This is a genomic window from Mucilaginibacter sp. (assembly GCF_965277465.1).
GTDB lineage: Bacteria > Bacteroidota > Bacteroidia > Sphingobacteriales > Sphingobacteriaceae > Mucilaginibacter.
Genome location: NZ_CBDICW010000001.1, coordinates 576,713 through 634,383 on the forward strand (window position 1 = coordinate 576,713; position 57,671 = coordinate 634,383).

Here is a 57,671-nt window from a genome sequence, read left to right on the forward strand (position 1 = left end):
TTCGAAGAATTAAATGTGAAGGGTTTTGTAGAGGAAGAAATTGATCCTACACTTGACCTGTTTGAAGAAATTGAAAAATTAAAAAAAGAGAAAAATGCTGTCATTCTTGCTCACTATTACCAGGAACCTGATATCCAGGATATCGCCGATTACATTGGCGACAGTTTGGGATTATCGCAACAAGCCGCAAAAACTGATGCCGACGTTATTGTATTTGCCGGCGTCCATTTCATGGCCGAAACAGCAAAGATCTTATCACCAGCAAAAAAGGTTTTATTACCCGATTTAAAAGCCGGATGCTCATTAGCCGACAGCTGCCCGCCGCATTTGTTCAAAAAATTTAAGGAACAATATCCTGACCATTTGGTGATAACTTATGTGAATTGTACAGCCGAGCTAAAGGCTATGAGTGATATAGTCTGTACATCGAGTAATGCGGTACAAATTGTGGAAAGCCTGCCAAAAGATCAGAAAATAATATTTGGCCCTGATAAAAATTTAGGGGCTTATGTAGCTAAAAAAACAGGTCGCGATCTGGTGTTATGGAATGGTGCATGTATGGTGCACGAGATATTTTCGAGAGAGAAAATAACCAGGCTAAAATCACGCCATCCGGGTGCTAAATTATTGGCGCACCCTGAATGTGAAGAAGTTATATTACAGATGGCCGATTATATAGGATCGACCACGGGGATTTTAAAATATGCATCAAATCATCCTGATAAGGAGTTTATCGTAGCTACCGAAGCAGGAATTTTACACCAGATGCAAAAAGAAAATCCTGATAAAATATTTTTTCCGGCTCCGCCGAATAATAATTGCGCTTGTAATGATTGTCCGCATATGAAGCGTAATACACTGGAGAAATTATACTTGTGTTTAAAAAACGGGTCGCCGGAAATTACTGTACCGCAACATATTATTGAAAGGGCAGTAAAACCAATTGAAAGAATGCTGGAAATATCAGCCAGATTAGGATTATAGAATTTATGTTTGAGAACGAAGAAAGAACCAATATTGAGCAATTAGGAGAGTTTGGATTAATTGAACATCTTACTAAGAACATAAAAATTGGGCAAAAAAGTACGATAAAAGGAATTGGTGATGATGCCGCGGTGCTTGATCCGCAGGGTAAAAAGGTATTGGTATCAACCGATATGCTTTTAGAGGGAATCCATTTTGATTTGGCTTATACGCCGCTAAAACATTTGGGTTATAAAGCTATACAGGTAAACCTGAGTGATATTTATGCAATGAATGGTATGGCTACGCAGGTTACCGTTTCGATAGGCATCTCAAGTAAATTTCCGTTAGAGGCTGTTGAGGAATTGTATGAAGGTATTTACCTGGCTTGCGAAAAATATAATATTGATTTGATTGGTGGGGATACAACATCATCAAAGCAGGGGTTGGTTATCAGTGTTACTTCAATAGGTTATGCTGATGAACAGGATATTGTTTACCGTAATGGTGCTGAAGAGGGTGATTTGATATGTGTATCAGGCGATTTAGGTGGTGCATATACCGGCTTGCAATTGCTTGAACGTGAAAAACTGATCTACCTTGAAAACCCAAATATTCAGCCTGATTTAGAAGGAAAGGATTATATAATTGAGCGCCAGTTAAAACCTGAGGCCCGCCGGGATATTATCGATCTGCTGAAAGAAATTGAAGTTAAACCTACTGCTATGATCGATGTATCAGATGGTTTAGCATCTGAAATATTGCATATCTGTAAGCAAAGTAACAAAGGTTGTAGTTTATACGAAGAAAAAATTCCTTTAGACCCAATGACCTTTGATACAGCCCGTGAATTTAACCTTGACCCTACAATTTGTGCCCTGAGTGGTGGTGAAGACTATGAGCTGTTGTTTACCGTTAAACAAGCCGATTACGACAAAATTAAGTTCAAAATGGATATTACCATTATCGGCTACATAACCGAGCCTTCAGCAGGCTGTAATTTAATTACCAAAAGTGGTAACTCGCATCCGCTAACTGCGCAAGGCTGGAATGCATTTAAAAAATCGGAGTAAAGAATAGTATACTCTATTCGCGTCCTTGCGAGGAACGAAGCAATCACCTACTATACAAATCGGTTAATAAAGGTTGATCTGTATATTAATTGATTGCTTCTTCGCAACTCATCGTAATGACGTATTGGTTATTGCAAGCATCCTTGCTAAAGGTCTGAAAGCTAATTTAACTCGCCTTTAATAACATCAGCAGAGGATACTTCATCATCAGCAATATATTTGGCATCTAATTGCTTATTGGCTTTGGCGCCTAATTTTTTGATCTTATCGGCAGTAATGGTTAAGTTACCGTTACCCTCTGTTAATTTATTAAGGGCATTATCGTAAGCTGTTTGGCTTAGCTTAATATTTTTGCCGATACCTTCCATATCGCCAATAAAGCCCACAAATTTATCGTACATGGCGCCGCTTAAACGGGCAATTTCAAGTACGTTGCGGTTTTGGCGTTCTTGTTTCCATATACTGGCAATGGTACGTAAGGTGGCCAATAAGGTTGATGGGCTAACAATTACTACACGCTTATCCCAGGCATCGCTAAAAAGCTCGGCATCAATCTGAACGGCAAAACTAAATGATGATTCTATCGGCACAAAAAGCAAAACAAAATCAGGGGAGTTGATCTGGTAAAGATCATGGTAATTTTTGGATGATAAATTAAGCACATGCCCACGGATAGATTCAACATGTGCCTTTGAAAATAATTTACGCTCATCTTCAGTTTCGGCATTTACCAAACGCTCATAAGCTACCAAAGATACTTTTGAGTCGATAATCAGGTGCTTTTCATCCGGGAGGTCAATTATAGCGTCGGGTTGTAAGCGATTGCCGTCAGGGCCGTTTAAACTGGCCTGCAGCCGGTACTCACGGTCTTTAACCAGGCCCGAACGTTCAAGCACTCTTTCTAAAATAACTTCGCCCCAGTTACCTTGTTTTTTATTGTCGCCCTTTAATGCTTTGGTTAAGTTGGATGCTTCGGTGCTGATCAGTTTATTAAGATCCATCAGCTGGGTAATAACCCCTTTAAGGGTATTCCGTTCGGCAGCTTCCATGTTATAAACCTTGTCTACCTTATCCTCAAATGCTTTGATATTTTCTTTAAGGGGATTTAACAAAACATCCAGATTGGTCCGATTAGTTTCAATAAATTTTTGGGATTTTTCATCCAATAATTTATTGGCTACATTTTGAAATTCGAGCTGAAATTTTTGTTGAATATCCTGGATAGATCTTTCCTGTTCGGCTAATCTTTCGCGCTGGGCCTTAAATTGCTCTTCGGCTTTGGCCATGCGGTTCTTTTCGGTAAGCAATTCCTGGTTAAGGCCAATCATCTGATGATCGTACCTTACGCGTTCTTCCTGTAATTGTTTGTCGGCTTTGTCGCGTTCTAAGCTTAAGCGGGATACGCCTTCCTCGGCTTTGGCTAATGAGATATGAAGTTTAGTATTTTCATTTTTTAAACGCAGTAATTCATCTGCCGAAATGGTATCGGTATTTACCGGTTTCTTTAAAAAAAGCAATACGGCAACTAAAAGGATTACGATAGAAGCAACTAAAATATAAACACTCATTTTGATAAAAATATTAGCAAAACGAAGGTAGGAAATTTTAGTATAGGATGGAATTGAATAGGGAAATTACTGGCTTAAGTAATTCCCCTGTGCAACGTATTATTGATTTCTTTCTACCCGTAAACCCACATCGCTTACTTCAAGCAGGGGGTTATCGCGCATGTTTTGTTCTATAGTAAAGGTATAGGTCCCCTTAACCGGGAATTTATAGTTTGTGCGGAAAGGTACCTGGTAACTGTATAAGTTTCCGGACCCATCACCCAGCCACTCACCTTCCTTGTTAGCAAGTTTTAGTTCGTAGCGGTTAATCTTTGTTTTTTTATCGGGTGCGGTTTGCGTAATTAAAACAAACAGGTTTGAGTATTTATAATCAGCAGTAACCCTTAAATTCATATACAGGTTATAAGCTGCCTTTTCATCATCAATTTTAACTGTGTATTTTAGCTTGTTCTGATAAGTCCAGCTGTGGCCGGTAACGGCAGTGTTTTGATCCGTTAAGGCTTTTTTGTCAGTACAGCCGGCGATGGAAAATGCAACCATCGCCAGTGATAGAAAATAAAAGATCAATCCCCTTTTCATTCCTTTTTATCTTGCTGCCCGCCACGGTTACCGTCATTACGGTTTTGGTTATTTTTATTTGGGCGGAATTTTTTACGGTTTGGATTATTATTCGCTGCACCCTCCGGCCTTGGCCCTGCGGCTTGCGGTGGTCTTGGTGTTTGTGGTCTTGGTGCTGCACCTGCTTCAGGGCGCGGCTGTTGTTGCATCTGCTGTGGCTGACCATCGGCCGGGCCGTTTGGTCTGTTAGGCTTATTGCGGTTATTTGTTTTCTTCTTTTTATTATTATTGTTGTTATTGCGACTGCGCTCATCCAACCGGGTTAAGCTATCCTGGCCAACAACATTTTCATAATCCAAAGCTTTGGCCGGTTTGTTTTCAAGCTCAACAACTTCACCCAAATCAGCGGGGATAATTCCCTCGCGGTTCATTTGCTGAATTTCTTTAACGCGGGTAAGCGGCAGCGGGATCCACGATTCTTCGCGCGGATAGCTAAACCACATCAGCTTTTTAAATATATCTGTTTTTTGCAGGCGGGCATCCCCTTTTTCTGTTTTTAATACATTCACATTATCAGGGATGTATTTAAGCGCATCCATGTATGTATCCAGCTCATAGTTAAGGCAGCATTTAAGCTTACCGCACTGGCCGGCTAATTTTAATGTATTAAGCGAAAGGTTTTGATAGCGTGCAGCCGATGTTGAAACCGTTTTAAAATCAGTAAGCCAGGTTGAGCAGCAAAGCTCGCGGCCACATGAGCCAATACCACCTAAACGGCTTGCTTCCTGGCGCATCCCTATCTGGCGCATCTCTATACGGATGCGGAAGGTTTCGGCCATTTTTTTAATCAGCTCCCTGAAATCAACGCGGCCTTCGGCCGTATAATAAAAGGTGGCCTTGGTTTTATCGCCCTGGTAATCCACGTCGCTCAGCTTCATTGATAAATTAAGCTCAAGCGCCAGTGTGCGCGATTTGTGCATGGTTTCCCACTCAAGGTCTTTAGCGGCTTTCCATTTTTCTACATCGGCAACTGTTGCCTTACGATATATCTTTTTGGCTACCTCCTCTTCCTTAACACGGCGCTTTACCATTTGCATCCTAACCAGCTCGCCGGTTATGGAAACATGGCCAACATCATAGCCACCTGTGGTTGTTTCAACAACCACCAGTTCGCCGGCTTCTAAATAAATGTTATCCGGATTAAGATAAAACTCTTTCCTTGAACCCTTAAATTTTACCTCAATGATGCCAAAAGGCTTATAATTTGTTGGCATATCCATGTGCGACAGCCAATCGTAAACATCTAATTTGCTGCAGCCATTGGTAAGGCATGAGCCATTACTTTTGCAGCCCGCGGGCGAACATCCGCCTCCCGTTGAGCAACTTCCACATCCCATAATTTGATCGATCTATATATTAGTGTCCGCCGTTTGGCGGATCGTTTTAAAGCTTAATACTTTTATAATCTGTAAAGATACATCTAAAAACAAAATTTTAGGGTTACCATTTCTCTCTACATGGTAATGTGCCTTTTCAAGCTCGGCAACTATAGCCTGCGCTTCGGGCACTATCATTACACTGGTCATTTTTTGAGCTGTTTCCAACTCCCGGGCAGGTAAATGCACCAGGCTGCCCGCACCTGATAACAGCATACAGCATTCCCTTAAAAAGCTGATGCCGTAACGTAAAAAATTCTTTTGGTTTTCGCGGCCCATTTTTGCAACCTGGTCAACAAAGGGCATTATTTCAAGCCCCTTATTGGCAAAACAAAGGCGTAGCCACTGTACAAACAGTTCATGGTAGCCCTTGTTGTCGGTATTCAGCATGGTTAATGCCTCGGTTAAATTGCCATTGCATAAATAAGCAATTTCGGCAGCGGCATCTTCTGTTTGGTGATGATGATCAAGCAGATACTGCTTTATTTCTTCATAGCCCAAAGTGGGTATCTTTATCAATTGGGTGCGCGACAGGATAGTGTTCAATATCTGATCCTGATTTTGTGCAACCAGCAAAAACAGCGTGTTGGGCTGTGGTTCTTCAATAATTTTTAAAAGGGCGTTCCCTTCCTTGTCTAAATATTCGGGCAGCCAAAGGATCAGAATTTTATAGGCTGATTCAAAAGGCTTAAAGCTTAGTTTTTTAATGATCTGGTGGCACTCGGCAATATTGATATTGGCCTGTTTGTTTTCGGCATCCAGGTATCCGCGCCAGTTATCCAGGCTTAAGTAGGGGTTTGCTGTAAAAGCATCGCGCCATTGCTCAATAAAGGTAATGGCGGTATCGTCTTTATGTTTCGCAAAAAAGGGGTATGAAAAATGCAGATCGGGGTGCATTAGTTTTTGATACTTGCGGCATGATGAACACTCGCCGCATGAATCATCGGCCAACTTGTTTTCGCAGGATACATATTGGGCATAAGCAACAGCTAATGGCAGGCCACCCGAGCCCCCCGGACCCAAAAACAACTGGGCATGACTAACCCGGTTCTCTTTTACCGAGCTGATCAAACGTTGCTTTACGGCATCCTGTCCAACTATTTGCTTAAACTGCATTGGTGCAAAATAAGGAATAGATTTGAGATGTAGTTAACAATAGCCCCGGCAGCTATATTTTTTTATAAAATGATTTTGAAAATTAAGCTAAACAGGCAGATAAAACTATTCAAGCACCTCGTAAATAGTAACGGGTTTTACTTTGTTTTTTAGAGTTACCTCGCCAATTTTTTCGCAGCGGAAGGATTCTTTTGCTTTATGATATACCTCTTCGGTTATAATTATCTGCCCGGGTTTTGCTGCCGATTGCAAGCGTTGTGATAAATTAACGGCATCGCCAATAACGGTATAATCCAACCGTTTTAAGGATACAGAACCAATATTGCCCGATACCATTTCGCCGGAGTTGATACCAATAGAAACCTGCGGTTTATAAGGAATATCACCAACCTGCATTTCTGCCATTTCTTTTATTTGTTCCCTAACGGCTAAGGCGGTATCAATGGCCCTGTCTAAATGGAAATTTCCACGAAAAACAGCCATCACGGCATCGCCCATAAATTTATCTACATGGCCGCCCTGCGCAATAATTGCCCGTACTATATCGTCAAAAAGGCCGTTGAGCAATTTAACAACGGTATTAGCGGGCACCTGCTCAGTAATTGCGGTAAAACCACAAACATCAATAAACATAACGGTAGCATCCACCAGCTCGTTTTTCATCAGGCTGCCTTCAAACTCCTTGTGCGCCATAAAGTTGAGCACATTCTCGTCCACATACATTTTGAGGATGTTGTTTTCTTTGATGGCCTTAAGGGTTTCCTGTAATTGCTTTACGTGCAAAATGGTTTTTTCGATGGTGAGATCAAGATCCTCAAAATCTACGGGTTTACATACAAAATCAAAAGCACCCCGGTTCATGGCGGTGCGGATGTTTTGCATATCGCCGTAGGCCGATACCACTACCGCTTTTACCATAGGGTTGGCTTCGGGCAGGCGGCTCAGCAGGGTAAGGCCATCCATTACCGGCATGTTAATATCACTTAAAATAATATCCAGATCGGGATGCGCTTTTACCTGCAAAAGGGCTTCTTCGCCATTTTGGGCAAATACAAACTCATATACATTTTCGCGGATCTTGCGGCGGAACTTCTGTTTCACCAACAGTTCCAGATCTGCTTCATCGTCTACAACCAATATCTTAGCCATCAGGCAAAAAGGGTTTTAAGTTTTTCTCTAAGTAAATTAAAATCAAGCGGCTTGGTCAAAAAATCATTGGCGCCATTTTCCATAGCCTGCCTGTGATTTTCTTCATCGCCATAGGCCGTAACCATCATCACGATGGGTGGTGGCGGGGCATCAAAGTCTTTACGGATTTTTGTAAGCAGCTCGATACCGCTCATGCCCGGCATATTAATATCGGACAGGATAAGGATCACTTCCGACTGCTTATCCTTCAGATAATCCAGCGCTTCTTCGCCCGACAGGGCAAATTCAAACTCCAGTTCATGGGCACGGATCTCCTTGCGGAAACGTTGTAAAAAAAGAGGCTGAACATCAGCTTCATCATCAACTACTAATATTTTCATACGGCGGTTAAAGATAAGAATTAAATTAAGGCCTTCTTATCGGCGGGGCTTACCGGCAGTAAAATGGTGAATAAGGTGTATTCGCCCTCCTTGCTCTCAATATCAATTTTACCGCCATGCGCCTTTACAATAATGTCATAACTTAAGGATAAACCCAGGCCTGTTCCCTCGCCGGTTGGCTTGGTGGTAAAAAACGGCTGCATTATTTTATCCCTGATATTATCAGGGATTCCGGTTCCGTTGTCTTTAACTTTTATTTCAATATTGTTACCTTTTTTGGCGGTGCTTAGTTCAACTATGGGTTTAAAACTGGCATCGGCCATGTGCTTTTGCTGTACGGCATAAAAAGCGTTGTTAAATAAGTTGAGCAATACACGGCCAACATCCTGCGATAATAAATTGATCTCGGGCAGGGTGCTGTCAAAATGGGTGATCATTTCGGAGTTAAAGGTTTTATCCTTTGCACGCAAACCATGATAAGCCAGGCGCAGGTATTCATCGGCCAATGTGTTAACATTGGTAGCTTCTTTAAGTCCACTGCCGGCGCGGCTGTGTTGCAGCATGCCCTTTACAATGCCATCAGCGCGCTTACCGTGGTGGCGGATCTTCTCCAGGTTTTGCTTAATATCATTTGCTATCGCCATTGCTTCTTCCATATCGCCTTTGGCCAGTTCCTCGCCCATTTCATCAACAAGCTCCATGCTCACTTCCGAAAAATTGTTCACAAAGTTCAATGGGTTCTGAATCTCGTGGGCAATGCCAGCGGTAAGTTCGCCAAGCGAAGCTAATTTTTCCGACTGGATAAGCTGCTGCTGTGTGGTTTGCAGCAGTAAAAGGGTTGCCTGCAATTCGTTCTTTTGCTTGGTAAGTTCGGCTGTGCGTTCGGCCACTAACTTATCAAGCTCTGCATTTTTCTGGCCAACAATGCGCACCTCTTCCTGTTGCTTTTTGGTGGTTGCCAATCGGGCAAAGATCCAAACAAAGGCGGCTATGATTAAAAATTCAAAGTAGTTATCGTATTTTGCATAAAAGGTAGGGGCTATCAGTTCAGTAAGGCCTGCTAAAATCCCCGTGCCAACCAATGGGTAATGTGCCTTTATAAATGAATGGAACGATTGAAAATCAGGTTCCTTTTCTGCAAAAATTAAAATGCCCAATAGTAAAAGGCTGCCAAATAAATAGTTTGCTATTTCACCAATCCAGCTTTCGCCAACACAAAAAAGGGCAATAATTATCCAAAAGGCAACATTTAAAAGGTTGCTCCATTTTTCTCTTAGTGGTGGATAACTGAACGCTTTTTTTAAGCGGTTCACCAATAAAAATGCGGCCAGGTAAAAAAACACATGCATAGAGGTAGGATAAGCTATATTAAAAATTAAAGTTAATGGATTAGCCGGAATATTTATCCCACACAGCTTTTTTATAAGTTAGAAAGCCATAATATTTTACCAAAAGTGCCATTAATTTGTGCCAAACTAAAAAGGATGCTAACTTAGGGGCTCATCAAATACCCAATAAGTAAAGGCCGTAAATGAAAAGCTTACAATTACCTCATTGGTTACAAGACACCATCTATACCTTATTCGGTATCCTTTTCAGCGGATTTGCGTTGAGAAGTTTTTTGGTACCCAACCAGTTTTTTGATGGTGGAGTTACCGGTATCTCATTACTTATCCACGAGCTGTATCACTTAAATATTGCTTATGTAATTATTATAGCCAATATCCCTTTTATTATAATGGGGGCCTTCCAGGTAAATAAAATGTTTGCTGTTAAAACGGCTATTGCCGTAATTGGCCTGGGGCTTTGCCTGCTGTTTATCCCTTACCCGCAAATAACATCCGATAAATTATTGGTGTCTATCTTCGGCGGTGTGTTTATGGGTATTGGAGTTGGGTTGGCTATCCGTGGCGGTTGCGCGCTGGATGGTATTGAGGTTTTGGCCCTGTACACAGGTAAACGCATCAGCTTTACCATCAGCGAAATAATTTTAGGCATCAACATCATCATCTTCCTGATAGCGGCTATTAAGCTGGGCTTGCCTACTGCACTTTACTCAATTTTAACATACTACACGGCATCAAAAACCATCAGTTTTGTAATTGAGGGGCTGGAAGAATATACCGGGGTAACCATTATATCGGGCGAGAGCGAGCAGATTAAAGCGCAGTTGGTTATGACACTTGGCCGCGGCATAACCATATATAAAGGCGAACGCGGCTTTTTAAAAGACAGCTTTGATGTTAGCCAGCCGGTTGATATTATTTTTACCGTTGTTACCCGCTTAGAGGTTAGGCGCATGCGCAACCTGATCCACGAGATTGACCCCAAAGCCTTTGTATTTACCAGTACCATTAAAGAAGCCGCAGGCGGGGTATTGAAAAAGCGCGCACGCCACTAAGGGTTATTTGAATAAAAAGAATCTGATCATTTAAACCAGAAAAGCTTCCGGCAAGTGCGGAAGCTTTGGATTAAGCAGATCTTTAAGCCTATAATCAAGGCGCAATTGAAATATATAATGATTGTATTTGCATTTGGGTTAGTGGCTGGTTATTCATACCGTTATCTTTATAAAACAGGATATAGCCTTTACCAATCGGCCCATTTTGAAAGCCTGAATTTTTCAACCAAAGTAAAAATGCCGTTGGGTTTTCGTAAGATGAAAAGATCAGATCTTCGGTTGTATTAGTAGCCGGACTTTTAATTTGAACAGGATTATTGTTATACAGTATCTTCCAGAATTTTGGAACCAGTTCTTTAGGTGTAAATACTATTACATCTTTTGTGCCATTGCCTTTGCCTTGGTAAAAGGTTACAAAATCATCAGCTTCTGATATGGTGTTACCATTACCGGTTACTTTTCTAAAAACCCCTTCAAAGCTGATCTTGGCTACATCGTTATTAGCAATATCCGGGTATTTTATATAGTATTCCCTCACCTCTATTTTATCAGGTTTGGTCAATGCATCCTTTACTACAAGGTTACTGAAACTGAAAACCCTTTGCGAGGCAAATTTAGTAGGGTCACATTTAAACTCAACATCAAGCAAAATATTACCGCTAAGGTCAATACCCATCGTGCTTTCCTGTACAACTGATAATTGGTTATTGCTAATGGATGCCGAAACATTTACATAACGCTGCTTCAAGGCAACCTCTTCGCTAAAATCACGCTCGCTGTTAAAACCTACTGAGCCGCCAATTGAATTATTTATAGCGTTTGATTTGGCCAGCTGATTACTGCTGCTTGAATTATTGACTATGTTTTGCTGTGTAGAATCAGATTTGGAAGTGCCGCTTGTTGATGTACTGCCGTTTGACAAGGCTACACCGCTTGTTGCATTAAGGCTTGAACTAAATGTATTTTTTTTAGAATAGGTTTGATTGGCAAGATTTATACTTTCAAAATCAGTTGCTAAATAACTGGTGCTTGTAAAATTCATTACAGGGTCTTTCTCTGTAAGTTCAATATAGAGTTTAGAGATCCGGTCTTCTGGCATCGGGCTTTTGTTCCGTACCGAAATTATAAACCGTCTTTTAAAGGATGTATAATCCTCTATCAAAGATGCTGCACCGGGGTCGTCCTTATCTTCAAGCTTGGCTTTAATATCAGTTAAAAAAGGCGAAGATTTTTTGTTCTTTTTTGATAGCTCGATAATTAGCTGTTTCTGCGAGCTGGCCGGCAACGAGAACAGGCTTTTCAGGTTAGTGGGCAAATCGGGGCTTGGTTTTGGAGCAAGCACAAAACCTTCAACGCTTATATAATTGTTTAAATCAGCATCTTTGCTTAGTGTTGCAACATCATATCTTTTTGAGAGTTTGCCTATTGGTGGATGAAATACATTATTCCAAAGGCCGCAGGAAGACAGCATAATACATAGTAATATGCTGGCAAAGCAAATTTTTTTCATGGCTGTGATTAAAGCTTTTGGTAAACAACTACGGCTAAAGACCCGCCTGTGGCATTATTAGTAATGTTTTTTTCAGTACCATTAAGCCGCTTCCCACTCCAGGATGCTTTGCTGAAAGAGCTGATCGCATTGTAGGTCATATTGCTCTTAATGGTAGCTAATGAATCGCTTTCCTGGGCATAATACCAGGTATTAGGATCATTTTCTTTTGATTGCTGAACGGAGATAAAGTTTGGCATGGCTAAAGTGATAAAATGTTTGGTTAGCCAAATTTAATAATTTACAAGTATTTATTATACAGTGATTTAACCTTAAATTTTAAGGCGTTTTTACGGTAGTATTTTTAAAACTCAGTGAAAGGTTATTGCCCCATTTTTTTGATCAGCCCGCCTAAAACTATAAAACTTTGCTCCACCACGTCATCATACGAAAAACCAAAGCTGATTCGGATAAAATTAGTGAACCGTGCATCGGTACTAAAAATTTGCCCGGGCGCTATGCTGATGCCCTGCGTAATGGCTGCCTGATAAAGTTCAAAAGCATCAATATTTTTATTGAGCTCAATCCATAAAGCATAACCGCCCTGCGGCCTGCTTATTTTTACATCTGCAGGGAAATGAGTGGCAATAGCCTGTGTATAACGCAGGCATTGTGTATGCAGGGCCTTGCGCAGGTTGCGCATGTGCAGATCGTAGCGGCCGGTTTCAAAAAAGTGGGCTATGGCGGCTTGTGTTGGTGTGGCCGACGAAATGGTATGCATCATTTTCAGGTTGATGATCTGCTCCTTAAACCTGCCGGGGATACACCAGCCCACTCTGTAACCGGGAGCAAGCGATTTTGAAACGGACGAACATAACATTACCCAGCCTTCGGTATCATAGCTTTTGCAGGTACGGGGTCTGCTTTTACCAAAATAGATCTCGCCATAAATATCATCCTCAATTAGGGGAATTTGCCGGGCTGTTAATAAACTAACCAACTGCTGCTTGCGGTCGTCGGGCATGCAGCTGCCTACCGGGTTGCTAAAGTTTGAAACAAACAGGCAGGCTTTAATACCCACCTTATCCATAGCCTGTGTTAAATATTCGATATCAATCCCGGTTTCGGGATTAACGGGTATTTCCAGCACCTTTAGATCAAGACTTAGCATGATGTTAAAAATGCCGAAAAATGTGGGGCTTTCAATAGCAACCGTATCGCCGGGTTTGGTAACAGCCCGCAGGCAAAAAACCAACGCTTCCATACAGCCCTGCGTGGTTACCACATCATCTTCTGTATGGATACCGCCCCAGTTAAAGGCATTTTTGGCTATCTGTTTGCGCAGGGAAACATTGCCCTGCAGTTTTTCATAATTTACATTGCCCGATGGACTTTTACGGATGGCCTCCGTCATTGACTTGCTCAGCTTTGCAAGCGGCAGCAGATTTAGTGAGGGGGTAGAGCGTGATAAACGAACCACATCCTCCTCTGCCATGTTGCGGTAAACCATCGAGATCATTTCGCCAACGCTTACCTGCTCTATCTTTTTTAAAGGCGGGTTGATCTCCGGCGCCTTAGCCGATCTTGACGGCGAATACTTCACATAATAACCCGATTTTGGCCGCGCTTCAATCATACCCATGTTTTCCAGCTCGACATAAGCCTTATAAGCTGTACTGATACTGATGCCCTGCTCATTGCTCAGCGCCCTTACTGATGGCAGCTTATCACCGCATTTTAACAGGTTTTGTTTGATCTGTTTTTCAATACGACCGGAGATCTGCGCATATAAAAAATCATTATCAGGGAGGTGAAATATCGTTTCCATAAAAAATCTGTTATGGTCAAAAATACAAATTCTGAATCTGTTTTGTTATTTGTTTATCGTTTTACTTTGTAATAATTAATAACGATTAGAAATGGATTTACAGATAATTGATTACCAACCGCAATACCAGCCATATTTTGAAAGCTTTAACAAAGCCTGGCTCGAAGAGTATTTTGTTGTGGAACCCTTTGACAAATATGTTTTAGAAAATCCAGAAGAATCAATAATTAAGGACGGCGGTAAGGTGTATTTCATTACATCGGGATCAACCGTCATCGGTACCGTGGCACTTCGTTTTGTGGAAGAAGGTGTTTTTGAGCTGACCAAAATGGCTATTGATAAATCATTTCGCGGTGGTGGTGCTGGCCAGTTTTTATGCCAGGCAGGCATTGATAAAGCACGACAACTGGGCGTGAAAAAGCTGATCCTTTTTTCAAACAGGGTACTTAAAAATGCCATACATATTTATCATAAATTAGGCTTTATTGAAATTCCCGTGGTGCCGGGCACCTATCACCGGGCCGATATTATGATGGAGATAGATTTTGAAGAACAAAAAGCCACCGCCTGAGTTTAAAATTAACGCAATGCAGATTAAAACCATAACCGAACAGGAAATACAACAATACCGCGCAGAAACCCGCGGAACAGCCGAAAGGATCCATTTTAACAATGCGGGCTCAGCGCTGCCGCCTGACGTGGTGGTTGAAACCGTTGTAAATTATTTGAACGAAGAAGCTGTTTTTGGTGGATACGAAACTGAATTTAAATATTCGGCGGAACTGGATAATATCTACCCGTTAATTGCCCGTTTGATCAATGCCAATGATGATGAGATTGCCCTTGTTGAAAATGCCAGCACTGCCTGGGGAATAGCCTTTAATGGCATCAGCTTTAAAAAAGGTGATGTGATCATTACATCAGAGATGGAATACGTAACCAACCTGATCAGTTTTTTGAATGTGCAGCAATCACAAGGGGTTGAGCTAAAGGTAATTGCTAACGATGAGCAGGGAAACTTTCCGCTCCATGAGTTAGAAGCGGCTATTTCGCCACAAACAAAACTAATCGCAGTTACCCATATCCCGTCAACAGCCGGTGGAATGATTCCCATTGTTGAAATTGGTAAAATAGCCCGCAGGCACAATATCTTATATTTGGTTGATGCCTGCCAGTCGGCCGGGCAAATCCCCGTAGATGTTAGAGAAATTGATTGCGATATGCTATCGGTAACGGGGCGCAAATACCTGCGTGCCCCACGCGGAACGGGGTTTTTATATGTACGGAAAGCAGTGCAGGATAAACTAAAGCTATTTTTTATGGATGGCTTTAGTGCGCCATCGGTTAGTATGGAAGCCTATAGACCAAGGGATGATGCCCGCCGTTTTGAATTATACGAAAAGAACCGTGCCCTAACATTAGGTTTAGGTAAGGCTGTGGAATATGCCTTGGATATTGGAGTTGACCGGATTTGGCAACGCATACAATACCTTGCTGATCTGCTGCGGAGCCAGCTGCAAAATATTGACGGGATAACCGTACATGATATTGGCGACCAAAAATGCGGGATAGTTACGTTTTCAGTAAAGGGAATTGACAGCGCAGCCGTGAAAAATAAACTGGGCGAAAAGCACATCAATGTATCGGTAGGTAAAGCCATCTCTACGCGTATTTATATGGATAAAAACCATCTGAGCAGTATTGTAAGGGCCTCGGTACATTATTACAATACCGAAGAGGAACTTCAGCAGTTATGCACTGAACTTGCAGCTCTTTAATATCTGGCTGTTTAGTTGTGGAGAGCTATTATTATATTTGAAAAAATAAATTTATGATAGCTCACCACGTTTTATTCTGGTTAAAAGCCGAAACCACTACCGATCAGCACCAGGCATTTGCCGGAGGATTGCAAACATTAAAGGATATTGAAGTTGTTAAAACCATACATATTGGTACGCCGGCGCCGATTGAGCGTGCAGTGGTTGATACGAGCTATACTTTTAGCTTAGTATTGTTTTTTGATGATTTGGCGGCGCACGATGTTTATCAGGTTCACCCCATACATAAAGCATTTTTAGATAGTTTTCGCCAGTTTTTTGACAAGGTTATTATTTACGATGCACAATAACTAGCTGTTCATTTTAAAAAGAACAATATGAACCCTGAGCATCTTTTTAAACAAATTGCGTTTATCCACGAGATAGATAAGGTAAAATATATTCTGCGTAAAACCAGGTTGTTTAACAGCGATCGTAATGAAAACGATGCAGAGCACAGCTGGCATTTAGCCATAATGGCCATTATATTGGCCGAACATGCCAATGAACCGGTTGATGTTTTAAAGGTTGTTAAAATGCTGCTTATTCATGATGTGGTGGAAATAGATGCAGGCGATATTTTTTTATATGATACCGTAAACAGCCACAGCAATACGGATGCTGAACGAAAGGCTGCCGAAAGGATCTTCGGGCTTTTGCCGGTAGCACAGGCCGAAGAGTTAATTGAAATTTGGGAAGAGTTTGAAACCGGCAAAACGCCCGAAGCTAAGTTTGCCCGCGCAATGGACCGCCTGGAACCATTGCTGCAAAATGTATCAAACAACGGTGGAACCTGGGCCGAGTTTGGTGTGAAATTTGAACAAGTGCTGGAAAAGAAAAGTATTATTCAACAGGGATCAGAAACCCTGTGGGCCTTTGCCAAAAAACTGATTGAGGAAAGTGTTGAGAAAGGAATATTAAAGGCGGAATGAAAACCGCGCTTATAAACAAAGCCTACGGTAACAACCGTAGGCTTTGTGCTTTGATAGTATTACAACTTACACCATTCCTCAATAGTTAACACATCTGTTTGGCGGGGGAAAATCTTGGTTATAAGTACGCGGTGCACCTCGTCGTCCCTGTCGGCGCAGCAATCTGTTAGTACCGTTAGCTGGAAATCTTTATCAGCTGCTTCGCGTACGGTTGATAGTACCACCCCGCTGGTAGAAATACCTGCAAGCACCAGGTGCCCGATATTAAGCGCTCTTAAAACCACATCCAGGTCGCTGCCGGTAAAGGCACTTATCCGGCGTTTTACAACAATCAGGTCATCGGCCCATGGAGCTAAATCTGACGGTATCTTCATAAACTCGTCCATGTTAAGGGTAGCATATAATTCTTTGCCGCCACTGGCAGCACTTTTATTATTCATGCTCATTTCTGGTGCGCCATTTCTAAATCCTACTAATACATAAATAACAGGGATTTTTTTACCCCGTGCATTTGCTATAGCTTGTGCTGTATTACTTGCTGATGGCTATTGGCGTGCTGCCTGTTGGCAGCCTGATTATCGGGGCGGCGTCTCAGCGGATAGGCGCACCCAATGTATTGCTTTACCAGGGTATAACCGGCATAATTATAGCCCTTATATTTTCAGGCTTTTTGATAGGCGACCGCCTTAATAAGCATAAAACATATAAAACAGAAGAACATCAATAATTTAAAACTTATAAAATAAATGATAACCCGCCCTCGCATTTTTTTAGCTGAATTAAACTGTATAATAGTATTGCAGATGGTGCTTTGCGACATGGTGCCAAAGCCACATATAACGGCAAAAAGCATAGCCAGCGGAAAATAACTGGTGTGCGAAAAAAGTATTAGCCCGAAACCTAAAATAAGGGTGTTGATAAACAAAACGAATTTAAGATCAGCCCCTGGATTTAATGACGCTAAAAACACCGCGCCACCTACAGCCCCCAAACCAATAAAGCTGTTTATATAGCCAAAAGTGGCGGCATTGCCATTAAATACAACCCGGGCAAAAATGGGCAAAAGGGTATTGTAAGGTAGTACTAACAGGCTCATAAAAGTAAGCATCAGCAAAATGAGGCCAATTGCCGGGGTGTTTTTTACATATACAAAGCCTTCGGCAAGGTCCAATCTTATATTCTTTTTTATGGTTGATGGTATATGTTTGGGCAGCGTCATTAATAAAAGCGAGATAATTACTGCTATAAAGCTCAACCCATTTAAAAGAAAACAGCATCCCGCGCCAAACTTCTGCAGTACAATGCCCGATAAAGCCGGGCCTATCAGGCGTGCAAGATTATTCATGCTGGAGTTAAGGGCAAGGGCATTGGGCAGATCGGCTTTGTCTGTTATCATTTCGTGTACCAGCGGTTGGCGGGCAGGCACATCAAATGCATTGATAGTACCCAGTATAACGCTGAACGTGAGGATCTGCCAAACGGTGTAATGATTGGTAAATACCAATACGGTAAGCAGCACCGCCTGGACCATTGAGAGTGCCTGTGTAAGCAGCAATACCCTGTACCGGTTATACCTGTCTGACATAATGCCACCGAGTAGCGAAAACAGGAACGAGGGAAACTGGGTTGCAAACATGGTAACACCTAACATAAAGGCCGAATGCGTCATGCTGTAAACCAGCCAGCTCACAGCCGTCTTTTGCATCCAGGTACCTATCAGCGATAAGGATTGCCCCGCAAAGTATAGCCGGTAATTATGGTTTTCAAAGGCCCTGAAAGTATTTATTTTTATATCCGTCATTAAGCCGAAGCAATTTTGCTGCTGCAAAGATGGATCAAAGTGTTTGTAAGGGGGTGTGACCAAAATCACAATCAGCGGGCATTATGATTTTTTTGCGCGGATGCGACTCAGTGTTTCGCGCGCTACGCCCAGGTAAGAGGCTAACTGCGAAAGGGAAATGCGCTGTAATAGCTGAGGCTTGCTTTTTTCGATGTAGCGGTATCTTTCTGTTGGAGTATATAATTTGAACAGGGTGCTATGTTCTTCAGATGCTAAAAGTATATAGATTGCCAAACGCCTGATGAAGGATATAACTTGCGGATTGGCATTAAACCGCTCATTGATCTTATCTAAATTAAAAATCCATACCAAACTATCTTCCCCGGCTTCAATTGTAAAATCCGACTTTTGCTTGCTCCTGATGCTTTGTAAATTAGTGGTAAAATCTCCCTCAAAAGCAAAATTAAGGTTAATCAATTCGCCCTCCTTATTATAATAAGTGCGCAGGTAGCCGCTTTTAACCAAGTAAATCTCGCGACACACCTCACCCTCTTTTAACAATAGCTCACCCCTTTTTAATCCCCGGCTAACAGCGCAGCTTGCCAATAAAGGCAGATCCTCATCGGCTATCCTTTTTGAAACTTGTTTAATATAAGCATGAAGTATCAGATTCTGCATTAATGTAAATGTAGGGGTAAAAATATCCTTATTTTTTGCCTGCATATACTTTAGCGCTTATGCTTAAGCTAACATATTTGTAACCGATAGCCCATTTATATAATTCTATACATAGGGATCCTATTTTACTTATTCGTTTGTTGCTGCCCAGAAAACGGAAGATGTAGCTAATGAACTGAAAAAAAGCAATTTGAATCCCTTTAAATATATTTGCGCTGGCGTATTAATATTATAGCATGCAAATTAAATTTTTTTGTCCAAAATGGGGAGCTGAACACCATTCCTGGGATGATTTTTGTAAAATGGTAAAAGATGCCGGTTTTGACGGCGTTGAAACACCCATACCCTTCGATGAGGCTGAGCAACAGGTAATCACCGGTGCACTAAAAAAGCAGGGGCTTTTGCTTATTGGCCAATACTATCAATCCTTTGAAAAGGACTTTCCTCTCCACAAAGAGAATTTTAAAAAGCACCTGGAATGTATAGCCGCCCTAAAACCGCTGCTTATAGATTCGCAAACGGGGAAAGACTATTTTACACCTGCTCAAAACCGGGAGCTTTTTCAACTGGCAAAACAGGTAACGGAAGATACCGGGATATTAATAGCACACGAAACCCACCGCAACAAAGCCTTGTTTGCAGCTCATATTACAAAGCAATTGCTCACCAACAATCCGGATATAGGCATCACTGCTGATTTTTCGCATTGGTGCAATGTATCAGAAAGTTTATTGGAACAACAAACTGAGGCGGTAGACCTGGCTATAAGTAAAGCCATACATATCCATGCAAGGGTTGGCCAGGCTGAATCCGCTAGGTTTCGGATCCGCGCGCACCCGAATGGAAAGCAGAGGTTGATGCACACCTGCAATGGTGGGACCAGATCGTGCAATCCAGGGTTAAAGCAGGCGCTGCTTTATTAACCATAACTCCTGAGTTTGGGCCTGCCCCTTATATGCCCTCAATACCATTTACCCAAGCACCGGTTGCCAGCCAATGGGATATTAATGTTTACATGATGAATTTATTGAAAGATAGGTATAAGATATATCAATAGCTTTTATTTATAGGTTAAGACTGGCTATATTGTTTCGGTTTCATTCCAATATGATCTTTAAAAACGGTTGAAAAATGACTTAGGTTAGTAAAGCCCAGCTTATATCCCGTATCAGCTACTGATAGCTTTTTTTCTTTCAGCAAAAAGGCAGCCTCTTTCATCCTGAACTGCTGGTAATAATTAAAAATACTACTACCGAAAATTTGTTTAAATAAACGCTTTAGTTTGGTTGGGCTCATACCGGCAGATAAGGCCAGATCTTTTATTAATGGCGGAATTTCCAGGTGTTCCAAAATTTGCGCTTTAACTTTATAAATGGTTTGAATATCATTGTTATTTAAAGCGTAAAGCTGTTGTGTATCCCGCTTTTCAAGTTCCATTAATAATCTGCAAACCAGTTCTTCAGCCTTTATCCGCATAAAAAAGAGCTTAAAAACCTCATCAACCGGTGCTGATACAATTTCATCCACAATTTTCTGTAAAGAAGGATAGATCATTTGCTCGAAAAATAAAGGCTGAGTATGCTGCAGGAGGCTTTGCAAAGCCGGCGATTTTTCTGACAGGGGAAACAGGCTGTTCAAATAACCTGCATCAACTTCTATGTTAATAGTTGCCGTGTTGGTATGGATGGGGATAACGGCTTCAGTGCTTAGGCTTTTAGTAGCAATTAATACAGAAGGTGTGACTTTTGAGTACTTCCCTGCCGGCAAGGTTTCGGTTTCGGGAAAGATATTCTGGAATTTAAAAAGGATAGTTCCTGCTGTAGCATTAAGATCTGGATTTTCCACAGCCAAATCTTCATGAAGTTCATAATTGAAGATCAGCATCCGGATATGTTTATTAAAAACAAACCCGTAGCAATAGCCCTTACCAAACTTTTCAGGAATTTCTAAGCGCCAGTTTTTTACTGCTGTCCCTAACAAATGGGCAAGCCTTTTCAGTACAGTTGGTTCAGTTTGTTGTTGATCCTTTTCCATAAAAGTCTTTTACGGCTGTTTTTGTGTCTTTTAGGGTCATTCTATCTCTAATATACACAATAGTTTTGCAGTACAATAAAAAACAATAAGCATGATACTGAAGGATAAGCAAATCGCCATTATAGGTGGTGGTCCGGGAGGGTTAACCTTAGCGAGGCTGTTACAGCTCAGCGGTGTAAACTTAAAGGTATATGAACGGGATTTTGATGCAGCTGCCCGTGTGCAGGGCTCACCGCTTGATATGCATGAAGAATCGGGATGGGCTGCTATACGCAAAGCTGGTTTGGCAGACGAGTTTAAAAAGAATGTTCGTAAAGGTGCAGATAAAAAGGTTATCGTAAATGAACGGGCAGAAATTATTTTCAGCGACCACAAACCCAGCCCTGAAAAAGATTTAGGCGATGAGCCTGCCCGCCCCGAAATAGAAAGGGGGGCATTAAGGAAAATATTTTTAACGTCTTTAAAGCCGGAAACGGTTGTTTGGAACAGCCATTTTGTTTCAATGGAAAAACAAAATGAAGGTTGGTTACTGTATTTTAAAAACGGATCAGCGGCTTACGCAGATGTTGTAATTGCTGCTGATGGTGCCAGTTCAAAAATTCGCCCGTACGTTACACCTATCAAAGCTTTTTATACAGGTATTACCATGCTTGAAATTAATGTTGAAGATGCAGCAAAAAAGATACCCCATATTTATACATTGCTAAACGGTGGTAAGCTAATGGCTTTCGAAAACGGACAAAACATATTGGGCGGCCAGAAAGCGAATGGCAGCCTGGGTTTTTACGCAAGCTTTAAGCCCGCTGAAAACTGGGCATTAAACAGCGGATTGGATTTTGCTGATAAAACACAATTATTGGCCTGGTTTAAAAAAGAATACAGCGGATGGAGCAATACCTGGTACAAACTTTTTGAAAATGCGGGAACACCTGCTACGCCCCGGCCAATTTATTGTATGCCTTTGGATCAAACTTGGAAAGCCATGCCCAATTTAACATTACTTGGCGATGCCGCCCATGTAATGCCGCCCTTTGAAGGTGAAGGCGCAAATACAGCCATGTTTGATGCGCTGGAACTAAGCGACTGCCTAACCTCAAATAAATATAATACGGTGCACAAAGCCATTGCAGCCTATGAAGTAAGCATGCGGCACAGAGCGGCCAATGCAGCAAAAATATCACTTGAAAACGGAGCGCTGATGCATAGCGAAGGTGCACTTAAAAAGGTGCTGAACGTTTTTGGAATAGAAACCCCGCCTATCAGCTAACCTCAAGCTTATATCCTTTGCCGCGGATAACAACAATGTTGATATTAGGATCAGGCTCCAGTTTTTTTCTAAGTTTTGATATGAACATATCCAGACTGCGCCCTACAATTACGCCTTCGTCTTCCCATATCTCTTTTTGTAGCCGGTTCCTCGCTATGGTTTCATTGGGCGACAGCGCTAAAATCCGCAGTATCCGGTTTTCTGTTCCGGTTAGGTCTATGATATTTTTATTTATTACTAATTGCCGTTGCTTTGCATCAAACAACACTGCTCCTAAAGTTAACATGCCGGTATTTTGATCCGTTGGCGCTGCTCTCCGCGGTTTAACCGATCTCAAAAAAACAAAACCAACAAACGCTAAAAATGGCAGGCTGCCCAAAATATACCTATTCTTTACTGTGCTTATGCCCGTGTGTTTGAATTGGATATTGATCATGTAAGAGGCTTTCGGTTGCTTTCTTCCAAGGCATGCTACAATATCATCTTTTTTATTTTGCGATATAGCATATCCATAAGCAACACTGGAGTTACCACTGTTTAAAACATTAACCACATAATCACCTGCGAGCGGATCTTTGGCCAACAAACGCCGGGTGGTGTTCACCAGGGAATCCGGTTGAAAAGTGAATTTATTTTCAAACATGATCTGGTACTCATTTGCTGCTATCTTTTTTACCGGGAGCACCCTTGAGGTACTGTCGCCCGATTGTAAGAGTAACTCATGTCCGATCCTGCGGAGCAAAATTTCCCTTCTGGCAATATCAAAGTCGTCACTCCTGTTTATGCTGAAAGCCACGCAGATTGCAGAGATAAACAGGAGTAATATCAGTGTAAGCAGGTATTTGCTTTTCCCGGAGAGCAGATTTCGACTAAGATGCATAACGTCAGGCTTTTATTTACAAAGTTTACATTTTTATTTACAATCCAAATTCCCCGTGCTGAAAGATATCAAAGTAATTTCGCTGCATCAACTTTGATAATAGCAGAAAAATGAAGATACATACACAAATTTACACCTTATTCCTGGTGTTTGCTTTTTACACCTCCTGTAAAGGGCCAAGCCAAACAAAAGGACCGTATATCTGGTCCGAAACTACAGACTCTATCAATTTTAATAAAACTTTTAGGAATATAAAGCAAGATAGGAGCGGGAACATTTTGATTGCTTACAATAAAGGCGTGGTTAAATACGATGGAAAATCGTTTACCAACCTTACAAGCAGAGTTGGTTCGCCCATGTTTTGGGATGTTCTGCAAGATCGGAAAGGAAATTTTTGGTTAGCCACCAGGGATTCAGGCGTTTACTATTATAATGAGAAATCGTTGCCCGTGGGTCAGTCAGGCATACCTGCCAAACGGGCAGACTTTAAACATTTTACAACCAGAGAGGGGCTTGCCAACAATAGAGTTACGGCTATTTATGAAGATAAAGCCGGTAATATTTGGTTCGGCACAGAAGGAGGAGTAAGCCGTTACGATGGGCAATCTTTTCAAAATTTTACAACTAAAGAAGGACTTTCCAATAACAGTATCACTATTATAACTGAAGACAAGACCGGGAAATTATGGTTTGGCAGCCCTGGCGAACTTTGTTTTTATGATGGAAAAACATTTACCATTTTCAAAAACAAGGCCGGTAAAACTTTTACCGGCGTTAGGTCGATAATGGAAGATAGAAAAGGCAATATTTGGTTCGACGCCTTTTTACTCGCAGATAAAAAAAGAATATCGCCCGGTGGTGTTATTTTATATGGTGAGCAGGGCCTTTGGCGCTATAACGGCAGTACCGTTACTAAGGCATCGAAGAGGCGAGTTATTACCATGATAGAAGATAAAAAAGGAAACATCTGGACGATTAGTGTAACAGATCCTAATAAGGGGGGCTGGGCACTTTCCCGTTATGATGCAAATTCCTTGTACGATAAAAATCCTGCTGTAACCGAAATTATGGAGGGAGCGGCTATAAATATTACTTCATTTATCAGGGGGATATTAGAAGCTAAGGATGGAAGTATCTGGTTTGGAGGAGTCACGGGCGGGTTGTATCGTTATGATGGAAAGACCATCATGGTTTTTTAAAGATGAAAAATGCAGCAATAATGTGTATTGCTGATTTAAATCATTCAGCCTGGAGCTGATAGTTGTTAAAAGCGATTATAATATAATTAAAAGAATAAATGAAAAACTACTCATCTATTTACGCTTTGTTGCTGACGCTTGTTTTTTGTACACCTTGCAGGGGACAAGTAAAAACAGACTTGCCAAAAGACAATATAAAGGCTGGAGCCAGGAGCGTAATCAATTCCGCAGGGCCCAGCCAAATCGCCCGTAATATTATACAAGATAAAAAGGGCAATATTTGGGTTGCTGCATTTGATGGTATTTTTAGGTACGATGGAAAAACGTTTACCAATATTACCAGTAAAGTAAGTTCAGCCCGCTTCTTTTCTGTTTTGGAAGACGGGAATGGCAACTTGTGGTTCGGCTCAATCGGCTCCGGTGTTTATTATTACGATGGTAAATCGTTTAAAAATTTCACAACCAGGGATGGGCTTGCCGGGAACGACGTTACTTGTATTTATGAAGATAAAGCGGGCAATATTTGGTTCGGTACCGGTGGCGGAGCAAGCCGTTATGATGGGAAGTCCTTCAGAAATTTTACAACCAAATCCGGGCTGTCCGACAATGATATTAATTTAATCATCGAAGATAAAACAGGCAAATTTTGGTTTGGCACAAGGGGTAATGCCTGCTTTTATGATGGAAAAAAATTTACAGTTTTCACCTATAAGGGCAAGCCCTTTACAAATGTTCGTTCTATCATCGAAGATAAAAAAGGCAATATCTGGCTTGGTGGCTTTGATGGGCTTTGGCGTTGCAACGGCAGCACATTTACCAATTTCAGCCGGAATTTTGTGGGTTATATCTACGAAGATAAAAAGGGCAATATCTGGACAAGTTCAGAAAAAGCCAACGGCCAGGATTGGGCACTATATCGTTTTGACGAGAAAGCTTTAAATGGTTTTGTAAGTGCTAAGAGCCAATGGGCGCTATCCCGTTATGATGAAAGATCCTTATCAAATAAAAAGCCCACTGTAACCGAAATAAAGCCAAACCATGGAATGATCTGTGGGATTTTAGAAGCTAATGATGGGCGAATTTGGTTTGGAGCCTCTGATGGGGTGTATTGTTATGATGGAAGTAACATTGCCAGCTTTAACCGTAAAAAGAAATAAAATCATCCAAGATGCTTTTACTTTTCGGCGGCAAGTATTTCCTTAATAGCGATTTTCTGCTCCGGATCATCAAAATTTGGTGCCTGATGCCCTAATTCGGAATTTAACATGATCAGTTTTGCCGGCAAAAGTTTTGAAAATGCGATGGCCGGTGCAGGGTTAACCAGATGATCTTGCAGCGAGGTGATGATCAGCATTTTTGCCTTGATGTGCTTTGCCGCTTCGCTTAATGAGCCATTATAGTTTTTAGCAATATCTTGTCCAAGTACAGCAATTAATTGGTAGTAGGTATCATTCCAATCGGTTGCTCTTGGTGCCTTCTCTACGTTTTTTAATAATGCGTAGAAATTTTCGCGAGGTATTGTTTTTGCCTTGTATGCCGGAGTGGTGAGGCTAAAATCAAGGTACATGGCTGCAGGTGCAATTATTGGATTAACCTTGTAATGCCCATGGTTAAAAGCAGTATCTGCTTCGATTATTTTACGCACGATATTTAAATTATACAGATCGTACCCATTAAGTTGCGGGCTGCCAACCAATGGAATAAGGCAATCGGCAAAATCGGGAAAACTTACACCCCATTGAAAGGTTTGAAATCCACCCATTGATATACCCATCACTGCGTGCAGATGTTTGATGTTTAACTTTTGTATAAGCAACTGGTACTGGCTTTGTACCATATCGCCGATTGAAAACGCGGGAAACGCCGGGCCATGTTGCCTGACACTATTAGATGGCGATGAGGATACACCATCGCCCAAGGCATCAACAATAATTAAAAAGAAACGGGTAGTATCAACCACTTTCCAGGGCGACATATATTGTTCAACATTTTTTGCTGTGCCGCCAAACCAGGTCGGAAACAATACACCATTTGTTCTGCTTTCGTTTAAATGCCCATAGGTACGGTAGCCAACACGGCAATCCTTCAAGATCCCGCCCCCTTCGAGTTTAAAATCGCCTAATTGAGCAAATTGCTGCCTGTCGGTCACCTTAATTACGGCGCTTTTTTGAGCCTTGCAAATAACAGTACTCCATAAAAAACATATAAAAACAAAGATGGTTAAGCGGCCCATTTACAAGATAATTTAAGTTTGAAACTGGAAAATTAGACAAATTTAACAATTAAAGGCAGCGGGTTAACAAGACACATGAAATGATAAAAAATGTCGAATCTAATAGCGGATTAAATTTAGATCACTTCGAATTACTGCTTTAAGTGGATTTTAGCTTGCTATTCTGTCTTCAAACTTTTTATCGGGTTTGCTGATGCTGCTTTTATGGACTGGAAGCTTACCGTTATCAATGTGATTAGTATAGCGCCAATAGCTGTAATGAAAAATATCCACCAGGCAAAATCGGTATGGTACTGATAATTGTTCAGCCAGTTGTGCATAAAGTAATAAGCCACAGGCGAGGCTATAATTATTGATATAGATACCAGTATGGCAAAATCTTTTGATAGCAATTGCCACAGGGCGAACACGGATGCGCCAAGCACCTTACGTATACCTATTTCTTTAACTCGCTGTTCGGCCATAAATGATGCCATGCCAAACAGCCCGAGGCAACTGATAAAAATAGCCAGGCCGGCAAATACGGTAGCCAGTTTGCCTATGCGTTCCTCGTTTCCAAATTCTTTGGCATATTCCTGGTCAACAAAGTGATACTCAAACGGCTGTTGTGGATTTTCGGTTTTTAACACCGAAGCGATGTTGCTAATAGCTTTACCAGTACCCATTGTCGGGCTTATCTTTAACAGGATACAGCCTCCCGCCCATTTAGCCAAAAAATAAACCATTGGTGGCACCTGCCCGTAAGGCGACCGGTTAATTACGTCTTTTGTTACTCCTATGATTTTAAACCGTTTACCATAAAAGGTTATGTAGCTTTCTGTCGGTTTTTTCATGACCATAAAATCAGCCGCTGCCTGGTTAATGATCACCGCCGCTGAATCGGAAATGAATGAAGGTGAGAAATCGCGGCCTGCGCCTAATTCCCAGCCAATGGTTTTGCCATAATTGTATGAAATATCTTCCTGGCCAAAATCTGCACTCAGATTAGGGTCTTTTCCGGGCCATGCAACACCGCCTGTAGTACCTGCAACTTTATTTGGCGGAGCATCTGCTTCGGCCATTTCAGTTATTGTGCCGTTACTTGTCAGGGCCTGTTTTATCACATCAAAATTTTGGTGAATTTCCATAGACCGGATGGGTATTACAACCAATCTGTCCTGGCTATAGCCTACGGGGCGGTCTTTGGCAAAAAGTATCTGCCGGATAACTACAATAGTACCGATGATGAGCACAATAGAAACGGTAAACTGAAATACCACCAGTACTTTACGCGGGGCTGAAGCCAGCCGCCCGACCAGAAACACCCCCTTCAATACCTTTACCGGCTTAAATGACGACAGGTAGAGTGCCGGATAGCTGCCACTGATAATAGCAGTGATAAAACTGAGGCCAATGCCCGCGAGCCAAAATGCCGGGCTGTTCCAGGGAATGGCTATCTGTTTACCGGCCAGCTCATCGAAGGCTGCAATACTTAATTCAACCAACAGTAACGAGGCTAAAAATGCCAGCAATACGCAAAGTAATGATTCGCCGTAAAACTGGTATATCAATTGGCTGCGCGATGAACCAATTGCCTTGCGTATCCCTACTTCGCGCGCGCGTTTTTCAGACCGCGCGGTACTTAAGTTCATGAAGTTAATACAGGCCAGCAGCAGTACAAACACGCCTACAATACCAAAAAGCCACACATATTGTATTTCGCCACCGGTATTTTTTCCATCTTTAAACTCGCTGTATAAATGCCATTTACTCATGGGCTGCAGAAACAGTGCCTGTTTTACTGAAGCTGCAACTGGTTTTAAATGCCGGAGCATTTCATCCCTTATTTTTAAAGATACCTTGTCAAGGTCGGCATTGGGAGCCAGTTGAACATATAAGTTAACAATGCCTGGTCCCCATGGATCAATCATTCCGCCCAGGCCTGCCTCAAAGTGGCCCCATGAACCAATAAAGGCCATGCCTGCAAGCGTGGTATTCGCGGGCAGATCTGCATAAACGCCGGCTATTTTTAGATTATCTAAACCGTTCCACCTCAAATTTAACTTCAATATTTTACCCATTGGGTTCACATTGCCGAAAAGTGCCTTTGCTGTAGCCGCGGATATTAATATCGACGATGGATCCTTTATCGCATCGCCTCTGCCTTTGAGCATGTTTAGTGTAAACAGGGCTGGCCCTCCGCTTTCCATAAAGCAGCCTTGCTCGGTCAGCTTTTTATTACCTGAAGCCACTATATAATCTCTTGGGAGTGTTGCCATGGCTACAGCCTTAAAATCACTGCCATAGTTTTTGCGCAGCTCGGCTGCTAAAGGATACGGTACGTGCAACGAGGTTTTCACTTCGCCATTATTGGTTATATTTTGTACTACCTGGGCTATACGGTGGTAATTACCGTGATTTTTATTAAATGATACTTCATCCAAAATCCACAAACTGATAAGCATCACCACGGCCATGCCCACTGCAAGACCACCTATATTAATAAACGATAAAGCTTTATTTCTAACAAGGTTGCGCCAGGCAATTTTGAAATAATTTTTAATCATGTAATTGCGATTTGATTTTACAGCAGCCCAGCTTAACGGGCTTTGTGAACGCAATATTACCGGCGGTAAGTGTGATGGAGTGGCCAACTTATCATTTGGCAGTTCTTTTTTCAGGCCGTTCTTATATTCTACCGGGGTTTTGCCGGTCATCTCTTTAAAAACGCGGTTGAAAGTTCTTTGAGAATTAAACCCCGACTCATAGGCAATTCCCAGCAGTGTGAGCCGGTCGTGGGCCGGGTCGCGCATTTTCCGGGCAGTTTCACGTACTCTGAACTCATTAATAAAGTCGTTAAAGTTTTTTCCCAACCCCACATTAATAATCCGCGATAAATCGTGCGGGTGGATATTCAGCTTTACCGCCAGGGAGGTCAATGTCAGTTCTGCATCTTTATAAAGATGATTTGCAGCTACGGCTTCCTTTAGCCTGCGGCTTTTTTCCTTTGCATCATATCTATCGGTTACCGGCGTGGCCAGTTGCGTGGTGCTATCCAATTTTAATATCACTTCGGCAGCCATGCCAATAAGCACAAAAGCAATGGTAATGCTCAAGGCATCATTAAACAGCCATAACAGGCAAAGCAAGCCGAGCAGTTGTAAGGCCCTATCTAACCTGCGGAAGGCAAAGCGCGGCCTATCCATTAGCAACGGCTGCAATCGGTTATAAAAATGCTGTATCAATCGGTGCGACAGGTATAAATAAATAATAACCGAAATGATTACCAGCCAACCGGGCATCCAATATGCAACCAGCAAAGGGCAAAAATGCAGTATATCCTTTCGTGCAAATTGAAGATTTGCTGCCGTCATCCGCCGCACATAAAAATACAATAGCGGCCCCAGCGCCGGTAAAAAAATCGGCGATAGCCCGCCAGCCTTCAGTACAATTACAGCTAAAGCGGCACTTAAAAACAGGTTGGATGTTTGGCCTTCTCTTTTTGCAAGTGCTAAAAGCAGCGCAAGTGTAAGCCCCGAAAACAGGGTTGCCATAGCGGCTACATGGTACAGATTAGTATAGAATATATCAGGATTCAAGTAATTAAAATAGACTAAAGGTTGTTCCAAATTTACAACATATTGATCTATACAAAATTATGCGAGAATAAATATACCAAACGAGCCGCCGCTTTACTTACAGCAATCATAAAAGCATGATTGTCTAATTAATTTACCATTCCGCAGATCAAACAAGGCAAGCAAAACGAGCCAGGTTAGGATGAAACCGCAATCCCGTTAAAAAGCTTCGCCAACATTTAATATTAAAGCATCATATCCTTTACTAAATCCGTAATCAAGGCCTATGTTTGTGTTTGATCCCTTATTAAACTTGATGCGAAGGCCTGTGCCGGCAGCAGGGTGCCATGAAGTAAATAAGGTGCCTGAACCACTAACGGAATTGATGTTGGTAAAGGCGACAAAGCCCAGCAAACCGTTAGCTGTAATATCCCGGCGATATTCCGTTTCAAAGTAAAATAGTGATTTGCCACGGTAACGGTTTTGATCCATGCCTTCGCCAGAGCGGTTATAAGGATCCCAGCCAATACTCGGCAGGTCGAGATAAGGGGCATCGCTATTAAAAACCGTCCAGAAATATGACCAAAAGGCAAGCGTATTTTGCTGATTAGGTTTGGATGGATTCATGGCTACATATTTTCTCAGATCAATGTACAACGAATTCCAGTAATTATCACTTCCTAAAAAGCTTGGGTTTGCCCGGTAAACAACATTGGCATAAGCGCCTGGCAGTGGGTTAATAGAGTTGTTACGGGTATCGTAGAGCAGGTTAAAGGTAATGCCGGAAGAAACCGAACTGCCTTTGGTGCCATAGTTGTAATGTGTGAATTGGGTAAGATTCACAGTGGGGTCATCACTTTTAATACCAGTATGGTAGTCAAGCGCATATCCAAAACCAGCAAAGAAATATGGCGTAACCTGTTTAAGCGCACTTTGGTAAAAGCGGATAAAATTATCGTCAACCAATGTTTTGTCATTGTTACTATGGCTGCTGCCCAAGCCCCAGGTATATTGCGGATAAACCAGAAAGCGGATATCGCCCTGTATGTTCCAGGTATTATCTTTTAACCAAACACTCGAACGCAACGGCAACCCGAACCTGCTTTTTAAGTTCCAGTAAGGTGCGAAGTTTACACTGGATAGGTTAGTAGTGCTTTTAGCCCCCAGGTAGGTGGCTGCGGTGGTGCTGGTGATCAGCGCACGGCCTGCACCGCCGGGTACGGAGCCAGGCACAGGCAAAATCGAAAAATAGATCTTTTTTTCGCGTTGTATCCTGGGCGCATGAGGATTGATATGGAATAAGGTCTTGCCGATATCGATTAAGTCCCGCTGGTTGGCGGTATCTTTTACCGCGTTTTTTTGCGGGATCATATTGGAGGCATCCTGCGCCATTAGGGCCGCTGGTAAAAGGCATAAACAAAATAGTATAAGCTTTTTCATGAAGATTGTTTTAATTGTTTATGGCAAGGTGAAGATGTCAATATTAGTTTATTTAGAATTTACTAAAGATTAATTTTTATGTATAGGAAATGGTTTAATGCCATTTCCATCCTCTTGTTTAGTTTGAACTTTACAGAGCTCAGCATTTCGGCTATCATTTTGCATAGAATTCGACCAAGAGCGATTTTTTAGCTATGGTGTTTTTAAGGTATTGGTATTTTTTTAATCTCATTATTCTTTAGCCGTAATATACTTTGCCGTGATGAGTAAAAGTAAAGTACGGTCTGCTTTGGCCTCATCGTAGTTTTCCTTAATCAATTGTTTGATCTGGTTATTCTTTAATTTCACAGCGGCCATCTGTAAAACCTGGAAAGATGACGCTTCCATGCTTTCTATATTTTGCATATAAAATGCTATAGCCAGATCACGAAATTCAGGCTCAGCGCTGTGTAAAACAATATCAGTAAATGCGTCATCAACCAATCCCGATAACCCGCTATAGCTGGCATCGGAGCGTTCTGCATCCAGGATATTATATATAATTTCCATTCTGGCCAACTGCTTTTCCACATCTTCCATCGTTTCCAGTATAGCGTACCGTAAATCTGAAAAATGAGCTTCATCGGCTATTTTAGGTAAGTGACCTACCAGGTGAGCTTTTGCAGCATAAATTTTATCTAAATGTTTAACGAAGAATGTTTTTAATTTTTTCGGGCCGAAACTGATTTTTTTAACCTCTTTTGGGTTCTTGTGATTTTCTTCCATTGGGTCATCGTAAATTTCAATATACGAAAGTCGCAAAATTTCGAGTTTCGGTAAATATTATCAGTAAAATAATGTTGTATTAACTAAACCAGAAATTTTTGCACCTGCATCAATAACTGGTATATATCAAAAGGTTTACTGATATAATAATCCGCACCACATTCATTAGCCAGTACTTCCAGATCTGTTTCTGCCGAAACCAGGATAATCGGCATTTTTTCTTTGTATTGCTCTTTTAGTTCAGCGCAGATTTCATCACCCCGCTTAGCTGAACCTTCAATGCGTACATCAAGAAGAATCAAATCAGGATGGATAATCTGAATATGTTCAGCTGCTTTACCTGTATTAGATAATATTACTTCATACCCTTCTTCCTGGAAAACGATATGCAGGATTTCCAAAATATCCTCATCATCGTCAATTACGAGTATTCTTTTAGACATAACGTTTTTCCATGTGCATAGCAAAGCCTGTTCCCGTTTTTGCTATTTAAGTAAATAAATTATTTTAATACTAAAGTAAACGTTAAATGGTATCAGGAGCCAGATCCTTAATAGCTATTTGAGAAAGTTTATCAGCAAATTATAAAAGACACCCAGATCTGCAGGATGTCTTTTATAATTTAAAAGGCTATTTGATGGCTTCGTCAGCTATGGCCTCACTTACTTTTTTAGAAAATTTAGCTTTTTTTTGGATAACGTCACTTGCGGCATCCTTGGCTATTGCTTTAATTTTCTTTTTCAGGCTTTTCCGGGTTTCGTTGCCGCTTTCTGACAGGAAAAGATAGGCTAAAGCGCCTGCTGCAACACTGGCGATTGCGATTCCGGCGATGAGAACGGTGTGGTCACTTTTTTTAAATGGATTTTTCATAGTTCAAATAATATAAAAGTTTGTTTCGCAATATCGTCCCGTTAAATCAGAACTTCGGCTATAAAACAGCAAAGCAAATATTTTGTTTTTTCGTTTTTTAAATACCCACCAATTTAACCATCGTTAAATTTTTTCACCAAAAAGAAAATATCTCGATAATTATGCCTACCTTGTAGACTTATTCAATAAACAATACAATGCAACAAGGAACAGTAAAATTTTTTAATGAAACAAAAGGATTCGGATTTATTACACCAAACAATGGTGGTAGCGAGATTTTTGTTCACTCTACAGGCTTAATTGATAACATTCGCGAGAATAACGTAGTTAGTTTTGATGTAGAAGAAGGCCGTAAAGGCCCTAACGCAGTAAATGTAAAAATAGCTTAATATCTATAAATATTATTGTGGGCATCCTCCTTACCGGGAGGATGCTTTTTTTTTACTTTTAAATTCTGATCTGCACTTTACATTTGTCATTGCAGAAAGGACTAATTATGAAAATGGAAAAAGAAATTAAAAACGAAGATTTAAAAATAGAATTAAGAACGCTGACCAAGGAAGATTATTTAGGCTTAAAAGCTTCGATGATTGAAGCATACGCTGAATGGGAAGGCGCTTCCTATTGGGGAGAACCACATATCAACGAACTTGTTAAAATATTTCCTGAAGGCCAGATCTGCATATTGGTCAACGGGTCAATTGCCGGCTGTGCGCTCTCACTGATAGTAGATTATGACAAATTTGGTGACAACCATACCTATGCACAAATTACTGGCAATTATACATTTTCAACACATGATAAAGACGGAGATGTACTGTACGGAATTGACTTTTTTGTTCATCCCGACCACCGGGGGATGCGCATAGGCAGAAGGTTATATGATGCACGTAAAGAAATATGCGAAAGGCATAACCTGCGGGCGATAATCGCCGGAGGACGTATCCCAAAATACAAAGACTACGCTGATAAGCTAACGCCTAAAGCCTACCTGGAGAAAGTAAAAGGTAAAGAAATTCACGATCCAACTTTATCTTTTCAGTTGGCTAACGATTTCCACGTTAGGAAGATACTAAAAGGCTATTTACCCGGAGATACGCAATCGCTTGAATACGCGTCATTATTGGAGTGGAATAATATTTATTACAACGAGGAAGCGGCTCATATCAACTCCAAAAAATCCATTATCAGGTTAGGTTTGGTGCAATGGCAAATGCGCCCATTTGAGAATATGGAATCGTTGTGCGAACAAATTGAATTTTTTGTAGATGTGATCAGTGACTACCAAAGTGATTTTGTACTGTTCCCGGAATTGTTCAATGCGCCGTTAATGACGGCTTACAACCATTTAAGCGGGGCTGATGCGATGCGTGAAATAGCAAATTTCACTATTCCTTTGCGCGATAAATTTATGGAGTACGCAATCAGTTATAACATTAATATTATAACAGGTAGTATGCCTTACCTGGACAACGGGGTGCTGCAAAATGTAGGATATCTTTGCCGCAGGGATGGTTCTTATGAAATGTACCGTAAAATTCACTTAACGCCGGCTGAACAAAGTGCCTGGGGAATGGTAGGCGGAGATCACATTACTACCTTCGATACGGATTGCGGCAAGATCGGGATATTGATCTGTTATGACGTAGAATTTCCGGAACTGCCCCGATTATTGGCAGAACAGGGGATGCAAATTCTTTTTGTGCCTTTTATGACTGACACTCAAAACGGCTATACACGGGTTAGAAGCTGCGCACAGGCCAGGGCCATAGAAAACGAATGTTATGTTGCTATAGCGGGCAGTGTGGGGAATTTACCCAAAGTTCATAACATGGATATACAATATGCACAGTCAGCTGTTTTTACGCCTTCGGATTTTTCTTTCCCAAGTAATGGTATCAAAGCGGAAGCCACACCTAATACCGAAACAACCTTGATAGCCGATGTGGATGTAGATTTGTTAAAAGAACTTCATAATTTTGGCGCAGTAAGAAACCTGAAAGACAGAAGATTAGATATTTATAAAATAATTAATAAGAGCAAGAAATAATTTTAAGCCTGGCCTATATGTTTAACGGCATAGTAGTATGTTAATGATGCACTATCGATAAAGATGATGTGTTTTTTAAATAAAGTATTTTGCAGTACATTGCATTTGAGGGTTGATATGAATAACCAAAGTGGCGTGAACGAGTTTCCTGATGAGAACTATAATCCAGATCTCCCTGAGCCTTTTAAGGCTATAGATATAGCCGAAATTGCGCTTGATTCTGCTAATGTAGGTATTTGGATCATTGACCCCGTATCCAGGAAATTCCTGCCGTCGGAACGTACCAGGGAACTATTCGGCTTTTTGCCAAAAGAAGATATGTCTTTTGAGGATGCCATGTTAAAAGTTGTAGTAAAGCATAGAAAAAGTGCTGTGGAGGCTATTGAAAATGCCTTTAGAAAACAACATGCGCTTTACATTGAATTCCCCATTGTGGCAGTTCCTGATCATAAACAAAAATGGCTGAGCGTAACGGGCGGTTTCAGCAGTCCAAATGTAGGCAACAGCTACTTCTCAGGAATCATCATGGATATCACCGAGCAAAAACAAAGTGACCTGAGGCGCAGTAAGTTTATTGGTATGGTTAGCCATGAGTTGAAAACACCCCTGACCGCTTTGAAGGCTTATGTGCAGATGCTGAATAACTGGGCTAAAAAGCAGAAAGATAATTTTTCGATTGGTGCACTGTCCAAAGTGGATAAACAGGTCAAAAAAATGCTCAATATGATCAATAGCCTCCTGAATCTGTCAGGTGCTGAAGCCGGTAAAATACATTTAAACAAAGAAGAGTTCCGCCTTGACACGCTGATCAACGAGGTAGTGGAAGAAACTTTATTTATAACGGCTACGCACCATATAGTGAATGCTCCCAGCGAAGCCGTAACTGTAAATGCTGACCGTGAAAAAATAGAGCAGGTGCTGGTAAACCTGTTGAGTAATGCGGCAAAATATTCTGATAAAAGTGCAGAGATTGAAATAGGTTACGTACTTCACGATACCACCGTGGAGGTAAGTGTCATAGACCAGGGGCTTGGCGTAGAACCACCAGAAATTGAAAAGCTATTTCTGCCCCATTATCGGGTAGAGAGTAAAGAAACAGAGAAAATCGCGGGTTTCGGCATCGGTCTTTACCTGTGTGCTGAAATCATTAACCGTCATCATGGAAAAATCTGGGTCGAGAGCAAACCCGGAAAAGGCAGTACGTTTAAATTTACGCTTCCGTTGAACTAATGCTTTTGAAAACAGGTTTAATGAAAAACTAATTCTGTTAACGTTTCAGGCGTTATGCCAATTGCTTTTCCACTATAGCAACCAGGTCATCTATATCATACGGTTTTTCGAGGAAATCATCTGCACCTGCTGCATAAGCGATTTCTTTTCCTTCTTTACTTGCCGAAATCACGACAATGGGGATACTCCTTAACGAGTCGTTTTTTCGAAGTTGTCTTACCACCTGATCACCTGACATTCCCGGCATCCACAGATCAATAAGCAGCACATCGGGCTTTTCCCGTTCTATTAAGTAGGCCACGGTATTGCTATCCATTACTGCTACAACCTCGTGCCCGGAATCTTCCAGGATCAGCCGGGTGATATCCAGTATTTCCTGTTCATCATCACAGATCAGTATTTTGCTCATTTTATTAACGATTGATAGGAATAGTAAAACTAAAAACGGAGCCCTGGCCCTCCTGACTTTCTACCCACAGAGTGCCTTTATGTTCTTTGATGATCTCGTTACTGACATACAGACCTATACCTACGCCGGGGAATTTCTCCGAAATTTGATCAGCTCTGTAAAACCGCTCAAAAATTCTTTTATGATCCCGTTCGTGTATGCCTACGCCGGTATCTGTAATGGATACTTTTACATAGTCGGGTAATATACTGGTATGAACCATTATCTTTTTCCCATCAGGCGAGTATTTGATGGCATTACTGAGCAGGTTAAGTAATACCTGTTCCAATCTACCAAAGTCGGCAGTAATTACCATATCTGCCGAACCTGTCATTACTAATTTATGAGTCTGCGTTGTTGCCTGTACGCCATTTACTGCTTCGGTAATCAGCTGTCCAAAATTAAATTTGGTAAAATAGAAGCCTACTTTTCCTGACTGGATCTTTGATACATCTAACAGGTCATAGATCAGTTTTTCCAACCGCGCAATTGATTTGGCAGCCGTTTCAAATCCGCTTAAATATTGGGTGTCGTTATTTTGAATTGCTTTTCTTTGCAGCAATTGCAGGTTTCCTTTAATGCTGGTTAATGGTGTTTTCATCTCATGGCTGGCAATGCTGATAAAATCCTCCTTCCGCTGTTCTATTTCCCTGCGCTCAGTAATATCTTCAATGGCAAGCAGTATCCTGTTCTGGTATTTTCCTTTCAACGTAACCTGGCGTGCATTTAATACCAACAGCTTACGGCCAATGTTTGGAAACTCATTTTCTATTTCAAAGCCCTCGAAAGGATTATTATTCGGCAAAACATTGATCAGCAGGTTCTTTAACTCGGGTAAATTCCATTGACCATTATGATGTTCAAAAAGAACTTTGCCCCTGATTTCTTTTTCCGTTGATTTAAAAAAACGGCAAAAGTGATCGTTAACGCTTAAAACTCTCATTTTTTCATCCAGCACCATCAGGCTCTCCCGAATGGTTTCAATGATGCTGGCCAAATAGGTTTCGCTTTCCTGTAAATCTTCAGTCCGCTCTAATACTCGTTCCTCTAAATGTCCTTTTTCTGCTGCCAATGCATCTTCCGCTTCTTTCCGCCGGGTAATGTCATTTTGTATGCCGATAAAATTCGTGATATTACCATCCTGATCTTTTACAGGCGAAATCATTAATTCATTCCAGAAAAGTCGACCGTCTTTTTTGTAATTACGGATCTCCACCTTGCAGTGTTCACCGTTTTTGATGGCTTTACGCAGCAGGTGACGGGCATCCTGGTTATCATCACCATCCTGTAAAAAGCGGCAATTGTGACCAACAATTTCTTTATTGTTATACCCCGTGATGGATTCAAACGCTTTATTGCAATATATTATTGGTTCGTCCGGCTGCGTGTGATCAGTGATTACTACGCCATTATTGGAAGCGCTGACGGCCGCGGCAAATAACCGTATATCTGTTTGCCCCGTATTGGGCAAACGCTTTAAAAAATCATCCATAAGTTAACAATACACCCCTAACAATATTTGATATATACTTTGACAACGTGATAACTAAAAAATAGTTTGATAACTGATAGTTGAAATATTTAATGAGGTGGGGATTGGAATATTTGTTGTACTTGTTTTCTAAATCTTTAACATATGGAAACTAACTATCAAATTTCACTGCATATTAAAACTCCGGCTGGATTTGAAACCTACGGCAACTTTGATCTTGGTAAAGACCGCGAGCAGGCAATGGCCATTGTTGAACAATTTAAAGGCACCGATGACTTATCAGAACAATCCATATTATACATGGATTTTACAGAGGTGCAGAACGGTATCCCACTGCCGGTAAGAATACTGCATTGCACATTAGATGATATTGCTCATAATGTGCGCATCATTACAAGAGACCTGTTTAAAAATCTCAGTCTCTGAAAAAATGACATCAGGACTGTAAAAATTTCAGTTTTTTACTGAAATTTTTACGGGTTGGTTATATTGGTATTGATGTTGTAATACCGTGATCAGTAATAAATTATAAACATTAAAAAAATAAAGCCATGACACTGGTTAAATTTAACAACAACAAAGGAGCGAACGCATTATTGCCAGGCTTTAATGACGTTTTTGAATCAATCTTTAATGACACATTTTTTAATGACCGTATGGTAACCCGCGTACCTGCCGTTAACATCAGCGAAACTACTGATCATTTCCACATAGATCTTGCTGCGCCGGGCCTGAAGAAACAGGATTTTAAGATCAGCCTGGACAGGAATGTGTTAAACATCACGGTAGAAAATCAAAATGAAAGTAGTGAAGAGAACAAACGTTATGCTAAACGTGAGTTTAGTTATTCCTCTTTCGTGCGTTCGTTTACCTTGCCTGAACAGGCCGACCACAGCCGGATTGAAGCGGCTTATGAAGAAGGTATCCTTAAAGTGGATATTGCCAAAAAAGAAGAAGCGAAAATGGCGAGCCGCCAAATTGAGCTGAAGTAATCTGAGATACTATAACAAAGCCACCTTTAAGGTGGCTTTGTTATATAAAATACGTTTGTGTTTTAATTACTTTTTGCCGGATCAATATCAATAGGTATAGGGTATTTACTGATGATGGTATTTGACTCTACCGTGATTTTATTGATAACCCCATCCAGTTCATGTGCAGATGACAAGATATAATTGATCGCTTCATCGAAGTCGTCATCTCGGGCGGTTTTTAAAATGTCAATTAAACCCATGATCCGTGCCAGTGGGGCTCTCACTAAATGTGACTGCATCCATGAGATTTCCCTGAACGTTTTGTTTTGATCTTCCAGGTTTTGAAGATATAACTTGCGAACTGTGACATCTCTGCCTGTTATACATACTCCCTTAACCACCTCGTCTTCTATAACAGGTGTTAACGTGAAACGTATCCATTGTATTGATGTTGCATCCCGGCGATAGCGCCTGTCATATTCAACTATCTCCCCTCCAAACACGTTTTTAATTGCCGACCTGAAATACCCCTGTTTGGAACTTTCTATATACTCGTAAATATTACGGCCAGCTTCGAATTCGGTTTGATTTTTATTCAATTGTACATAGCCCTTGGCTTTCGAGTTAAAAGCCTTGATCGTAAGTTCGTGATCTAAAAGTACAAATCCATCTGCGGCACTTTCAAAGATAGCCCGTAAACTGGCCTCCGATCTTTTGATTTTTAGATTGGCCTTGTTAACTTCTCGTTCGCTTTTTACCTGATCGGTAATATCTGTTGCTAATACAAGCCTTACCTCTTGACCGTCAAGCATTAATAAATTACTTTCTATTTTTACATGTATTCTTTCGCCTCCTTTTTTAATATGCTCCGCATCTCCCTGATAAAACAAGCCGGATTTTCGATTCGTTTCAACCAATTTCTCTAAATTTGATATAGCAGTATCAAGGCGGATATCTTTTATCGTCATTTGTAAAAACTCATTTTCAGCGTAGCCATAATGCCGCACTGCCGCCTTATTTACTTCCAAAAATTTCAGGGTCGATGTATCAAAGATCCACATAGGCATAGGGCTTTGGTCAAAAATACCTTTGTAGCGCTGCTGTAAATGTCCTTTCGTATCAATAGTGTCCTGAAGGCTTTGAAAAATACGGTTGATCAGGGCTACAAGAATTATATTTAAAAATATCAGGTTGGAGCTGAAGGCTATCCATTGCCCTGTAGTGTATTCATGGTTTAGGGGTGAGTAAAAAAGTTTAAACCGGATGACAGCGGCAAAAAAAGAAAGTATCAATGTATTTGCCAGTATCGACCAGTAAGCGTATCGCTTTGAAAAAACAAGTGCGATAAGTACTGTAATAGCAAAAAGATAAAAGACGCCCGGCCCGATATATCCCAAGAGATTGATCAGAAATATAGCTAAAGTATAAAAAATGATGATTATAAAAATTTTTCTTATTTTAAGTGGAATCTGGTGGGAAAAGGTGATAATAGATAGTAATAATAAGCTGATCAGATCTACATATGCGATTACGGTGTAGCCCTCGTTCACAGCCATAAATACTCCGGGGATAACTGCTATAAAACTTATGGGCAAACAATAAAACAGGAAATTGAAAAACAAAAGATCCTGCCAATAGCTTAATTCGGATTGCGTGCCTGCGATGTGTGAAATCGTTTTCCCTTTTACACTTTGCTGGTACTGCCGCCACCAATAATTCACCATTTTTGAAATTTAAGCATTATTAAAGAATCGCGAGATCGTTGTAACGAAAAGCAATAGCCACTAAAATTACATTTATAAACTACAAATAGTTCTAATTCTTTCTAAAATCAATTTTGACCAGGTTTTGATGTATAGGCACAGATAAGAAATTCAGATATGAATGGGCATGAAAGGTGATAAAAACCATACCGAAAGCCTGGTTTTATGATAACCCTGCAAGAATATACGGCATAAAAGAATAAATTTGCTGACCAATTATAATGCTTATGAACGCTTTATTAGCTAAGCAAAATATTAAAACGCACAGGCTGATATTAATTTTAACCTTGGTTTTAATCAACAACATTAGTATGGCCCAAGCCATTCCTAAAGTAGCCTGCGGGTCGGTTAAACGGATGGAGAGTTTTCCATCTCAATATGTGATGCCCCGTAATGTTGATGTATGGTTGCCGGAAGGTTATAACCCCTCAAAAAAATACGCCGTGCTATATATGCACGACGGACAGGCACTTTTTGATAGCACCACCACGTGGAACCATCAAGAGTGGGGTATGGATGAAACCCTTTGTAAGTTAATGGCTAAAAACCAAATAAAGAACTGTATTGTAGTAGCGGTATGGAACACTAATTTAAGGCACCCAGAGTATTTTCCAGAGAAGCCATTTTATAGTATGAGCAAAGACGACCAGCAGCATATACTCAATATTGGTAAAGACAAAGGCACTCCGCTCATCGGCAATGGGCCGGTGTCTGATAATTACTTGAAATTCCTCGTGTTGGAGCTGAAACCTTATATCGATAGCCATTTCAGTACGAAAACCGATCAGCAAAACACCTTTATTGCAGGTTCAAGCATGGGCGGGTTAATTTCAATGTATGCCATTTGCGAATATCCGGATATTTTTGGCGGCGCTGCCTGTCTGTCAACCCATTGGCCCGGAATTTTCACAACCGAAAACAACCCTATACCTGCGTCGTTCTTAAATTATTTAAAAACACACTTACCTTCACCCAAAAACCATAAGCTCTATTTTGACTACGGGAGCAAAACGCTGGATTCCATGTACAAACCATATCAATTGCAGGCCGATGAAATATTGAAAACTGCAGGATATAACAAAAAGAACTGGATTAGCCGAGAGTTTCCCGGCGAGAATCATTCAGAAAAAGCATGGAATAAAAGATTAGATATACCTGTCCTTTTTTTATTGAGAAAGTAACAAGGCCTTATCCCTAACCCTCAATTATTGCGAGATGAAAAACGGCTTAATTCCGTTTGTTACCCATATTGTTTATTATTATAAAAATATTAACAGCCTGGATAAATTTGGAAACGGCAATTTATGCGCAACATTGATGTTGAATTCGCTCGTGGTTAAAATACTTGGTGTAGATTCCTGGCCTCGGTTTCAAGTATTTTGTTGTTATTCAGGAACCCGGTAAACGATTGAATTGACATTAACGCCTGCACCTACAGATGCGAAAACCAGGTTATCTCCTGGTTTAATTGTATAACCGGGCAGCTGACCTTTCCGCACAAGGTCGTACAACGTTGGTAAAGTAGCAACTGAGCTGTTTCCAAGTGTTTCTACGGTAAGCGGCATGATATTTTCGGGCAATTCAGTGAGGCCGAATGCCTGGTAAAGCCGTTTAAGTATGGCCTCGTCCATTTTCCTGTTTGCCTGATGAATCAGCAGCATCTTCATATTTTCAATAGGTAGCTTTACTTTATCCATTGTTTCCTTGATCACCGCAGGCACAGCTTTAAGTGCATGCTCGTAAAGTGTCCGGCCCTGCATTTTAAGCACTAATTGTTCAGCAGAAGGATGAGCAGGGTAATTGGATTCACCCATTTTTAAAACCAGGGCCTGCTCTGCATAGCTTCGGCAACTGTGAGATACAATACCGGTTGGCAAAGTGCTTTCACGGGCTTGCAGCACAACGGCGCCGGCGCCGTCTGCAAACAGCATACAGTCGCGGTCATGAGCATCTGTAACCCGGGAAAGCGTTTCAGCTCCGATTACGAGAATATTTTTCGCTTCACCGGAACGTATGTAAAGGTCACCCTGAATAATGCCCTGAAGCCAGCCCGCGCAGCCAAAGGGAAGGTCATAGCATACGGTATTGGAATTCTTTATTCCCAGGCGAAACTTTACACGTGATGCAAGCGCAGGAACAAGATCACTCCTCCGATTATTTTCAAGTATGTCCCCGAAATTATGCGCAACAATTATATAGTCCAGCTCTTCCATATTTATGCCGGAATCCTGAATAGCAGCCTCCGCTGCAAAAAAGGCAATATCGGAGGTAACGAGATCATGAGTTACATAACGGCGTTCAAAAATACCGGTGATCTCCGTAAACTTCCGTATGATCTCTTCATTGGATTGTTCCAGTTTTCTGCCAGCCTGATCATAAAAAGTGTGATTTAAAAAGTCGGAATTTTTGATAATGCGGGTTGGCAGGTAACTACCGCTACCGGCAATAACACTGTATGTTTGAGTTTTTGAATGATAAAGGGGCATGTATAGCTAAACTTGTCCGTTAATATTGATGTGTTACAAACTTAATGATAACGTTTAATTATTTAAGTGACTTTAAGCATAGTGTTTTCTGAGATTTGTCATTCGGGAAGATTGAAATCTTTTTATGTCTGACCCGAATCTTCAGCCTGATTTTGAACAGGTATACCCTTTCGCATAAAGGAAAATATTGTGTTTAGATACTTATTTTCCGTTACCATAACGGGGTTTGTTTGAACACCTGAAAGTATTTTAACTTTAATTGAACCGATTATTAAGGTTATCAAGTCATAACTGTTACTCAGCTTTTGGCGTTATGTATTGTTATAGTTTATGGGAGTTATTTGTTTAATGGAGTGAGAAATGTTCGGTGATTGGGCCGGCCATAAAAATTACAAAAAGTGACAGCACGCTTAGAATCATAATAACGGCGAAAAGAAACACGCCGAATGTTGCAGAATCTGTTTGTAGCGTACCCAACGAAGCAGGAATATATTTTTTCTCTTTCATCAAACCTACAATCATCAGCCCACCAATAATGGGAACATAACGCCCTGAGAGCATAGCAAAGGCTGTAGTTAAATTCCAGAAAATAGTATTATTACCCAGCCCTCCGAAATTTGACCCATTACCAGCAACTGACGACACATATTCATAGAGCATAGTTGTAAAACCATGAGGCCCTTTGTTACTCAGCCAGCCCAGGGAGTCACCACCCCCGGCCTTATTCATATAAATATAACAGGCAATTGCTGCAAGCACAATAGGAACAAATATTTGGAGCACACTAACTATTATGGCTACCTGCATTTCTTTGGTGCTGATTTTTTTACCGAAAAACTCCGGCGATCTGCCAATCATCAGCGTACCAATAAACACGGCAATGATCAGATACATTAACATATTGATAAAGCCGGTACCCAAACCTCCAAAAAATGCATCTATCTGCATACCAACCAGCATAGCAACGGATGATAAGGGCATATAACTGTCATGTACAGATACCACCGTACCGGCAGGCACCGCTACATTTTCAGCAGCATAAAAAGCAGAGTAATTACTACCAAAACGTACTTCCTTTCCCTCCATATTACCGGCTGATTGGTTTATGCCTAAACGTTCTGTTTTAGGATTGCCTCCTGCTTCCTGTTTTATTATCGGTACAGCAAGTAATAATAAGCCCGCCGTCATTACGCCAAACAACATCCAGGCAAATTTTTTCCGGTTTAAATAATATCCGATAAAAAACACAAATGCCATTGGCAACAATAACACGATGATATAATGCACTACATAGGTTTTAAATGACGGGTTCTCAAATGGATGTGCATCATTAGCGCCAAAAAAACCGCCTCCGTTCGACCCCATCTCTTTTATAGGTATCATGGATGCCACCGGACCTCTCGCAACGTTAACGGTATCGCCCTGTAGCGTTACAACTTTATCCGGCCCCTTAAAGGTCATGGGCACGCCTCCAATCATAAAAATGATGGCTACTATAACCGATAATGGCAACAATATCCTTGTGCATGATCGTAAGAAATCATTAAAGAAATTACCCAGACCCGTACCAGGATCTGCAGTTAAACCACGAACAATGGCAACGCCTGCCGCCAAACTTGTAGCAGCACTTACAAATTGTAGAAACGTAAACACACCAATTTGCGAAAGGTAACTGGCACCGCTCTCACCAGCATAATGTTGAAGATTGGTACTGGTTATAAAACTGATGGTAGAATTCAGCGCTAAAGACCACTCCATTCCGGTTATATGGGCAGGATTTAGAAAAAGGCTGCCCTGTAAAATAAGTAATATAAATGCTGGTAATATCCAAACTAATTGTACACACAGCAAGGCCAGCAGGTACTGTTTCCAATCCATTGATTTTTCCTGATCGATACCGCATATTTTAAACAGCCATGTTTCGACCGGACTGATTATATCTAAGAAACTTTTATCGTGTTTATACACGCGCTTCATGTAGCCTCCTAATGGTACTGCGAGTAAAAGTGTAACCAGAAACAGCACTATAAAACCAAAACTATCAACTATCATTTAATGAGTATTAATAAACAATTAATGTAGGAAATTGCTAAACCAGTAATGCATAGCTAAAATAGTGCCTTGTTTGTAAGTGTTTGGTTATTAGTTGATTGTTTATTTAATGTAATAAATTAAGCTGCATAACCTATCAATTTGAAAGAGGCATTATTAAAATGATAATTAGCTGTACCTAATTCAGCTGCCTGCTGACAGGGCTTACTATTCACCAGATGAATAGCTAACAAAGCACCTAAATTCACAAAGTAAGTATACACGAAATGTAGTATTTACTTTTGTTAGCGGGATGTTTAAACATTCCATGATGGATGTAAACGGTTCATTTAGAACACTTTAGATAGAGCTTGACTTATAGCATATAGTTGCTAAATGTCAACAAAAAAAGGCCTCTCTTTTGGAGAAGCCTTCAGTCATTTGGGAATAAGTTCCTTTTGTAGCCCGTAGGGGAATCGAACCCCTGTTTCTAGAATGAAAATCTAACGTCCTAACCCCTAGACGAACGGGCCATTTATGGCTTTTTATATTCAGTAATTCTACTTAAATACCCCTTGTTTTGGGATTGCAAAGATATACGTTTAATGAGAAATTAAAAATATTATTTAAAAAAAATTTACCTGGCGTGACAAATGCAACCTTATATGGCTAATTCAAGTGAATAATCGGTTTTAAATTGATACTTATTAACGCGTTTTCCCATGCTTTTTTATTCTATCAAACAAAAACAGTACTCTTCATTTTTTATGTGGTAATTTACCGCTTATATTTATACATAAAATATCTAACCAACTATATGAAAGCTACATGGAACAACCAGGTAATTGCCGAAAGCAATGATACCGTTGTGGTTGAAAACAATCATTATTTCCCAATTGAAAGTGTTAAGGCCGAATACCTTAAACCATCGCCAACCCATACTACCTGCCCCTGGAAAGGGCTTGCCTCTTACTACTCGCTTGATGTGGATGGCATGCATAACCCTGATGCGGCGTGGTTTTACCCCGAACCAAAAGAGGCAGCGGCAAACATTGCAGGCCATGTTGCGTTTTGGAAGGGAGTTAAAATAACCCAATAAAGGATGAAGCAGTACGATGCAATTATAATAGGTGCCGGGCAGGCAGGCGGCCCTTTGGCCAAAAAACTGGTCGAAGCAGGTAAAAAAACGGCAATCATTGAGAAGCGTTGGGTTGGGGGCACCTGCGTTAATGATGGCTGCACGCCCACCAAAACCATGATTGCATCTGCTAAAATGGCCTATATGGCGGCTAACAGTGGTCCGTTGGGCATTAAAATAAAAAGCTTTTCGGTTGATATGCCTAAAATCAAAAAGCGCAAGGATGATATTGTGCTTAAATCCAGAAACGGCAACCAGGCAGCAATAGAAAAAACCAGGGGACTTGACCTGCTATTTGGCGAAGCCACCTTTACTGCCGATAAAACAATTTCTGTAAAGCTTAACAGCGGAAGGACAAAAGAACTGAAGGCCGACCTGTTCTTTATTAATACCGGCGCAAAGCCAGCAATTCCTGAAATTGAGGGACTAAATGATGTTGACTACCTCAACTCAACTTCTATAATGGAGCTTGACCATATCCCGGAGCATTTGCTGATCCTGGGTGGTAATTATATCGGACTGGAGTTTGGGCAGATGTTCCGCAGGTTTGGCAGTAAGGTTACCATAATCGAAAGATCGGGCCGTATTGTATCCCGCGAGGATGAGGATATTTCGGCCGAATTAACCAGTATCCTTAAAGCAGAAGCTATCAGCATTTATACAAATGCTACCGCTACAAAATTTAAGAAAAAGGCGGGCGGAAAAATTGTTGCTACCATTAGTAACAATAGTAAGGAAGAAAAAATAAAATGTTCGCACGTGCTGGTGGCTATTGGCCGCACGCCGCAATCTGAGGCCCTTAATCTGCCAAAAACAGGGGTTAAAACTGATGAACATAAAAATATTATTGTTAACGATAAGCTGGAAACCAATGTAAAAGGTATTTATGCTTTGGGCGATGTTAAAGGCGGCCCGGCTTTTACCCATATTTCCTATAACGATTATACTATTGTATATCGTAATCTGATTGAAAAGCAAAAACTAAGCACAAAAGACAGGCCTGTTCCATACTGCATGTTTACCGACCCGCAATTGGGCCGGATAGGAATAAGCGAAGCTGAAGCAAAAAAGCAGGGCATCAAATATAAAGTGGCCAAACTGCCTATGGCGCATGTGGCCCGCGCTATTGAGAACGGCGATACCCGCGGCTTTATGAAAGCCATAGTTGACCCGGATACTAAACTGATATTAGGGGCTGCTATTTTAGGGGCCGAAGGTGGCGAGATCATGACGGTATTACAGATGGCCATGATGGGTGGTATTACTTATGAGCAGATCCGTTATTGTGTTTTTGCACACCCGTTGTATGCCGAATCATTAAATAACTTGTTTTTGGCCTTAGCAGATTAATTCTTGTATTTATGATCAGGGTTCAAAATCTCAGCAAGCATTTTGGTATGGTTAAGGCCGTTGATAATATTTCGTTTAAAGTTGAGGCGCACGAGAACCTGATTTTATTAGGCACCAGCGGCTGCGGTAAAACCACAACCCTAAAAATGATTAACCGGCTGATAGAACCTTCGGCCGGGAATATTTTTATTGATGGGAAAAATGTTTTTGAGCAGTCGCCCGAAATTTTAAGGCGGGGAATAGGCTATGTTTTACAAAATAACGGCTTATTTCCGCATTATACCGTGGCCGAAAATATTGCTATTGTTCCCCAGTTACTTAAATGGGATAAAAAACGAACCGAAAAGCGGGTATCTGAACTGCTCGAAAAACTTCATCTCTCTAAAGATCATCTTAACGCCTACCCTAACGAACTAAGCGGCGGCCAGCAGCAGCGTATTGGCCTGGCAAGGGCATTGGTTGCCGATCCGGCTGTTTTGCTGATGGACGAGCCATTTGGGGCGCTCGATAACGTTACCCGCTCAAAGATCCATGCAGAGTTTAAAGCCCTGGATGAACTGAAAAGAAAAACCATCATCATGGTAACGCACGATGTACAAGAAGCCTTTGAATTGGGCGACCATATTTGCCTGATGGATCAGGGTAAAATAGTGCAGAACGGCACCCCTTCCGAATTATTATTTAAGCCCAAAAACAGCTTTGTTAAAGGCTTTTTGCAGGAACAGCGATTGCAGCTGGAGTTTAAAACCATCCGGCTTTATGATGTATGGAACTGGATAGCACCAGCGTCGGCTATAAGCAAAGTTTCAGGCCTATCGGCCGATACTGATTTTTGGTCGGGGTTGGAGCACTTTAAATTTAATGATGCCGAAACCATAAATATCACCCATAAAGAAACTGCCGAAATCCGGTCGGCAAGTTTTGAGCAACTGATGGCTGCATTTTATCAATATAAAAAACAGCAAACCCATGAATGAGCAACAGCAAACCTTATGGGATTTTATGCGGCAGCAAAGTGATAAACTGGGCACGCAAACCTTACAGCATATCGGGCTTACCTTTGTTTCGCTTTTTATAGCCGTACTTATTGGTTTGCCGCTGGGTATATTCATCACCCGTAAAAAGCAATTTTCGGGAGCTGTATTAGGCATTGCAGGCGTTTTGCAAACGGTGCCAAGCATTGCCCTGTTAGGTTTTATGATCCCCCTGTTAGGTATCGGGGCAAAACCCGCTATTGTGGCCTTATTGTTATATGCCTTATTGCCCATCATCCGCAATACCTATACTGGTATTACGGGGGTTGATGCAGCCGTTAAGGAAGCCGCAGCGGCAATGGGCATGAGTAAGTGGCAGGTTTTGTTTAAGGTTGAGCTGCCGCTGGCTATGCCCGTTATATTTGCGGGTATCCGTACGGCTACGGTAATAATTGTTGGTGTGGCTACTTTGGCATCGTACATTGCAGCGGGTGGCCTGGGCGAGTTTATTTTCGGCGGCATCTCGCTCAATAATACCAACATGATTTTGGCCGGGGCCATTCCGGCGGCTTTGCTGGCTATTATTTTTGACTTTTTGCTATCGCGACTGCAAAAGTTAAATAGCAAAAAATTAAGAACAGCTACTGCGGTCTTACCCTTTTTGTTGGTACTGCTGTCCTTGTTCTATTTTATACCATCGGCTTATGGCAGTAAGCTCAGGGCGGGTTTTACCCCCGAGTTTATGGGCCGGCAGGATGGTAACCTGGGCCTGCAAAGCAAATATGGCTTAAAGATCCAAACGCTGGTTATTAACGATGCGGTGATGTACAAAGCAGCTTATGAAAAACAGCTGGATGTGATCAGCGGTTACTCCACCGATGGAAGGCTCAAGGCTTACGACCTAATTGTTTTAGATGATGATAAAGCGATATTTCCACCCTATTATGCTGGGCCCATTGTGCGCGATGAGGCACTTAAAAATTTTCCGGAACTTGAAAAAACATTGAACTTACTTTCGGGCAGGATAAATGACAGCATAATGACGGCTCTTAATTACCGGACAGACTATCTTCACCAAACCCCTGAGCGCGTAGCCCGGGATTTTTTAAAAGCGAATAAATTATGGCGGCCCGCCCGCAACGGTAATGCCGGGATTGTACGTATCGGCTCAAAAATATTTGGCGAACAATATATACTGGCAAGTATTTACAGCATGCTGATAAAGGGGTATACTGATTATGACACGGCTACGAAAACAGGGCTGGGCGGCACCAAAATATGTTTTGATGCCTTAACCAACGATCAAATAGATTTTTACCCGGAATATACTGGTACCGGTTTGCTCACCATATTGCAGGCCCCGCAAAAAACGGTTGATTCATTAACCGGGAGTAAGGAAGCCACTTATAATTATGTTAAAAAGGGATTTGAGGATAAATACCATATCAACTGGTTAAAGCCGATAGGCTTTAATAATGCTTATGCGCTAATGATGCGCAGAAAGCAGGCAAAAGCGTTAAATATTAAAACAATTTCGAGCCTTGAAAGGTATTTGGAAAGTAAGTGATACAAATGGACATAGCAGACTGTTATATAAAGGTACGTAAACGAACGGAGCATATTTGCGCACCCCTGCAAACGGAAGACTATGTGGTGCAGCCGGTAGGCGATGTTAGTCCGCCTAAATGGCATATAGGCCACACCACCTGGTTTTTTGAAACCTTTATCCTTAAACCCTATTTTATGGGTTACCAGGAATATAACCCCGAATACAATTACGTTTTTAACAGCTATTACGAAACGGTTGGTAACCGCGTTATCCGTACAGATCGTGGTAATCTGAGCAGGCCAACTGTTATTGAAATTTATAAATACCGCGAGTATGTTGACGAGGCGATGCTTAAGTTTTTGTGCGAAGAGCCAAGCGATGAAATTAAGGAACTGCTAACGCTTGGCTTTAATCACGAAGAGCAGCACCAGGAACTACTATATACTGATATAAAATATATTTTAGGCCATAACCCCCTGTTCCCGGCATATTCAAAAGATTATGTATCGCCTAAAACAACTCCTGCAGGCAGTGATGAATTTATTAAGCTGAATGAAGGCATTTACGAAATAGGCTTTAAAGGCGAAGGTTTTTGTTTTGATAATGAGCTTAATCCGCATAAGGTATACCTTAATGCTTTTGAGATCAGCCCTAATCTGGTTACCAATGCCGAATATCTTGAATTTATAAACAGCGGCGGCTACCATGATTTTCGCCACTGGCATGCCGAGGGCTGGGATTGGGTTAAAACCAACAAGGTTGAAGCACCGCTTTACTGGCATTTAATTGATGAAGAATGGTATCATTACACCTATCATGGGCTTGAGCTATTGAGCTTAAAAGAATCTGTGTGCCATATTAATTATTTTGAGGCTTATGCTTATGCCTCGTGGAAAGGCTTAAGATTGCCTACCGAGTTTGAGTGGGAAGCAGCAGCAACACAATTTAGCTGGGGCAAAAGCTGGGAGTGGACAGAAAGTTCATACCTGCCCTACCCTGGTTTTGCCAAGGCCCCCGGGGCAATAGGCGAATACAATGGCAAGTTTATGGTTAACCAAAAGGTATTAAGGGGCGCATCCGAAGTTACCTCGCCGGGGCACAGCCGCATAACCTACCGCAATTTTTTCCAAACAAATTTAAGATGGCAATTCACCGGCATTAGGCTGGCTAAATAAGATCTGATACCGATGAAAAACACCGAAATATTCACCAAAGGAGAAGTAAATGAACTTTCAAGCTGCAGAACAGGAAAGTTTTATTACGATGTAGTATGCGGGCTTAACGCAAAGCCAAAGTACCTGAGCTCCATGTATTTTTATGACGCCAATGGCGATAAGCTTTTCCAGGACCTGATGAACTGCGATGAATATTACCCAACCAATTGCGAACTGGAGATATTTGCTGAAAAAACAGCAGAGATCTGTAAAGCTATTATGGGCGATGGGGATGCCTTTGATTTGATTGAATTAGGTGCAGGCGATGCCACTAAATCAACCTACCTGCTTCAATATTTATTAACGCAGGGGGCCAACTTCAGTTATTTACCTATTGATATATCATCAAACGTAATATCATACCTTAATATAACACTTCCAGTAACCTTGCCGGGTTTGCAAATAACCGGTTTAAACGGCGAGTATTTTGACATGCTTAAAAAAGCGGCCTCAATTTCAAAAAAGCGCAAGGTGGTAATGTTTTTAGGCTCAAACATTGGCAATATGCCGGTTGATGTGGCCGAGCAGTTTAGTATGGATCTGCGCAATCACCTTTCGCCAGGGGATATGGTGCTGATTGGTGTCGATTTGAAAAAGAACCCCCAAACGGTATTAGCTGCTTATAACGATAAGGAAGGGATCACCAAAAGATTTAACCTTAACCTGCTGGAGCGCATGAACCGGGAGCTTAATGCTGATTTTGATGTAACGGAATTTGAGCATTACCCCACCTATGATCCTGAAACAGGCGCCTGCAAAAGCTACCTCATAAGCCTTAAAGATCAGGATGTAAACATCAACGGGATGGAAACCATCCACTTTGAAAAGGATGAATACATTTTTATGGAGATCTCACAAAAGTTTACCATTCAACAAATTGATCAGATGGCTGCCAAGGCTGCCTTTAAGCCTGTTGAACATTTTTTTGATAACAAGCATTGGTTTACAGATGCTATCTGGGTGGCAGAGTAATTAAGCTTATTCCTGCGGGGGCATATATTCCAAGCGTTTTTTAAAGTAGGCATCCCAGCTTTGCTGTTGCGCACGGTTGGTCATGTGCTGGGTATCGGCATCATAATCCTGGTTCAGCTGTTTGTATTTGGCATCAATGCGGTTAAATATATTTGCTGCCGCCGATTGGTAATCGGCATAAAAAACAGTTTTGGCTACCGCTCTTAACAACTCCTGCTGTTCCATATAAGCAATGGTATAATGCCCTTGCTCGTGCCTTAACACTTCGGCAAGCATAGCCTGCGATGTAATGCGGCCCTTATCCATCCACGATTTATTATTGTTTAGCGTAAGCTGAATATCAAAGTTAAGCCGGTAATAATCGCGCTCCCTCTGTGCCTGGTAACGGAAGCTGATAGAGCAGTTGGTATACGCAATAACACTCCCATTATTGCTGCGCGGTACCCCCTGAAAATCATCCATCCGGAGCTGATGAAATGCTTGCGCCGAAACACTTGCACTTATAAAAAGCCCCAAAGCTAAAACCAATATCAACCGCACTAACCCGAAATTCATCATATCGTCAAGTAAAAATTTTACTTTTTGACCTTATCTGCATGCATATGGTTTAATGCCATCATTTCTTTCATGGTTTGTTGCATGGCATCGGTTGATCCATCGAGGAAGATCACGTTGCCCTGTGAGTTTTCGGCAAAGTGTTTAATTGATTCTGTCCACATGGTGAACAATATAACAGAAGTATCCATATTGGCATCCTGCATTTCTTTTGCAGCTACTGACATACCCTTGGCCACCTCCTCGCGAAACAAGGCCACACCCTGCCCGCGCAGCTGCGATGCCTGGCGCTCAGCCTCGGCCGAGATCTTGATCGCGTTACCTTCTGCTTCGGCAGCTTTAGTTTTAGTGATCAATAAGGCCTGGCCTTCGTTTTCGGCAGCAGCTTTAAGGTTGTTGGATGCCACTACCTGGCTCATTGATTTCATGATCACTTCATCAAAAGTAATATCGTTCAATTGCAGATCCTGCAGGTGATAGCCCCAGCCTTCTAATATCACATCTAATTGCTCCTTCACATGCTCTACAATGTCGCGGCGAAGTATCAATACTTCTGATTGGCGCTTGGTAGCCACAAAGGCGCGGATTGAGCCCTCAACCGTGCGGATAAGTGCCTGCATCAGGTTACGGTCGTCAACAAACTTAAAGGCTACGTTTTTAATGGTTTCCTCTTGCTGGTCCAGTACCGAATAAAGCAGCATGGCTTTAAAGTATACATTGGCCTGGTCGAACGTTACGGCCTGGAACTCCAGTTCTACAGACCGGTTCTGGATAGATATTTTTGAATAAATATTTTCAATAAATGGGATCTTAAAATTTAAGCCCGGGGTTAATATGCGGCGGTATTTTCCAAAAACAGTAATTACCACTATAGTGCCCTGTTTTACAGACACGAACGAGGAGAGTAATATCACCAGTAAAACAAAAACAACAATAAAAAAGCCTATTTCAGTATTCATAGCTAATAAATAATATATTATAAATGTATGATTAATTATTGGTGTGCAATTTGTTTTTAATTAATGCTGTATAATTCAGCATTAAATTATTATGAACTTAAAACGCACTTTTGGAGCCATACTTACTGTATTAGGAATTATCGGCTTAATTTTTACCGGGGTTGGTGTAATTAATCAAAGCGGTAAAATTACCACAATGGTTGTGGTAGGGATAATTGCCATCCTGTTTTTCTTTACAGGCATCAGCCTGATAAGAACTACAAAGGACGAGGTTTAAGAAAAAGACCACTTATTCATCGTCTTTTTAGGGTTTATTGGTTGAAAGGAATTTTGCCGGCCGGATTATTTTTAATTAAATCATTGCATGGTTTGGTTAATGTTTATATTCGGCTTGGCTAAACCTTAACCAATGAATAGACTTTACACAATTTTTGCACTTGTTGCATGCTCTTTATCTGTTAAATCACAAACTACTTCACTAACTCCCACAGAACCCTTCGGAAAAGTAAACTCTGCCGACCTGGAGCTGAAAGCCTGCGACTTTGAAAAGACGCTAATGCCGAAGTGCTTTTTGAAAAAGGCGAAGTTTATTTTGGAGCTGATATGCTTTCCATAACGGAAGAAATACACAAGCGGGTAAAAATATTTAACGATCACGGTAAAAGCGAAGCCGATGTACGTATAGAATTTTACAGCGGTAACAGGCTTGAATATATCACCGGTATACAAGCCGAAACCATAAACCTGGTTGATGGTAAAACAGAGATCATCAAAATGGATAAAAAGCTTATCTATACCAAGGTTATTGATAAATACCACAGCGAAATAACCTTTACCTTACCCAATGTAAAGGCCGGCTCAATCATTGAATATAAATACAACTGGAATGCTGACAGCTTTACTGATTTCCCGGATTGGGATTTTCAGGAAAAGATCCCGGTAAGATATAGCGAGTTTACTACTGCTATTCCGGATGTTTTTTACTTTAGGGCGCATCCGCATATTATACAACCTATGTTAAAGGACACGCATACTACGGATGCCCGGTCTTTTTTTGAAGGTTCACAATCTTATTCGTATAACCTGGAAAAAGAAACCAGGGCGATGGGTAACATCGCTTCATTGGCCGATGAGCCTTATATGTCATCGTACCATGATAATGTACAGTCAATCCGTTTTCAATTGGTTTCAATAAGGCCTATCGGTGGTTTTGGTAAGTCGTTTTCAGAAACATGGGCCAAAGTTGGGGGCCTGCTAATTGATGATGATGATTTTGGCGGCCAATTAAAAAGGAAGCTGAATGGCGAGGAGGCAATAATAGCCAAGGCTAAAACGCTGAAATCAAACGATGAAAAGATAGCCTATATTTTTAACCAGGTTAAAAATACCATGAAATGGAACGAGAACGACAGGTGGTATACCATTGATGGTACCTACCGCGCCTGGGAAAATAAAACCGGGAATTCTGCCGAGATCAACCTCATCCTTTATCATTTGCTCAAACAATCGGGGATTGAGGTATATCCAATGGTGGTAAGCACGCGCGAGCATGGCCGGGTAGACCCATATTATACATCCCTAAGCCAATTTAACCGTGCCGTAGCTTATGTGCCGGTTGATAGTGCCAAAATGTATATTTTGGATGCCACAGGTAAGTATAACTTATATAATGAAACACCGTCTGATCTGTTAAATTCAGCCGGGTTGTACATTGATAAGCCCAAAAACCTGTATGATATAGTTCAGCTAAAAAAGGCTTCGGTAGTAAGGCAGGTGGTTTTAATAAATGCAGATATAAAGGCAGGCGGCAGGCTGGAAGGCACCGCACAAATTAATAATGTAAGCTATGATAAGATTGGCGCTATTACGCGCTATAAAAAGGATGGCGAAAAAAAGTATATTGATTATTTAAGGGATGATGATAATAACCTTAAAATAACAACCGTAAAGTTTGATAACATGGATGTTGACAGTTTGCCATTAACGCAAAATGTGGCATTCAATATGGAGCTCGCCGGATCTGACGAAAACTATATTTATTTAAACCCTAACCTGTTTACCCCGCTTAAAACCAATCCTTTTTTAAGCGAAAACAGGATGACCGATATTGATTTTGGCTATTGCCGCAATTACTCAATAAATGGTATTTATAAAGTGCCCACAGGCTATAAGGTTGATGCCATGCCAAAAAGCGTAACCATAATAATGCCCGATAAGAGCTTTAGCTTTAAACGTTTTGTAGCCGAGCAGGAAGGTACCATAGTGGTACGCTACAGTATCAATTATAATGTGACCGAATATTCGAAAGAGAACTATGCCGATTTTCATGCCTTTTTCAAAAAAATGCACGAAATGCTTAATGAACAGATCGTTTTGAAAAAAGCCTGATATGATGCACCGATATAGATATTTAAAATGCCTGCTATGCATGGCCCTTATATATTGCTGTAGCGTTACAGGATATGGGCAGAGCAGGGAAATCCCTAAGGAGCTTTATATAGCATCGGGTATCCCCGATTCATTAAAGGAGGATGCTAATTCCGTACTTCGTTACGGCATGGAAGACTTTAACATTACCGGCCCGGGTAAGGCATCAGACAAGATACACACGATAGTTACTATTTTAAATGAAAAAGGGGATGACGAAGCCAGAATTGTATTGCCCTACCATAAAAAATTCAATTCGGTAAATGCTTTTGAAATGAGGGTTTACGGTGCTGACGGCACCTTGCTGAAAAAGTACCATAAAAGCGATATGTATGACAGGGCGGCTATTGACAATGAATCAATAGCAACGGATGACCGCATACTGGCAATAGCGCATACCATAGTAAGCTACCCCGTAACTATTGAAATGATTTACGAGGATGATAACAAAAGCTTAATTGACCTGGGTGCGTGGCGCATCCAAAAGGCCGAGCAGTCTGTTCAAAACTCATACCTGCATATATCCATAAATGCGAATACAGGGTTTAGGTATCTTAACCGTAATACTAAAATAGCACCTCAAAAAAACATAGTTGACGGAAAAGAAAATTACAGCTGGCAGGTAACAAATTTAAAAGCCATTAAA

Annotated in this window: 53 protein-coding genes, 1 tRNA gene and 1 pseudogene (2 of these 55 running past the window's edge); 26 read left to right on the forward strand and 29 right to left on the reverse strand. The window is 41.2% G+C overall.

Going from position 1 to position 57,671, the window contains the following annotated elements; translation table 11 throughout:
• Both nadA and thiL read left to right on the forward strand, forming a co-directional pair.
• Positions 1 to 984, forward strand: the 3' portion of a protein-coding gene (gene nadA, locus ACQY4U_RS02560) for a quinolinate synthase NadA (RefSeq protein ID WP_428327807.1). It extends 9 nt beyond the left edge of the window; the window shows 984 of its 993 coding nt (coding positions 10-993); its start codon lies beyond the left edge, outside the window; it ends in the stop codon at positions 982 to 984.
• Between the two features lie 5 nt (positions 985 to 989).
• Entirely contained in the window at positions 990 to 2,036 is a 1,047-nt protein-coding gene (gene thiL / locus ACQY4U_RS02565) for a thiamine-phosphate kinase (protein ID WP_428327808.1), read from the forward strand.
• A gap of 161 nt (positions 2,037 to 2,197) precedes the next feature.
• Here the strand turns inward: thiL and rmuC are convergent, their stop codons facing one another.
• From rmuC to ACQY4U_RS02600, 7 genes are all read right to left on the reverse strand, one after another.
• The gene (gene rmuC / locus ACQY4U_RS02570) at positions 2,198 to 3,604 is read right to left on the reverse strand and encodes a DNA recombination protein RmuC (protein WP_428327809.1); all 1,407 of its coding nucleotides are present in this window, start codon (positions 3,602 to 3,604) and stop codon (positions 2,198 to 2,200) included.
• 99 nt (positions 3,605 to 3,703) lie between these two features.
• A complete protein-coding gene (locus ACQY4U_RS02575) occupies positions 3,704 to 4,183 on the reverse strand; it encodes a gliding motility lipoprotein GldH (RefSeq protein WP_428327810.1) in 480 nt (159 codons plus the stop codon).
• Positions 4,180 to 5,559, reverse strand: coding sequence for a PSP1 domain-containing protein (locus tag ACQY4U_RS02580; RefSeq protein ID WP_428327811.1), 1,380 nt, complete (start codon positions 5,557 to 5,559; stop codon positions 4,180 to 4,182). Before ACQY4U_RS02580 ends, ACQY4U_RS02575 begins: the two co-directional genes overlap by 4 nt.
• Positions 5,560 to 5,571: 12 nt before the next feature.
• Positions 5,572 to 6,714 carry an ATP-binding protein gene (locus ACQY4U_RS02585; RefSeq protein WP_428327812.1) on the reverse strand — a complete coding sequence of 381 codons (1,143 nt, stop codon included), beginning with the start codon at positions 6,712 to 6,714 and terminating at the stop codon, positions 5,572 to 5,574.
• A gap of 105 nt (positions 6,715 to 6,819) precedes the next feature.
• Positions 6,820 to 7,863, reverse strand: a complete 1,044-nt coding sequence (locus ACQY4U_RS02590; protein ID WP_428327813.1) for an adenylate/guanylate cyclase domain-containing protein — start codon at positions 7,861 to 7,863, stop codon at positions 6,820 to 6,822.
• Positions 7,863 to 8,243 (reverse strand): response regulator, encoded by a 381-nt coding sequence (locus ACQY4U_RS02595; protein ID WP_428327814.1) that lies wholly within the window; start codon positions 8,241 to 8,243, stop codon positions 7,863 to 7,865. Before ACQY4U_RS02595 ends, ACQY4U_RS02590 begins: the two co-directional genes overlap by 1 nt.
• Positions 8,244 to 8,263: 20 nt before the next feature.
• A complete protein-coding gene (locus ACQY4U_RS02600; protein WP_428327815.1) occupies positions 8,264 to 9,592 on the reverse strand; it encodes a sensor histidine kinase in 1,329 nt (442 codons plus the stop codon).
• Positions 9,593 to 9,774: 182 nt separating this feature from the next.
• Between ACQY4U_RS02600 and ACQY4U_RS02605 the strand changes: the two genes are divergently transcribed.
• Positions 9,775 to 10,644, forward strand: coding sequence for a YitT family protein (locus ACQY4U_RS02605; protein ID WP_428327816.1), 870 nt, complete (start codon positions 9,775 to 9,777; stop codon positions 10,642 to 10,644).
• A 94-nt stretch (positions 10,645 to 10,738) separates the two neighbouring features.
• On the opposite strand, the gene ACQY4U_RS02610 is transcribed toward ACQY4U_RS02605, so the two are convergent.
• From ACQY4U_RS02610 to ACQY4U_RS02620, 3 genes are all read right to left on the reverse strand, one after another.
• On the reverse strand, positions 10,739 to 12,154 hold the full coding sequence (locus ACQY4U_RS02610) for a hypothetical protein (RefSeq protein WP_428327817.1): 1,416 nt from the start codon (positions 12,152 to 12,154) through the stop codon (positions 10,739 to 10,741).
• A gap of 8 nt (positions 12,155 to 12,162) precedes the next feature.
• The gene (locus ACQY4U_RS02615) at positions 12,163 to 12,393 is read right to left on the reverse strand and encodes a hypothetical protein (RefSeq protein ID WP_428327818.1); all 231 of its coding nucleotides are present in this window, start codon (positions 12,391 to 12,393) and stop codon (positions 12,163 to 12,165) included.
• A gap of 122 nt (positions 12,394 to 12,515) precedes the next feature.
• A complete protein-coding gene (locus ACQY4U_RS02620) occupies positions 12,516 to 13,961 on the reverse strand; it encodes a PLP-dependent aminotransferase family protein (RefSeq protein WP_428327819.1) in 1,446 nt (481 codons plus the stop codon).
• A gap of 91 nt (positions 13,962 to 14,052) precedes the next feature.
• Here ACQY4U_RS02620 and ACQY4U_RS02625 point away from each other — a divergent pair, with 91 nt between their 5' ends.
• Genes ACQY4U_RS02625 through ACQY4U_RS02640 form a run of 4 tightly spaced genes read left to right on the forward strand, consistent with a single transcriptional unit; the run spans position 14,053 to position 16,710 of the window.
• The gene (locus ACQY4U_RS02625; protein WP_428327820.1) at positions 14,053 to 14,532 is read left to right on the forward strand and encodes a GNAT family N-acetyltransferase; all 480 of its coding nucleotides are present in this window, start codon (positions 14,053 to 14,055) and stop codon (positions 14,530 to 14,532) included.
• A gap of 16 nt (positions 14,533 to 14,548) precedes the next feature.
• The gene (locus ACQY4U_RS02630; protein ID WP_428327821.1) at positions 14,549 to 15,739 is read left to right on the forward strand and encodes an aminotransferase class V-fold PLP-dependent enzyme; all 1,191 of its coding nucleotides are present in this window, start codon (positions 14,549 to 14,551) and stop codon (positions 15,737 to 15,739) included.
• 53 nt (positions 15,740 to 15,792) lie between these two features.
• Complete coding sequence (locus tag ACQY4U_RS02635; RefSeq protein WP_428327822.1) at positions 15,793 to 16,089, forward strand: Dabb family protein; 297 nt, start codon at positions 15,793 to 15,795, stop codon at positions 16,087 to 16,089.
• Between the two features lie 27 nt (positions 16,090 to 16,116).
• A complete protein-coding gene (locus tag ACQY4U_RS02640) occupies positions 16,117 to 16,710 on the forward strand; it encodes an HD domain-containing protein (protein WP_428327823.1) in 594 nt (197 codons plus the stop codon).
• Positions 16,711 to 16,769: 59 nt separating this feature from the next.
• On the opposite strand, the pseudogene ACQY4U_RS02645 reads toward ACQY4U_RS02640, so the two are convergent.
• From ACQY4U_RS02645 to ACQY4U_RS02655, 3 genes and pseudogenes are all read right to left on the reverse strand, one after another.
• Positions 16,770 to 17,237, reverse strand: a pseudogene (locus tag ACQY4U_RS02645) (cysteine hydrolase family protein); the annotation flags it as partial.
• 134 nt (positions 17,238 to 17,371) lie between these two features.
• On the reverse strand, positions 17,372 to 18,511 hold the full coding sequence (locus tag ACQY4U_RS02650) for an MFS transporter (protein WP_428327824.1): 1,140 nt from the start codon (positions 18,509 to 18,511) through the stop codon (positions 17,372 to 17,374).
• A gap of 81 nt (positions 18,512 to 18,592) precedes the next feature.
• Positions 18,593 to 19,168: a Crp/Fnr family transcriptional regulator gene (locus ACQY4U_RS02655; protein WP_428327825.1), complete on the reverse strand. Its 576-nt coding sequence runs from the start codon at positions 19,166 to 19,168 to the stop codon at positions 18,593 to 18,595.
• A gap of 236 nt (positions 19,169 to 19,404) precedes the next feature.
• Between ACQY4U_RS02655 and ACQY4U_RS02660 the strand changes: the two genes are divergently transcribed.
• Positions 19,405 to 20,091: a sugar phosphate isomerase/epimerase family protein gene (locus ACQY4U_RS02660; protein ID WP_428327826.1), complete on the forward strand. Its 687-nt coding sequence runs from the start codon at positions 19,405 to 19,407 to the stop codon at positions 20,089 to 20,091.
• Between the two features lie 148 nt (positions 20,092 to 20,239).
• Here the strand turns inward: ACQY4U_RS02660 and ACQY4U_RS02665 are convergent, their stop codons facing one another.
• Complete coding sequence (locus tag ACQY4U_RS02665) at positions 20,240 to 21,202, reverse strand: helix-turn-helix transcriptional regulator (RefSeq protein ID WP_428327827.1); 963 nt, start codon at positions 21,200 to 21,202, stop codon at positions 20,240 to 20,242.
• A gap of 91 nt (positions 21,203 to 21,293) precedes the next feature.
• On the opposite strand from ACQY4U_RS02665, the gene ACQY4U_RS02670 reads away from it, so the two are divergent.
• The gene (locus ACQY4U_RS02670; RefSeq protein ID WP_428327828.1) at positions 21,294 to 22,469 is read left to right on the forward strand and encodes an FAD-dependent oxidoreductase; all 1,176 of its coding nucleotides are present in this window, start codon (positions 21,294 to 21,296) and stop codon (positions 22,467 to 22,469) included.
• Here ACQY4U_RS02670 and ACQY4U_RS02675 read toward each other — a convergent pair.
• The gene (locus tag ACQY4U_RS02675) at positions 22,462 to 23,349 is read right to left on the reverse strand and encodes a winged helix-turn-helix domain-containing protein (RefSeq protein WP_428327829.1); all 888 of its coding nucleotides are present in this window, start codon (positions 23,347 to 23,349) and stop codon (positions 22,462 to 22,464) included. The two genes, ACQY4U_RS02670 and ACQY4U_RS02675, sit on opposite strands and share 8 nt — an antisense overlap.
• 110 nt (positions 23,350 to 23,459) lie before the next feature.
• On the opposite strand from ACQY4U_RS02675, the gene ACQY4U_RS02680 reads away from it, so the two are divergent.
• A complete protein-coding gene (locus ACQY4U_RS02680) occupies positions 23,460 to 24,548 on the forward strand; it encodes a ligand-binding sensor domain-containing protein (RefSeq protein WP_428327830.1) in 1,089 nt (362 codons plus the stop codon).
• A gap of 98 nt (positions 24,549 to 24,646) precedes the next feature.
• Positions 24,647 to 25,705, forward strand: a complete 1,059-nt coding sequence (locus ACQY4U_RS02685; protein WP_428327831.1) for a ligand-binding sensor domain-containing protein — start codon at positions 24,647 to 24,649, stop codon at positions 25,703 to 25,705.
• 17 nt (positions 25,706 to 25,722) lie between these two features.
• Here the strand turns inward: ACQY4U_RS02685 and ACQY4U_RS02690 are convergent, their stop codons facing one another.
• The 6 genes from ACQY4U_RS02690 to ACQY4U_RS02715 form a co-directional block, all read right to left on the reverse strand.
• Positions 25,723 to 26,781, reverse strand: a complete 1,059-nt coding sequence (locus tag ACQY4U_RS02690; RefSeq protein ID WP_428327832.1) for an alpha/beta fold hydrolase — start codon at positions 26,779 to 26,781, stop codon at positions 25,723 to 25,725.
• Between the two features lie 158 nt (positions 26,782 to 26,939).
• Positions 26,940 to 30,359 carry an FtsX-like permease family protein gene (locus tag ACQY4U_RS02695; protein WP_428327833.1) on the reverse strand — a complete coding sequence of 1,140 codons (3,420 nt, stop codon included), beginning with the start codon at positions 30,357 to 30,359 and terminating at the stop codon, positions 26,940 to 26,942.
• A gap of 198 nt (positions 30,360 to 30,557) precedes the next feature.
• The gene (locus ACQY4U_RS02700; protein ID WP_428327834.1) at positions 30,558 to 31,778 is read right to left on the reverse strand and encodes a hypothetical protein; all 1,221 of its coding nucleotides are present in this window, start codon (positions 31,776 to 31,778) and stop codon (positions 30,558 to 30,560) included.
• A gap of 231 nt (positions 31,779 to 32,009) precedes the next feature.
• Positions 32,010 to 32,543 (reverse strand): DUF892 family protein, encoded by a 534-nt coding sequence (locus ACQY4U_RS02705; RefSeq protein WP_428327835.1) that lies wholly within the window; start codon positions 32,541 to 32,543, stop codon positions 32,010 to 32,012.
• A gap of 83 nt (positions 32,544 to 32,626) precedes the next feature.
• A complete protein-coding gene (locus tag ACQY4U_RS02710; protein ID WP_428327836.1) occupies positions 32,627 to 32,986 on the reverse strand; it encodes a response regulator transcription factor in 360 nt (119 codons plus the stop codon).
• 187 nt (positions 32,987 to 33,173) lie between these two features.
• Complete coding sequence (locus ACQY4U_RS02715; protein ID WP_428327837.1) at positions 33,174 to 33,413, reverse strand: hypothetical protein; 240 nt, start codon at positions 33,411 to 33,413, stop codon at positions 33,174 to 33,176.
• Positions 33,414 to 33,610: 197 nt separating this feature from the next.
• Here ACQY4U_RS02715 and ACQY4U_RS02720 point away from each other — a divergent pair, with 197 nt between their 5' ends.
• The 3 genes from ACQY4U_RS02720 (at position 33,611) to ACQY4U_RS02730 (ending at position 36,693) form a co-directional block, all read left to right on the forward strand.
• The gene (locus ACQY4U_RS02720) at positions 33,611 to 33,802 is read left to right on the forward strand and encodes a cold-shock protein (RefSeq protein WP_428327838.1); all 192 of its coding nucleotides are present in this window, start codon (positions 33,611 to 33,613) and stop codon (positions 33,800 to 33,802) included.
• Between the two features lie 113 nt (positions 33,803 to 33,915).
• Positions 33,916 to 35,463 carry a GNAT family N-acetyltransferase gene (locus tag ACQY4U_RS02725; RefSeq protein WP_428327839.1) on the forward strand — a complete coding sequence of 516 codons (1,548 nt, stop codon included), beginning with the start codon at positions 33,916 to 33,918 and terminating at the stop codon, positions 35,461 to 35,463.
• A 63-nt stretch (positions 35,464 to 35,526) separates the two neighbouring features.
• Entirely contained in the window at positions 35,527 to 36,693 is a 1,167-nt protein-coding gene (locus tag ACQY4U_RS02730) for an ATP-binding protein (protein WP_428327840.1), read from the forward strand.
• A gap of 52 nt (positions 36,694 to 36,745) precedes the next feature.
• Here ACQY4U_RS02730 and ACQY4U_RS02735 read toward each other — a convergent pair whose 3' ends face one another.
• Positions 36,746 to 37,102: a response regulator gene (locus ACQY4U_RS02735; protein ID WP_428327841.1), complete on the reverse strand. Its 357-nt coding sequence runs from the start codon at positions 37,100 to 37,102 to the stop codon at positions 36,746 to 36,748.
• Between the two features lie 4 nt (positions 37,103 to 37,106).
• A complete protein-coding gene (locus tag ACQY4U_RS02740; protein WP_428327842.1) occupies positions 37,107 to 38,633 on the reverse strand; it encodes a PAS domain-containing sensor histidine kinase in 1,527 nt (508 codons plus the stop codon).
• Positions 38,634 to 38,777: 144 nt separating this feature from the next.
• On the opposite strand from ACQY4U_RS02740, the gene ACQY4U_RS02745 reads away from it, so the two are divergent.
• Entirely contained in the window at positions 38,778 to 39,059 is a 282-nt protein-coding gene (locus ACQY4U_RS02745; protein ID WP_428327843.1) for a hypothetical protein, read from the forward strand.
• A gap of 125 nt (positions 39,060 to 39,184) precedes the next feature.
• The gene (locus tag ACQY4U_RS02750; RefSeq protein ID WP_428327844.1) at positions 39,185 to 39,625 is read left to right on the forward strand and encodes an Hsp20/alpha crystallin family protein; all 441 of its coding nucleotides are present in this window, start codon (positions 39,185 to 39,187) and stop codon (positions 39,623 to 39,625) included.
• 62 nt (positions 39,626 to 39,687) lie between these two features.
• On the opposite strand, the gene ACQY4U_RS02755 is transcribed toward ACQY4U_RS02750, so the two are convergent.
• Positions 39,688 to 41,331, reverse strand: a complete 1,644-nt coding sequence (locus ACQY4U_RS02755; RefSeq protein WP_428327845.1) for a PAS domain S-box protein — start codon at positions 41,329 to 41,331, stop codon at positions 39,688 to 39,690.
• A gap of 266 nt (positions 41,332 to 41,597) precedes the next feature.
• Between ACQY4U_RS02755 and ACQY4U_RS02760 the strand changes: the two genes are divergently transcribed.
• On the forward strand, positions 41,598 to 42,551 hold the full coding sequence (locus tag ACQY4U_RS02760) for an alpha/beta hydrolase (RefSeq protein ID WP_428327846.1): 954 nt from the start codon (positions 41,598 to 41,600) through the stop codon (positions 42,549 to 42,551).
• 204 nt (positions 42,552 to 42,755) lie between these two features.
• Here the strand turns inward: ACQY4U_RS02760 and ACQY4U_RS02765 are convergent, their stop codons facing one another.
• From ACQY4U_RS02765 to ACQY4U_RS02775, 3 genes are all read right to left on the reverse strand, one after another.
• Positions 42,756 to 43,856 (reverse strand): 3-oxoacyl-ACP synthase III family protein, encoded by a 1,101-nt coding sequence (locus tag ACQY4U_RS02765; RefSeq protein ID WP_428327847.1) that lies wholly within the window; start codon positions 43,854 to 43,856, stop codon positions 42,756 to 42,758.
• A 345-nt stretch (positions 43,857 to 44,201) separates the two neighbouring features.
• Complete coding sequence (gene kdpA, locus ACQY4U_RS02770) at positions 44,202 to 45,908, reverse strand: potassium-transporting ATPase subunit KdpA (RefSeq protein WP_428327848.1); 1,707 nt, start codon at positions 45,906 to 45,908, stop codon at positions 44,202 to 44,204.
• Positions 45,909 to 46,348: 440 nt separating this feature from the next.
• Positions 46,349 to 46,420, reverse strand: a tRNA-Glu gene (locus ACQY4U_RS02775).
• A gap of 284 nt (positions 46,421 to 46,704) precedes the next feature.
• Between ACQY4U_RS02775 and ACQY4U_RS02780 the strand changes: the two genes are divergently transcribed.
• From ACQY4U_RS02780 to ACQY4U_RS02805, 6 genes are read left to right on the forward strand one after another with little or no spacing between them, the layout of a single operon-like run.
• Positions 46,705 to 46,986 (forward strand): DUF427 domain-containing protein, encoded by a 282-nt coding sequence (locus ACQY4U_RS02780; RefSeq protein ID WP_428327849.1) that lies wholly within the window; start codon positions 46,705 to 46,707, stop codon positions 46,984 to 46,986.
• Between the two features lie 3 nt (positions 46,987 to 46,989).
• Entirely contained in the window at positions 46,990 to 48,375 is a 1,386-nt protein-coding gene (locus ACQY4U_RS02785; protein WP_428327850.1) for a mercuric reductase, read from the forward strand.
• An 11-nt stretch (positions 48,376 to 48,386) separates the two neighbouring features.
• On the forward strand, positions 48,387 to 49,352 hold the full coding sequence (locus ACQY4U_RS02790; RefSeq protein ID WP_428327851.1) for an ABC transporter ATP-binding protein: 966 nt from the start codon (positions 48,387 to 48,389) through the stop codon (positions 49,350 to 49,352).
• A complete protein-coding gene (locus tag ACQY4U_RS02795) occupies positions 49,345 to 50,916 on the forward strand; it encodes an ABC transporter permease/substrate-binding protein (RefSeq protein ID WP_428327852.1) in 1,572 nt (523 codons plus the stop codon). Before ACQY4U_RS02790 ends, ACQY4U_RS02795 begins: the two co-directional genes overlap by 8 nt.
• Before the next feature lie 5 nt (positions 50,917 to 50,921).
• Positions 50,922 to 52,073, forward strand: coding sequence for an ergothioneine biosynthesis protein EgtB (egtB, locus tag ACQY4U_RS02800; RefSeq protein ID WP_428327853.1), 1,152 nt, complete (start codon positions 50,922 to 50,924; stop codon positions 52,071 to 52,073).
• A gap of 12 nt (positions 52,074 to 52,085) precedes the next feature.
• On the forward strand, positions 52,086 to 53,084 hold the full coding sequence (locus tag ACQY4U_RS02805; RefSeq protein ID WP_428327854.1) for an L-histidine N(alpha)-methyltransferase: 999 nt from the start codon (positions 52,086 to 52,088) through the stop codon (positions 53,082 to 53,084).
• 6 nt (positions 53,085 to 53,090) lie between these two features.
• Here ACQY4U_RS02805 and ACQY4U_RS02810 read toward each other — a convergent pair whose 3' ends face one another.
• Complete coding sequence (locus tag ACQY4U_RS02810; RefSeq protein ID WP_428327855.1) at positions 53,091 to 53,642, reverse strand: DUF922 domain-containing protein; 552 nt, start codon at positions 53,640 to 53,642, stop codon at positions 53,091 to 53,093.
• A gap of 17 nt (positions 53,643 to 53,659) precedes the next feature.
• Positions 53,660 to 54,598: an SPFH domain-containing protein gene (locus ACQY4U_RS02815; protein ID WP_428327856.1), complete on the reverse strand. Its 939-nt coding sequence runs from the start codon at positions 54,596 to 54,598 to the stop codon at positions 53,660 to 53,662.
• A gap of 91 nt (positions 54,599 to 54,689) precedes the next feature.
• On the opposite strand from ACQY4U_RS02815, the gene ACQY4U_RS02820 reads away from it, so the two are divergent.
• From ACQY4U_RS02820 to ACQY4U_RS02830, 3 genes are all read left to right on the forward strand, one after another.
• Positions 54,690 to 54,875, forward strand: a complete 186-nt coding sequence (locus ACQY4U_RS02820; RefSeq protein WP_428327857.1) for a hypothetical protein — start codon at positions 54,690 to 54,692, stop codon at positions 54,873 to 54,875.
• 287 nt (positions 54,876 to 55,162) lie between these two features.
• The gene (locus ACQY4U_RS02825; RefSeq protein ID WP_428327858.1) at positions 55,163 to 56,986 is read left to right on the forward strand and encodes a DUF3857 domain-containing protein; all 1,824 of its coding nucleotides are present in this window, start codon (positions 55,163 to 55,165) and stop codon (positions 56,984 to 56,986) included.
• A gap of 40 nt (positions 56,987 to 57,026) precedes the next feature.
• Positions 57,027 to 57,671 carry the 5' portion of a DUF3857 domain-containing protein gene (locus ACQY4U_RS02830; RefSeq protein ID WP_428327859.1) on the forward strand. It continues 1,257 nt past the right edge of the window, so the window shows 645 of its 1,902 coding nt (coding positions 1-645); its start codon is at positions 57,027 to 57,029; the stop codon falls past the right edge of the window.

Excerpts from the sequence above, each read along its gene's own strand:
- egtB (WP_428327853.1), top strand. The coding sequence starts at position 50,922 with ATGGACATAGCAGACTGTTATATAAAGGTACGTAAACGAACGGAGCAT.
- ACQY4U_RS02730 (WP_428327840.1), top strand. The coding sequence starts at position 35,527 with ATGATGTGTTTTTTAAATAAAGTATTTTGCAGTACATTGCATTTGAGG.
- ACQY4U_RS02805 (WP_428327854.1), top strand. The coding sequence starts at position 52,086 with ATGAAAAACACCGAAATATTCACCAAAGGAGAAGTAAATGAACTTTCA.
- ACQY4U_RS02640 (WP_428327823.1), top strand. The coding sequence starts at position 16,117 with ATGAACCCTGAGCATCTTTTTAAACAAATTGCGTTTATCCACGAGATA.
- ACQY4U_RS02815 (WP_428327856.1), bottom strand. The coding sequence starts at position 54,598 with ATGAATACTGAAATAGGCTTTTTTATTGTTGTTTTTGTTTTACTGGTG.
- ACQY4U_RS02710 (WP_428327836.1), bottom strand. The coding sequence starts at position 32,986 with ATGTCTAAAAGAATACTCGTAATTGACGATGATGAGGATATTTTGGAA.
- ACQY4U_RS02580 (WP_428327811.1), bottom strand. The coding sequence starts at position 5,559 with ATGGGATGTGGAAGTTGCTCAACGGGAGGCGGATGTTCGCCCGCGGGC.
- ACQY4U_RS02700 (WP_428327834.1), bottom strand. The coding sequence starts at position 31,778 with ATGAAAAAGCTTATACTATTTTGTTTATGCCTTTTACCAGCGGCCCTA.
- ACQY4U_RS02665 (WP_428327827.1), bottom strand. The coding sequence starts at position 21,202 with ATGGAAAAGGATCAACAACAAACTGAACCAACTGTACTGAAAAGGCTT.
- ACQY4U_RS02590 (WP_428327813.1), bottom strand. The coding sequence starts at position 7,863 with ATGGCTAAGATATTGGTTGTAGACGATGAAGCAGATCTGGAACTGTTG.
- ACQY4U_RS02810 (WP_428327855.1), bottom strand. The coding sequence starts at position 53,642 with ATGATGAATTTCGGGTTAGTGCGGTTGATATTGGTTTTAGCTTTGGGG.
- ACQY4U_RS02720 (WP_428327838.1), top strand. The coding sequence starts at position 33,611 with ATGCAACAAGGAACAGTAAAATTTTTTAATGAAACAAAAGGATTCGGA.
- ACQY4U_RS02820 (WP_428327857.1), top strand. The coding sequence starts at position 54,690 with ATGAACTTAAAACGCACTTTTGGAGCCATACTTACTGTATTAGGAATT.
- ACQY4U_RS02785 (WP_428327850.1), top strand. The coding sequence starts at position 46,990 with ATGAAGCAGTACGATGCAATTATAATAGGTGCCGGGCAGGCAGGCGGC.
- ACQY4U_RS02650 (WP_428327824.1), bottom strand. The coding sequence starts at position 18,511 with ATGACGGATATAAAAATAAATACTTTCAGGGCCTTTGAAAACCATAAT.
- ACQY4U_RS02610 (WP_428327817.1), bottom strand. The coding sequence starts at position 12,154 with ATGAAAAAAATTTGCTTTGCCAGCATATTACTATGTATTATGCTGTCT.
- ACQY4U_RS02675 (WP_428327829.1), bottom strand. The coding sequence starts at position 23,349 with ATGCATCTTAGTCGAAATCTGCTCTCCGGGAAAAGCAAATACCTGCTT.
- kdpA (WP_428327848.1), bottom strand. The coding sequence starts at position 45,908 with ATGATAGTTGATAGTTTTGGTTTTATAGTGCTGTTTCTGGTTACACTT.
- ACQY4U_RS02795 (WP_428327852.1), top strand. The coding sequence starts at position 49,345 with ATGAATGAGCAACAGCAAACCTTATGGGATTTTATGCGGCAGCAAAGT.
- ACQY4U_RS02670 (WP_428327828.1), top strand. The coding sequence starts at position 21,294 with ATGATACTGAAGGATAAGCAAATCGCCATTATAGGTGGTGGTCCGGGA.
- ACQY4U_RS02760 (WP_428327846.1), top strand. The coding sequence starts at position 41,598 with ATGAACGCTTTATTAGCTAAGCAAAATATTAAAACGCACAGGCTGATA.
- ACQY4U_RS02745 (WP_428327843.1), top strand. The coding sequence starts at position 38,778 with ATGGAAACTAACTATCAAATTTCACTGCATATTAAAACTCCGGCTGGA.
- ACQY4U_RS02660 (WP_428327826.1), top strand. The coding sequence starts at position 19,405 with ATGCAAATTAAATTTTTTTGTCCAAAATGGGGAGCTGAACACCATTCC.
- ACQY4U_RS02690 (WP_428327832.1), bottom strand. The coding sequence starts at position 26,781 with ATGGGCCGCTTAACCATCTTTGTTTTTATATGTTTTTTATGGAGTACT.
- ACQY4U_RS02790 (WP_428327851.1), top strand. The coding sequence starts at position 48,387 with ATGATCAGGGTTCAAAATCTCAGCAAGCATTTTGGTATGGTTAAGGCC.
- thiL (WP_428327808.1), top strand. The coding sequence starts at position 990 with ATGTTTGAGAACGAAGAAAGAACCAATATTGAGCAATTAGGAGAGTTT.
- ACQY4U_RS02655 (WP_428327825.1), bottom strand. The coding sequence starts at position 19,168 with ATGCAGAATCTGATACTTCATGCTTATATTAAACAAGTTTCAAAAAGG.
- ACQY4U_RS02755 (WP_428327845.1), bottom strand. The coding sequence starts at position 41,331 with ATGGTGAATTATTGGTGGCGGCAGTACCAGCAAAGTGTAAAAGGGAAA.
- ACQY4U_RS02740 (WP_428327842.1), bottom strand. The coding sequence starts at position 38,633 with ATGGATGATTTTTTAAAGCGTTTGCCCAATACGGGGCAAACAGATATA.
- ACQY4U_RS02685 (WP_428327831.1), top strand. The coding sequence starts at position 24,647 with ATGAAAAACTACTCATCTATTTACGCTTTGTTGCTGACGCTTGTTTTT.
- ACQY4U_RS02615 (WP_428327818.1), bottom strand. The coding sequence starts at position 12,393 with ATGCCAAACTTTATCTCCGTTCAGCAATCAAAAGAAAATGATCCTAAT.
- ACQY4U_RS02750 (WP_428327844.1), top strand. The coding sequence starts at position 39,185 with ATGACACTGGTTAAATTTAACAACAACAAAGGAGCGAACGCATTATTG.
- ACQY4U_RS02680 (WP_428327830.1), top strand. The coding sequence starts at position 23,460 with ATGAAGATACATACACAAATTTACACCTTATTCCTGGTGTTTGCTTTT.
- ACQY4U_RS02725 (WP_428327839.1), top strand. The coding sequence starts at position 33,916 with ATGGAAAAAGAAATTAAAAACGAAGATTTAAAAATAGAATTAAGAACG.
- ACQY4U_RS02735 (WP_428327841.1), bottom strand. The coding sequence starts at position 37,102 with ATGAGCAAAATACTGATCTGTGATGATGAACAGGAAATACTGGATATC.
- ACQY4U_RS02585 (WP_428327812.1), bottom strand. The coding sequence starts at position 6,714 with ATGCAGTTTAAGCAAATAGTTGGACAGGATGCCGTAAAGCAACGTTTG.
- ACQY4U_RS02780 (WP_428327849.1), top strand. The coding sequence starts at position 46,705 with ATGAAAGCTACATGGAACAACCAGGTAATTGCCGAAAGCAATGATACC.
- ACQY4U_RS02605 (WP_428327816.1), top strand. The coding sequence starts at position 9,775 with ATGAAAAGCTTACAATTACCTCATTGGTTACAAGACACCATCTATACC.
- ACQY4U_RS02715 (WP_428327837.1), bottom strand. The coding sequence starts at position 33,413 with ATGAAAAATCCATTTAAAAAAAGTGACCACACCGTTCTCATCGCCGGA.
- ACQY4U_RS02765 (WP_428327847.1), bottom strand. The coding sequence starts at position 43,856 with ATGCCCCTTTATCATTCAAAAACTCAAACATACAGTGTTATTGCCGGT.
- ACQY4U_RS02575 (WP_428327810.1), bottom strand. The coding sequence starts at position 4,183 with ATGAAAAGGGGATTGATCTTTTATTTTCTATCACTGGCGATGGTTGCA.
- ACQY4U_RS02595 (WP_428327814.1), bottom strand. The coding sequence starts at position 8,243 with ATGAAAATATTAGTAGTTGATGATGAAGCTGATGTTCAGCCTCTTTTT.
- ACQY4U_RS02635 (WP_428327822.1), top strand. The coding sequence starts at position 15,793 with ATGATAGCTCACCACGTTTTATTCTGGTTAAAAGCCGAAACCACTACC.
- ACQY4U_RS02705 (WP_428327835.1), bottom strand. The coding sequence starts at position 32,543 with ATGGAAGAAAATCACAAGAACCCAAAAGAGGTTAAAAAAATCAGTTTC.
- ACQY4U_RS02600 (WP_428327815.1), bottom strand. The coding sequence starts at position 9,592 with ATGCATGTGTTTTTTTACCTGGCCGCATTTTTATTGGTGAACCGCTTA.
- ACQY4U_RS02620 (WP_428327819.1), bottom strand. The coding sequence starts at position 13,961 with ATGGAAACGATATTTCACCTCCCTGATAATGATTTTTTATATGCGCAG.
- ACQY4U_RS02625 (WP_428327820.1), top strand. The coding sequence starts at position 14,053 with ATGGATTTACAGATAATTGATTACCAACCGCAATACCAGCCATATTTT.
- ACQY4U_RS02630 (WP_428327821.1), top strand. The coding sequence starts at position 14,549 with ATGCAGATTAAAACCATAACCGAACAGGAAATACAACAATACCGCGCA.
- rmuC (WP_428327809.1), bottom strand. The coding sequence starts at position 3,604 with ATGAGTGTTTATATTTTAGTTGCTTCTATCGTAATCCTTTTAGTTGCC.